Origin of the sequence: Mesorhizobium huakuii (assembly GCF_030160235.1) — a bacterium.
Classification (GTDB): domain Bacteria; phylum Pseudomonadota; class Alphaproteobacteria; order Rhizobiales; family Rhizobiaceae; genus Mesorhizobium; species Mesorhizobium huakuii.
In genome coordinates this window covers 1-57,671 of the sequence record NZ_BSNY01000047.1, presented here as the reverse complement: position 1 = coordinate 57,671, position 57,671 = coordinate 1, and the positions used below count along the sequence as shown (strand labels likewise).

General features: G+C 63.5%; 46 protein-coding genes and 1 pseudogene (1 of these 47 running past the window's edge). 22 read left to right on the top strand and 25 right to left on the bottom strand.

Annotated features, from left to right (window positions below; translation table 11 throughout):
- The 5 genes from QQK95_RS22470 to QQK95_RS22450 all read left to right on the top strand — a co-directional run.
- Positions 1-796, top strand: partial view of a ferredoxin--NADP reductase gene (locus QQK95_RS22470; protein ID WP_284276604.1) — the 3' portion only. Its footprint begins 32 nt before the window's first position; the window shows 796 of its 828 coding nt (coding positions 33-828); its start codon lies off the left edge, out of view; its stop codon occupies positions 794-796.
- A 188-nt stretch (positions 797-984) separates the two neighbouring features.
- Positions 985-2,031, top strand: coding sequence for a deoxyribose-phosphate aldolase (gene deoC / locus QQK95_RS22465; protein WP_284276603.1), 1,047 nt, complete (start codon positions 985-987; stop codon positions 2,029-2,031).
- Between the two features lie 66 nt (positions 2,032-2,097).
- Positions 2,098-4,470 carry an aldehyde dehydrogenase family protein gene (locus tag QQK95_RS22460; protein WP_284276602.1) on the top strand — a complete coding sequence of 791 codons (2,373 nt, stop codon included), beginning with the start codon at positions 2,098-2,100 and terminating at the stop codon, positions 4,468-4,470.
- A 182-nt stretch (positions 4,471-4,652) separates the two neighbouring features.
- Positions 4,653-5,384, top strand: coding sequence for an SDR family oxidoreductase (locus QQK95_RS22455; RefSeq protein WP_284276601.1), 732 nt, complete (start codon positions 4,653-4,655; stop codon positions 5,382-5,384).
- A 217-nt stretch (positions 5,385-5,601) separates the two neighbouring features.
- On the top strand, positions 5,602-6,447 hold the full coding sequence (locus QQK95_RS22450; protein WP_284276600.1) for a fumarylacetoacetate hydrolase family protein: 846 nt from the start codon (positions 5,602-5,604) through the stop codon (positions 6,445-6,447).
- Between the two features lie 55 nt (positions 6,448-6,502).
- On the opposite strand, the gene QQK95_RS22445 is transcribed toward QQK95_RS22450, so the two are convergent.
- From QQK95_RS22445 to QQK95_RS22420, 6 genes are all read right to left on the bottom strand, one after another.
- Complete coding sequence (locus tag QQK95_RS22445) at positions 6,503-7,501, bottom strand: ABC transporter ATP-binding protein (protein ID WP_284276599.1); 999 nt, start codon at positions 7,499-7,501, stop codon at positions 6,503-6,505.
- 16 nt (positions 7,502-7,517) lie between these two features.
- Positions 7,518-8,579 carry a Gfo/Idh/MocA family protein gene (locus tag QQK95_RS22440; RefSeq protein ID WP_284276598.1) on the bottom strand — a complete coding sequence of 354 codons (1,062 nt, stop codon included), beginning with the start codon at positions 8,577-8,579 and terminating at the stop codon, positions 7,518-7,520.
- Positions 8,576-9,415 carry a carbohydrate ABC transporter permease gene (locus QQK95_RS22435; protein WP_095083652.1) on the bottom strand — a complete coding sequence of 280 codons (840 nt, stop codon included), beginning with the start codon at positions 9,413-9,415 and terminating at the stop codon, positions 8,576-8,578. The genes QQK95_RS22440 and QQK95_RS22435 overlap by 4 nt, the downstream gene beginning before the upstream one ends.
- Before the next feature lie 9 nt (positions 9,416-9,424).
- Positions 9,425-10,354 carry a carbohydrate ABC transporter permease gene (locus QQK95_RS22430; RefSeq protein ID WP_284276597.1) on the bottom strand — a complete coding sequence of 310 codons (930 nt, stop codon included), beginning with the start codon at positions 10,352-10,354 and terminating at the stop codon, positions 9,425-9,427.
- 254 nt (positions 10,355-10,608) lie between these two features.
- Positions 10,609-11,868: an ABC transporter substrate-binding protein gene (locus tag QQK95_RS22425; RefSeq protein ID WP_143974041.1), complete on the bottom strand. Its 1,260-nt coding sequence runs from the start codon at positions 11,866-11,868 to the stop codon at positions 10,609-10,611.
- 117 nt (positions 11,869-11,985) lie between these two features.
- Positions 11,986-12,915 (bottom strand): N-acetylmuramic acid 6-phosphate etherase, encoded by a 930-nt coding sequence (locus QQK95_RS22420; protein ID WP_284276595.1) that lies wholly within the window; start codon positions 12,913-12,915, stop codon positions 11,986-11,988.
- Positions 12,916-13,113: 198 nt separating this feature from the next.
- On the opposite strand from QQK95_RS22420, the gene QQK95_RS22415 reads away from it, so the two are divergent.
- The 6 genes from QQK95_RS22415 to QQK95_RS22390 all read left to right on the top strand — a co-directional run bounded on the left by QQK95_RS22415 (position 13,114) and on the right by QQK95_RS22390 (position 20,224).
- Positions 13,114-13,995 carry a glucosamine kinase nucleotide-binding domain-containing protein gene (locus tag QQK95_RS22415; protein ID WP_284276594.1) on the top strand — a complete coding sequence of 294 codons (882 nt, stop codon included), beginning with the start codon at positions 13,114-13,116 and terminating at the stop codon, positions 13,993-13,995.
- On the top strand, positions 13,992-14,774 hold the full coding sequence (locus QQK95_RS22410) for a GntR family transcriptional regulator (RefSeq protein WP_284276593.1): 783 nt from the start codon (positions 13,992-13,994) through the stop codon (positions 14,772-14,774). Before QQK95_RS22415 ends, QQK95_RS22410 begins: the two co-directional genes overlap by 4 nt.
- Positions 14,771-15,799: an SIS domain-containing protein gene (locus tag QQK95_RS22405; protein WP_284276592.1), complete on the top strand. Its 1,029-nt coding sequence runs from the start codon at positions 14,771-14,773 to the stop codon at positions 15,797-15,799. The genes QQK95_RS22410 and QQK95_RS22405 overlap by 4 nt, the downstream gene beginning before the upstream one ends.
- Complete coding sequence (nagA, locus tag QQK95_RS22400; RefSeq protein ID WP_284276591.1) at positions 15,796-16,968, top strand: N-acetylglucosamine-6-phosphate deacetylase; 1,173 nt, start codon at positions 15,796-15,798, stop codon at positions 16,966-16,968. Before QQK95_RS22405 ends, nagA begins: the two co-directional genes overlap by 4 nt.
- Positions 16,969-16,978: 10 nt before the next feature.
- On the top strand, positions 16,979-18,091 hold the full coding sequence (locus QQK95_RS22395) for an NAD(P)/FAD-dependent oxidoreductase (protein WP_284276590.1): 1,113 nt from the start codon (positions 16,979-16,981) through the stop codon (positions 18,089-18,091).
- Between the two features lie 75 nt (positions 18,092-18,166).
- Complete coding sequence (locus tag QQK95_RS22390) at positions 18,167-20,224, top strand: ABC transporter ATP-binding protein/permease (RefSeq protein WP_284276589.1); 2,058 nt, start codon at positions 18,167-18,169, stop codon at positions 20,222-20,224.
- Here the strand turns inward: QQK95_RS22390 and QQK95_RS22385 are convergent.
- The 5 genes from QQK95_RS22385 to QQK95_RS22365 all read right to left on the bottom strand — a co-directional run bounded on the left by QQK95_RS22385 (position 20,221) and on the right by QQK95_RS22365 (position 29,946).
- Positions 20,221-21,735: a malonate--CoA ligase gene (locus QQK95_RS22385; RefSeq protein ID WP_284276588.1), complete on the bottom strand. Its 1,515-nt coding sequence runs from the start codon at positions 21,733-21,735 to the stop codon at positions 20,221-20,223. The genes QQK95_RS22390 and QQK95_RS22385 overlap by 4 nt on opposite strands.
- Positions 21,736-21,913: 178 nt before the next feature.
- The gene (locus QQK95_RS22380) at positions 21,914-22,657 is read right to left on the bottom strand and encodes a GntR family transcriptional regulator (RefSeq protein WP_284277044.1); all 744 of its coding nucleotides are present in this window, start codon (positions 22,655-22,657) and stop codon (positions 21,914-21,916) included.
- Positions 22,658-22,980: 323 nt separating this feature from the next.
- Positions 22,981-23,658: a ribulose-phosphate 3-epimerase gene (gene rpe, locus QQK95_RS22375; protein WP_284276587.1), complete on the bottom strand. Its 678-nt coding sequence runs from the start codon at positions 23,656-23,658 to the stop codon at positions 22,981-22,983.
- 188 nt (positions 23,659-23,846) lie between these two features.
- Positions 23,847-27,698 carry a DUF7929 domain-containing protein gene (locus QQK95_RS22370; RefSeq protein WP_284276586.1) on the bottom strand — a complete coding sequence of 1,284 codons (3,852 nt, stop codon included), beginning with the start codon at positions 27,696-27,698 and terminating at the stop codon, positions 23,847-23,849.
- A gap of 10 nt (positions 27,699-27,708) precedes the next feature.
- A complete protein-coding gene (locus tag QQK95_RS22365; RefSeq protein WP_284276585.1) occupies positions 27,709-29,946 on the bottom strand; it encodes an NHL repeat-containing protein in 2,238 nt (745 codons plus the stop codon).
- Between the two features lie 212 nt (positions 29,947-30,158).
- Here QQK95_RS22365 and dnaK point away from each other — a divergent pair, with 212 nt between their 5' ends.
- From dnaK to QQK95_RS22335, 6 genes are all read left to right on the top strand, one after another.
- Positions 30,159-32,075 (top strand): molecular chaperone DnaK, encoded by a 1,917-nt coding sequence (gene dnaK, locus QQK95_RS22360; protein WP_010912682.1) that lies wholly within the window; start codon positions 30,159-30,161, stop codon positions 32,073-32,075.
- Between the two features lie 223 nt (positions 32,076-32,298).
- Complete coding sequence (dnaJ, locus tag QQK95_RS22355) at positions 32,299-33,429, top strand: molecular chaperone DnaJ (protein ID WP_010912681.1); 1,131 nt, start codon at positions 32,299-32,301, stop codon at positions 33,427-33,429.
- 150 nt (positions 33,430-33,579) lie between these two features.
- The gene (gene pmtA / locus QQK95_RS22350) at positions 33,580-34,182 is read left to right on the top strand and encodes a phospholipid N-methyltransferase PmtA (RefSeq protein WP_284276584.1); all 603 of its coding nucleotides are present in this window, start codon (positions 33,580-33,582) and stop codon (positions 34,180-34,182) included.
- Positions 34,183-34,262: 80 nt separating this feature from the next.
- Positions 34,263-34,859 carry an NADPH-dependent FMN reductase gene (locus tag QQK95_RS22345; protein WP_284276583.1) on the top strand — a complete coding sequence of 199 codons (597 nt, stop codon included), beginning with the start codon at positions 34,263-34,265 and terminating at the stop codon, positions 34,857-34,859.
- Between the two features lie 11 nt (positions 34,860-34,870).
- Positions 34,871-35,584 carry an orotidine-5'-phosphate decarboxylase gene (pyrF, locus tag QQK95_RS22340; protein WP_284277043.1) on the top strand — a complete coding sequence of 238 codons (714 nt, stop codon included), beginning with the start codon at positions 34,871-34,873 and terminating at the stop codon, positions 35,582-35,584.
- A gap of 16 nt (positions 35,585-35,600) precedes the next feature.
- Entirely contained in the window at positions 35,601-35,888 is a 288-nt protein-coding gene (locus QQK95_RS22335) for a DUF1330 domain-containing protein (protein WP_019862362.1), read from the top strand.
- A gap of 23 nt (positions 35,889-35,911) precedes the next feature.
- Here QQK95_RS22335 and QQK95_RS22330 read toward each other — a convergent pair whose 3' ends face one another.
- Positions 35,912-36,658: a GntR family transcriptional regulator gene (locus QQK95_RS22330; RefSeq protein ID WP_284276582.1), complete on the bottom strand. Its 747-nt coding sequence runs from the start codon at positions 36,656-36,658 to the stop codon at positions 35,912-35,914.
- Between the two features lie 78 nt (positions 36,659-36,736).
- Between QQK95_RS22330 and QQK95_RS22325 the strand changes: the two genes are divergently transcribed.
- Positions 36,737-37,273, top strand: a complete 537-nt coding sequence (locus tag QQK95_RS22325; protein WP_284276580.1) for an autotransporter — start codon at positions 36,737-36,739, stop codon at positions 37,271-37,273.
- Positions 37,274-37,280: 7 nt separating this feature from the next.
- On the opposite strand, the gene QQK95_RS22320 is transcribed toward QQK95_RS22325, so the two are convergent.
- The 9 genes from QQK95_RS22320 to QQK95_RS22280 all read right to left on the bottom strand — a co-directional run bounded on the left by QQK95_RS22320 (position 37,281) and on the right by QQK95_RS22280 (position 47,153).
- The gene (locus tag QQK95_RS22320) at positions 37,281-38,354 is read right to left on the bottom strand and encodes a D-alanine--D-alanine ligase family protein (RefSeq protein WP_284276579.1); all 1,074 of its coding nucleotides are present in this window, start codon (positions 38,352-38,354) and stop codon (positions 37,281-37,283) included.
- Between the two features lie 148 nt (positions 38,355-38,502).
- Entirely contained in the window at positions 38,503-39,375 is an 873-nt protein-coding gene (locus tag QQK95_RS22315; protein ID WP_407660574.1) for an SMP-30/gluconolactonase/LRE family protein, read from the bottom strand.
- Positions 39,375-40,013: a 2-dehydro-3-deoxy-6-phosphogalactonate aldolase gene (locus QQK95_RS22310; RefSeq protein WP_284276577.1), complete on the bottom strand. Its 639-nt coding sequence runs from the start codon at positions 40,011-40,013 to the stop codon at positions 39,375-39,377. The genes QQK95_RS22315 and QQK95_RS22310 overlap by 1 nt, the downstream gene beginning before the upstream one ends.
- Entirely contained in the window at positions 40,010-40,969 is a 960-nt protein-coding gene (locus tag QQK95_RS22305; protein WP_284276576.1) for a 2-dehydro-3-deoxygalactonokinase, read from the bottom strand. The genes QQK95_RS22310 and QQK95_RS22305 overlap by 4 nt, the downstream gene beginning before the upstream one ends.
- Positions 40,966-41,733 (bottom strand): SDR family NAD(P)-dependent oxidoreductase, encoded by a 768-nt coding sequence (locus tag QQK95_RS22300; RefSeq protein ID WP_284276575.1) that lies wholly within the window; start codon positions 41,731-41,733, stop codon positions 40,966-40,968. The genes QQK95_RS22305 and QQK95_RS22300 overlap by 4 nt, the downstream gene beginning before the upstream one ends.
- Before the next feature lie 269 nt (positions 41,734-42,002).
- On the bottom strand, positions 42,003-43,352 hold the full coding sequence (locus QQK95_RS22295; protein ID WP_284276574.1) for a putative bifunctional diguanylate cyclase/phosphodiesterase: 1,350 nt from the start codon (positions 43,350-43,352) through the stop codon (positions 42,003-42,005).
- A 209-nt stretch (positions 43,353-43,561) separates the two neighbouring features.
- The gene (locus tag QQK95_RS22290; protein WP_284276573.1) at positions 43,562-45,379 is read right to left on the bottom strand and encodes a GtrA family protein; all 1,818 of its coding nucleotides are present in this window, start codon (positions 45,377-45,379) and stop codon (positions 43,562-43,564) included.
- 125 nt (positions 45,380-45,504) lie between these two features.
- Positions 45,505-45,912 carry a GtrA family protein gene (locus QQK95_RS22285; RefSeq protein ID WP_284276572.1) on the bottom strand — a complete coding sequence of 136 codons (408 nt, stop codon included), beginning with the start codon at positions 45,910-45,912 and terminating at the stop codon, positions 45,505-45,507.
- Complete coding sequence (locus tag QQK95_RS22280; protein WP_284276571.1) at positions 45,909-47,153, bottom strand: glycosyltransferase family 2 protein; 1,245 nt, start codon at positions 47,151-47,153, stop codon at positions 45,909-45,911. The genes QQK95_RS22285 and QQK95_RS22280 overlap by 4 nt, the downstream gene beginning before the upstream one ends.
- A 223-nt stretch (positions 47,154-47,376) precedes the next feature.
- Here QQK95_RS22280 and gshB point away from each other — a divergent pair, with 223 nt between their 5' ends.
- The 3 genes and pseudogenes from gshB (at position 47,377) to QQK95_RS22265 (ending at position 49,990) form a co-directional block, all read left to right on the top strand.
- A complete protein-coding gene (gene gshB / locus QQK95_RS22275; RefSeq protein WP_284276570.1) occupies positions 47,377-48,321 on the top strand; it encodes a glutathione synthase in 945 nt (314 codons plus the stop codon).
- A 182-nt stretch (positions 48,322-48,503) separates the two neighbouring features.
- A pseudogene (locus QQK95_RS22270) lies at positions 48,504-48,737 on the top strand (magnesium chelatase domain-containing protein); the annotation flags it as partial.
- 167 nt (positions 48,738-48,904) lie between these two features.
- Complete coding sequence (locus QQK95_RS22265; protein WP_284276568.1) at positions 48,905-49,990, top strand: helix-turn-helix domain-containing protein; 1,086 nt, start codon at positions 48,905-48,907, stop codon at positions 49,988-49,990.
- Between the two features lie 14 nt (positions 49,991-50,004).
- Here the strand turns inward: QQK95_RS22265 and QQK95_RS22260 are convergent, their stop codons facing one another.
- The 4 genes from QQK95_RS22260 to QQK95_RS22245 are packed head-to-tail and all read right to left on the bottom strand — an operon-like array spanning position 50,005 to position 56,187.
- On the bottom strand, positions 50,005-51,468 hold the full coding sequence (locus tag QQK95_RS22260) for a site-specific integrase (RefSeq protein ID WP_284276567.1): 1,464 nt from the start codon (positions 51,466-51,468) through the stop codon (positions 50,005-50,007).
- The gene (locus tag QQK95_RS22255) at positions 51,465-51,941 is read right to left on the bottom strand and encodes a hypothetical protein (protein ID WP_284276566.1); all 477 of its coding nucleotides are present in this window, start codon (positions 51,939-51,941) and stop codon (positions 51,465-51,467) included. Before QQK95_RS22255 ends, QQK95_RS22260 begins: the two co-directional genes overlap by 4 nt.
- Positions 51,942-51,945: 4 nt before the next feature.
- On the bottom strand, positions 51,946-54,294 hold the full coding sequence (locus QQK95_RS22250; RefSeq protein WP_284276565.1) for a hypothetical protein: 2,349 nt from the start codon (positions 54,292-54,294) through the stop codon (positions 51,946-51,948).
- Between the two features lie 9 nt (positions 54,295-54,303).
- Positions 54,304-56,187 carry a hypothetical protein gene (locus QQK95_RS22245; RefSeq protein ID WP_284276564.1) on the bottom strand — a complete coding sequence of 628 codons (1,884 nt, stop codon included), beginning with the start codon at positions 56,185-56,187 and terminating at the stop codon, positions 54,304-54,306.
- Positions 56,188-56,502: 315 nt separating this feature from the next.
- Here QQK95_RS22245 and QQK95_RS22240 point away from each other — a divergent pair, with 315 nt between their 5' ends.
- The gene (locus QQK95_RS22240; protein WP_284276563.1) at positions 56,503-56,907 is read left to right on the top strand and encodes a hypothetical protein; all 405 of its coding nucleotides are present in this window, start codon (positions 56,503-56,505) and stop codon (positions 56,905-56,907) included.
- Positions 56,908-57,671: the final 764 nt, after the last annotated feature.

Sequence of the window (57,671 nt, the reverse complement as noted above, 5' to 3'; positions counted from 1 at the left end):
CGCCCGCCCGCTGCAGTTTCCGATTCCGGCCAATGTCTATGCCGAAACCGTCGTCTCGGTGAAGCACTACACCGACCGGTTGTTCTCGTTCCGCATCACCCGTCCGCAGTCGCTGCGCTTCCGCTCCGGCGAGTTCGTGATGATCGGCCTGCCCAATGCCGAGAAGCCGGTGTTCCGCGCCTATTCGGTGGCGAGCCCGGCCTGGGACGAAGAGCTGGAATTCTTCTCGATCAAGGTGCCGGACGGCCCGCTGACCTCGGAACTGCAGAAGATCCAGGTCGGCGACACCGTCATCATGCGCCAGAAGTCGACCGGCACGCTGGTGGTCGACGCACTGACCCCAGCCAAGCGGCTGTTCATGATCTCGACCGGCACCGGCATCGCGCCCTTCGCCAGCCTGCTGCGCGACCCCGACACCTATGAAAAATTCGACCAGCTGATCCTGACCCATACCTGCCGCGACAATGCCGAGCTGACCTACGGCCAGGAACTGGTGGCGGCGCTGGAGAACGACCCGCTGATCGGCGAACTGACCACCGGCCGCGTCACGCTCTACAATTCGACGACCCGCGAAGAATCGGCCCGCATGGGCCGCATCACCGCCCTGATCGGCTCGGGCAAGTTCTACGCCGACCTCGGCATCGAGAAGCTCAATCCGGAAACGGACCGCATCATGATCTGCGGCTCGATGCATATGCTCAAGGACGTCAAGGAGCTCGCCGAAAGCCTCGGCTTCCAGGAAGGCTCGCTCAGCCATCCCGCGACCTTCGTCGTCGAGCGCGCCTTCGTCGGCTGAGCCGGAGGCCGACACCTCAAACCTGCATTTTGACCATGCGGTCAAAAACTAGCTGCTTTTGCGGCCTTTTTCAGCTATCCCTCGCTTGAGGACTCGTGAAGCACGACTTCACGGGCTATCTTTGTTCGCGACGGAAAAACGACGCGCACCAAGACATAAGCGCAAGTCGCTGAATGAAAGGGCAGGAGATGAGCAGCACAATCCGCGAAGCCGACATTGGCACCAAGGTGACGCCGCTGCCGGCCCGCGCCGCCGCCAACACCCCGGCACCGCTGGACCATCGCATTGCGCGCAATCCCGGCATGAAACTCGACCTCGGCTTCATGGAATCGGTGCGCAGCGTCAACCGCTCGGCGCTGGAACGGCGCGTCGCCAGCCTGACCAAGCGGCGCTCGATCAAGGCCGACAACCAGGCGGCCTGGCTGCTGCGCGCCGTCGCCTGCATGGATCTGACGACGCTGAACTCCAATGACACGGAGGAGCGCGTGCGCCGGCTCTGCGCCAAGGCGATCAACCCGTTCCGCCGCGACATCGTCGAGGGCCTCGGCATTGCGGGCGAAACCATCCGTCCGGCGGCGGTCTGCGTCTACCATCCCTTCGTCGCCACGGCCGTCGATGCCGTGCGCGGCACCGGCATTCACGTTGCCGCCGTTTCCACCGCCTTTCCGCACGGCCTGGCACCGCTGTCGACCCGGCTGCAGGAAATCGAGGCCTCGGTGCGCGACGGCGCCGACGAGATCGACGTCGTCATCCCGCGCGGGCTGGTGTTCGGCGCCAAGTGGCGGGAGCTCTACAACGAGATCGTCTCGATGCGTGCCGCCTGCGGCGATGCGCATCTGAAGGTCATTCTCGGCACCGGCGACCTCGCCACTTTGCGCAATGTCATGCTGGCCTCGATGGTGGCGATGATGGCGGGCGCCGATTTCATCAAGACTTCGACCGGCAAGGAAAGCGTCAATGCGACGCTGCCCGTCGGGTTGGCCATGGTGCGCGCCATCAGGGCGTATTTCGAGGAGACCGGCTATCTCATCGGCTTCAAGCCGGCCGGCGGCATTTCCACCGCAAAAGCCTCGCTCGACTGGCTGGTGCTGATGAAGGAAGAACTCGGCCGGCCATGGCTGGAGCCAGAGCTGTTCCGCTTCGGCGCGTCGAGCCTTTTGACCGACATCGAGCGGCAGCTCGAGCACCATCTGACCGGGCACTATTCGGCCAATCACCGCCACGCAATGGCTTGAGCACCCACCCCGATCGGCCTGGCCGGTCGACCCTTCCCGCGAAGGGAAGGGTAAAGGAGGCACCCCATGAATATTCTCGACCGCTATCACGCCATGGAGTACGGCCCGGCGCCGGAAGCCCGCAACGAGGCCGATGCGTGGCTTGCCGCGCGCGATTTCGGCAAGGCGCTGTTCATCGACGGCGGCTGGAAAGCCGCTTCCGGCGGCAAGACCTTCGACACCAGCGAGCCGTCTTCCGGCAAGCTGCTGGCCAAGGTCTCCGACGCCAGTGCGGCCGATATCGACGCGGCGGTTGCGGCCGCCACCAAGGCGCTGCCGAAATGGAGCGCCAGTTCAGGCTACGCCAGGGCAAAGGTGCTCTACGCCATCGGTCGTGCCATGCAGCGGCATCAGCGCCTGTTCGCGGTGCTTGAGTCCATCGACAACGGCAAGCCGATCCGCGAAAGCCGCGACATCGACGTGCCGCTGGCGATCCGTCACTTCATCCATCACGCCGGCTGGGCGCAGGCGCTGGACAGGGATTTTCCCGGCCACAAGAGCGTCGGCGTCGTCGGCCAGATCATCCCGTGGAATTTCCCGCTGCTGATGCTGGCCTGGAAGATCGCGCCGGCACTGGCCGCCGGCTGCACGGTGGTGCTGAAGCCTGCCGAGTTCACGCCGCTGACCGCCATCCTGTTCGCCGAGATCTGCGAACGTGCCGGCGTGCCTAAGGGCGTCGTCAACATCGTGCAAGGCGGACCGGAAGCGGGCGCGGCCATCGTCAACCATCCCGGCATCCAGAAGATCGCCTTCACCGGCTCGTCCGAAGTGGGCAAGATCATCCGCAAGGCCACAGCCGGCTCGGGCAAGAAACTGTCGCTGGAGCTCGGCGGCAAATCGGCCTTCATCGTCTTCGAGGATGCCGATCTCGACAGCGCCGTGGAAGGCCTGGTCGACGGTATCTGGTTCAACCAGGGCCAGGTCTGCTGCGCCGGCTCGCGGCTCATGGTGCAGGAAGGCATTGCCGAGGCCCTGATCGCCAAGGTCAAGACGCGGATGAGCCGGCTGCGCGTCGGCAGTCCGCTCGACAAGAACACCGATATCGGCCCGTTGGTCGACCTGACCCAGCTCGACCGCGTCAAGGGCCTGGTCGCCGAAGGCGCGAAGCAGGGCGCCGTCTGCTGGCAGCCGGATGCCGTGCTGCCATCCTCCGGCTATTACCATCTGCCGACGCTCGCCACCGGCGTTTCGCCGGCTAATATCCTGGCGCAGGAAGAGGTTTTCGGACCGGTGCTGGCGACCATGACCTTCCGCAACACCGAGGAAGCGATCGAGCTTGCCAACAACACGCGCTACGGCCTTGCGGCGAGCGTGTGGAGCGAGAACGTCAACCTCGCGCTCCATGTCGCGCCGCAGCTGAAGGCCGGCGTCGTCTGGATCAACGGCACCAACATGTTCGACGCCGCCTGCGGTTTTGGCGGCTACCGCGAAAGCGGCTTCGGGCGTGAAGGCGGGCGTGAAGGCATGTTCGAATATCTCACGGCAAAGCTGCCGCTCGGCCCGGTCATCAAGCCGGCGGTGATTTCGGCGCAGCCCGTCGAGCAAGTTGATGGCGCGGCCATCGACCGCACCGCTAAACTGTTCATCGGCGGCAAACAGGTGCGGCCGGACGGCAATTATTCGCTGGCTGTCGCCACCGCCAAGGGAAAGCTCGCCGGTGAAGTCGGCTTCGGCAACCGCAAGGATATCCGAGACGCCGTTTCCGCCGCCCGCGCCTGCAGAGGCTGGCCTGAAGCCACCGCCTATAACCGCTCCCAGGTGCTTTATTACCTGGCCGAGAACCTTTCCGGCCGCGCCGGCGAGTTTGCCGCCCGTCTCAGCGAGCTAACCGGCGCCAACGCCAAGGCCGCGCGGGAAGAAGTGGAGCAGTCAATCGAACGTCTGTTCCTCTATGCGGGTCTTGCCGACAAGTTCGAGGGGCGCGTGCACCAGCCGCCGGCCCGCGCGGTGACGCTGGCGCTGCATGAGCCGGTCGGCGTCGTCGGCATCGTCGCGCCGGATGCTTCACCGCTGCTCGGCCTGATCTCGCTGGTCGCTCCGGCGCTGGCCATGGGCAACACCGTCGTCGCGGTGCCTTCGGAGCGTTATCCGCTGCTCGCCACCGACCTCTATCAGGTGATCGAATATTCCGACGTTCCGGCCGGCGCCATCAACATCGTCACCGGCCGCAGCGCCGAACTTGCCGGCGTGCTGGCCAAGCATGACGATGTCGACGGGCTCTGGGTGTTCGCCGATGCCGAGACCTGCGCCAAGGTGGAAGCCGAGTCCATCGGCAACCTCAAGCGCGTCTGGAGCGGCAATGGCCGCGGCCTCGACTGGGCATCCGACGAGGCGGCCGGCGATGCCTTCCTGCGCCGCGCCGTCGAGGTGAAGAATGTCTGGGTGCCTTACGGCGATTGACATTTCCGGCCTGTCGCAATGGTGATCGTGTTCGGGCTTGACGCCCGGACACATGTTCTTTAACGAGAAAAAACATCTTTATCAGTGAACTGGGACAGGCTGCACGATAGCGCCTGGCTGGCACATGACGCCGTCGCCAGCCGCCGATAAAGGCAGTTGACCCAAGCAGGCGAGGAAAAGATATGGCGGATCTGGCAGGCAAGGTCGTTGTCATCACGGCGGCGGCGCAAGGCATCGGCAAGGCGAGCGCGCTGGCCTTCGCCAAGACTGGAGCCACCGTCCACGCCACCGACATCAACGAGACGCTTCTCGCCGAACTCGCCAAGACGCCCGGGATCAAGACCCGCAAGCTGGATGTGCTCAACGACGAGGCGGTCAACGCCGCCTTCGCCGAGATCGGCCGCGTTGACGTGCTGTTCAACTGCGCCGGCTTCGTTCATTCCGGCTCGATCCTGGAGATGAAGGATGGCGATCTCGATTTCGCCTTCAACCTCAATGTCCGCGCCATGATCCGCACCATCCGCGCCGTGCTGCCCGCCATGCTGGAGCGCGGCGACGGATCGATCGTCAACATGTCTTCGGTCGCCGGCGCCGGCAAAGGCGTGCCGAACCGCTTTGCCTATGGCGTCACCAAGGCCGCTGTCATCGGCCTGACCAAGGCGATTGCCGCCGACTATGTCGGCAAGGGCATACGCTGCAACGCCATCTGCCCCGGCACGGTCGAGAGCCCGTCGCTGCAGGACCGCATGCATGCGCAAGGCGACTACGAAGCCGCCCGCGCCGCCTTCATCGCCCGCCAGCCTATGGGCAGGCTCGGCACGCCGGAGGAAATCGCCGATCTCGCCGTCTACCTGGCCGGCGCGACCTATACGTCCGGGCAGGCCTATAATATCGACGGCGGCTGGTCGATCTGACCGCAGAGATCAGGCGCCGACAGGAAGATCGGATCCGCCCCAAGGTTTGCCGTGGATCGGGTAGTCTGAAAATCCCGCGCGCCGGCCCGCCCGACAGCTGTCCGCGCTTGCCCGGGATGAGGTCGATGGGTACGGTCCGCCCGGCTCCTCGGGGAGCCATCGCCCCGGCGGAGAGTTTACAAAAGGCCGCGAGGCCGCAACCAGGAGAAGGATTTAGATGAAACTGCTGCGCTATGGCGAGGTGGGGAGCGAACGTCCCGGCCTGCTCGATGCGGATGGAACGATCCGCGATCTCTCCGCCCATGTCGCCGACATTGCCGGCACCACGCTTCATCCGGCCTCGCTGGAGATGCTGGGCAAGCTCGATCCGAAGTCGCTGCCGGTGGTTCCCGGCAAGCCTCGCCTCGGCGCCTGCGTCGCCGGCACCGGCAAGTTCATCTGCATCGGCCTCAACTACTCCGACCACGCCGCCGAAACCGGCGCCACCGTGCCGCCGGAGCCGATCATCTTCATGAAGGCAAGCTCGGCCATTGTCGGTCCGGACGATGACGTGCTGATCCCGCGCGGCTCCGAGAAGACCGACTGGGAGGTCGAGCTCGCCGTGGTCATCGGCAAGACGGCAAAGTATGTCAGCGAAGCCGATGCGCTGGATTATGTCGCCGGCTATGCCGTTGCGCATGACGTATCCGAGCGCGCCTTCCAGGCCGAGCGTCAGGGCCAGTGGACCAAGGGCAAGAGCTGCGACACGTTCGGCCCGACCGGCCCGTGGCTGGTGACCAAGGATGAGATCGCCGACCCGCAGAACCTGAAGATGTGGCTGACCGTCAACGGCAAGACCATGCAGAACGGCTCGACCAAGACCATGGTCTACGGCGTCAAATATCTGGTTTCCTACCTCAGCCAGTTCATGTCGCTGCATCCCGGCGACATCATCTCCACAGGCACGCCGCCCGGCGTTGGCCTCGGCATGAAGCCGCCGGTGTTCCTCAAGGCTGGCGACGTGGTGGAACTGGGTATCGAGGGCCTGGGCCAGCAGAAGCAGACGTTCAAGGCCGACGTGTAGATGCGCCGACTTGCCTTCTCCCCTTGTGGGAGAAGGCAAGAAGCGTTGGCACCGACTACTTCAGCACCTTCCCATCCGCGCCAAACCGATAGGTCTTCGCCGGATCCGGCGTCGCATAGAGCGTCGCGCCGGGCTCGGCGTCATAGACACCGAAAATCCGCACCGTGATCAGCCCCGCCTTCTCGCAGTCGAGATAAAGATTGGTGTCGGCGCCGAGATGCTCGGCATGCACCACCGTGCCCTTCCAACTGCCTGACTTCGGATCAACGGTCAGATGCTCCGGCCGCACGCCGATGGTCTTGGCCGTCTCGCCGAGACGGGCACCGTCGATGAAGTTCATCTTCGGCGAACCGATGAAGCCGGCGACGAATTCGTTTGCCGGTGAATTGTAGAGCTCCATCGGGCCGCCGATCTGCTCGATCCGGCCGGCATTGAGCACCACGATCTTGTCGGCCAGCGTCATCGCCTCGACCTGGTCGTGGGTGACGTAGATCATCGTTGCCTTCAGCCGGCGGTGCAGTTGCGCGATCTCCAGCCGGGTGTTGACGCGAAGTGCCGCGTCGAGGTTCGACAAGGGCTCGTCGAAGAGGAACAGCTTTGGCTCGCGTACCACGGCGCGGCCGATGGCGACGCGCTGGCGCTGGCCGCCGGAGAGTTCGGCCGGCCGCCTCTCGAGATAGGGCTCCAGCGACAGCATGGAGGAGGCGATGCCGATGCGGCGATCGATCTCCGGGGCGGGCGTGCCGGCCTGTTTCAGGCCGAGGCCCATATTGTTCTTCACCGTCAGATGCGGATAGAGCGCATAGGTCTGGAACACCATGGCGATGCCGCGCTTGGCCGGTGGCGTGACGGAGACATCCTGACCGTCGATGACCACGCGGCCCGAGGTCGAATCCTCCAGCCCGGCGATGACCCTGAGCAAGGTCGACTTGCCGCAGCCAGACGGGCCGACGAAGACGACGAATTCGCCATCCGTCACTTCGAGGTTGATGCCCTTGAGCACCTCGACCGGCCCGAAGGCCTTCTTCACATTCTCGATCTTCAGCGAGCCCACAATATTGTTCCTAGCTTTAGAGTTTGACGGCTGCGCCGATGCGCACGCTCTCGTCGGCGGCAAGGCAGACGGCGAGCGATTTGACCGCGTCGTCCATGTGTTTGGTGAGATCCAGATCCTCGCGGATCGCCTTCAGCACGAAGGCCTGTTCGAGATCGCAGAGGTCCTGGTGGCCGGGCTCGCCGGCCATGGACAGCATTTCGTCCGCCTTGACGAACTTGCCGTCCGGGCCGGTTTCAGCGCTGTGCAGGCGGATGGTCGAGGTCTTGGTGTGGGTGTCGATGTCATCCGACCTCACACCTTCCTTCATGACGATCGACACACAGCCATTCGGCGAGATGACGTCCTTCACGAAGAAGGCGGTTTCGGAAATCATCGGCCCCCAGCCGGCTTCATACCAACCGACCGAACCGTCATCGAACAACACCTGCAGGTGGCCGTAATTGTACATCGTCGGCGCAACCTCCTGCGTCAGCCGCACGCCCATGCCGCGCACCTCGACCGGCCTGGCATCAGTGACCTGCAGCATGACGTCGAGATAGTGCACGCCGCAGTCGACGATCGGCGACGTCGTCTGCATCAGCTGCTTGTGCGTCTCCCAGGTGGGACCCGAGGATTGCTGGTTGAGATTCATGCGGAAGACATAAGGGCCGCCTAGCTTGCGCGCCTCGGCGATCAGCCGGATCCAGGACGGGTGATGGCGCAAGATATAGCCGATCACCAGTTTCCTGCCGTTGGCCTTGGCGGCCGCGACGACGCGCTTGGCATCGGCCACCGTCGTTGCCAGCGGCTTTTCGACAAAGACGTGGCAGCCGGCCTCGAACGCCCTGACCGCGTAGTCGGCATGGCTGTCGGAATAGGTGGCGATGCAGGCCACGTCGGGCTTTTCCTCGCGCAGCGCCTCGTCGAAGGAGCGCCTGATGCCATAGGCCGACAGGCCTTCCTGCAGCGGCACGTCGGAACGGTTGATGAGCGCTGCGATCTCGAAGCCAGGATTGGTGTGATAGGCCAGCGCATGGCTGCGGCCCATATTGCCGAGTCCGGCGACGACGACGCGAAGAGGCTTTTGCGAACTCACTTGACGGCTCCGGAAGTAATGCCGCGGATCAGCTGCCGCGAGAAGATGACGTAGAGGATCAGCACCGGCATGATCGCCAGCGAGAGCGCGGCCAGGATGGCGTTCCAGTTGGTGACGAACTGGCCGAGGAAGAGCTGCGCGCCGAGCGTCACCGTCTTGGTCTCCTCCGACGGCGCCAGGATCAGCGGGAACCACAGATCGTTCCAGATCGGGATCATGGTGAAGACGGCGACCGTCGCCATCGACGGCCGCACCAGCGGCAGCACCAGCCGGAAGAATATGGTGTATTCCGACAGGCCGTCGATGCGGCCGGCATTCTTCAGATCGTCGGACACCTGCTTCATGAATTCCGACAGGATGAAGATGGCGAGCGGCAGGCCTTGCGCGGTGTAGACCAGGATCAGCGCCGTCAGCGTGTTGACCAGCCCGCTCGCCACCATCAATTGCAGGATGGCGACGGTGCCCAGCCGGATCGGAATCATGATGCCGAGCGCGAGGTAGAGCCCCATCAGCGAATTGCCGCGGAAGCGGTATTCCGACAGCGCGAAGGCCGCCATGGCGCCGAACAGCAGCACGAAGAACAGCGAGGCGACGGTGACGACGAGGCTGTTCTGGAAATAATGGATGAAATCGCCCTGCCCGATGACGGTGGTGTAGCCGATCAGGTCGAAGGTCTTCGGCGTTGGCGGCGTAAGCGGCGCGCCGAAGATGCCTGCGCGCGACTTGAACGAGTTCATGATGACCAGGATCACCGGAAACAGCGCGATAGCCGTATAGGTCAACAGGATCGCGTGGGCGCCGATGGTGCGGGGCAGCGAACGGGTGGCGGTGCTCATCTCTGGCCCTCAGAACTGGTAGCGACGCAGGCGCGTCTGGACGAGGAAGAGGTAGACGCAGACGCCGCCGAGGATGATCAGGAACATCATCGTGGCGATCGCGGCACCCATATTGGGATCGCCGACCTGCAGCTGGAAGCCGAAGAAGGCGCGGTAGAGGAAGGTGCCGAGAATGTCGGTCGAATAGTTCGGCCCGGCGAGCGCGCCTTGCGCGGTGTAGATCAGGTCGAAGGCGTTGAAATTGCCGACGAAGGTGAGGATCGAGATGATGCCGATCGACGGCAGGATCAACGGCAGCTTGATCTTCCAGAACTGCGACAGGCCGGTAATGCCGTCGCATTCGGCGGCCTCGATCACCTCCTCGGGAATCGACAGCAGGGCGGCGTAGATCAGCATCATCGGGATACCGACGAACTGCCACACCGAGATCAGGCTGAGCGCGGTGAGCGCGTATTCTTCCTTGCCGAGCCAGGGCGTGAACAGGCTTTTCAGGCCGACCAGGTCCATCATATGCGGCGCCACGCCCCACAGCGGCGACAGGATCAGCTTCCAGGCGAAGCCGACGATGACGAAGGACAGGATGGTCGGCACGAAGATCGCCGTGCGGTAGAAGGCCGCGAATCTAAGCCTCGGGCTGGACAGGAGGGCGGCCAGCATGACGCCGATCGGGTTCTGCACCAGCATGTGGATGATGAAGAACCAGACGTTGTTCCTGAGCGCATTCCAGAAGTTCACCGACCAGTTGGGGTCGCCGAACAGGGTGCGGAAATTGTCCAGGCCAACAAAGACCTGGTGCTGCTCGATATTGCGGAACAGCGACAGCTGCAGCGTACCGGCAAGCGGCAGGATCATGATCGCCGTATAGACGAGCACGGCCGGCGCCAGGAAGATGGCGATGTGCCAGCGGAACGGTCTTTTCGGTCGGATATCTGCGGCCATGCGTTCGGTCCCCGCCGTCTCTCGGTTCCAAAGGGTGTCAATGCCAGATGATGCCTCGATGCACGGCCCAGACATCCTTGCCCGGTGCGGCAAGAACAAAGGCCTGCGACTGATCAGCTAGCCTTCCCCAAGACGAGCAAGGGTAAGGCCGCGAGGCGGTGCCGACAATCGCTATCTGAACGGGTGCACTTCCGAAAATCAGGGTATCCGGAACCGGCCAGGAATGCGCCCGGCCGGCTCCGTCGCCTGAGCTCTTACTTCGCCGGCTTGTACCAGCTGTCGAGACCGGTCTGCAGCTTCTTGGCCGCGGCTTCCGGCGTGTCGGTGCCGTTGATGACGTTGGCCGACTCAACCCAGGTCTCGTTTTCGAGGTTCGGCGTGCCGCGCGACAGGATCTGGTAGGTCGAGCGGATCGTCGACTTGCACTTGCCGCGCCAGGAGACGAATTCCTGCGCCAGCGGGTCCGCCATCTTCACCGGCGAGGAGTTCAGGCTGAAGAAGCCCGGCAGCGCGTTGGCGTAGATGGTGGCGAAATCCGGCGAGGCCACCCAGGACAGGAAGGTCTTGGCCGCGTCGGCATGCTTGGAGGCTGCATTCAGGCCCATGCCGATATCGGTATGGTCGGAGATGTAGCAGGTGTCGCCGGCCTTCTCGACCGGCGGCGGGAAGGCGCCCATCTTGAACTGCGCCTGGGTGTTGAAAAGGCCGATTTCCCATGAGCCGGCCGGGTAGATGGCGGCGCGGCCGAGCGTGAACAGGTTCTGGCTGTCCGGATAGGTCTGCGCCTCGAAGCCGTCGCCGAGGTAAGGCTTCCACTTGGCCAGCTCCTCATAGGGCGCGACCCAGTCCTTGTCGGTCAGCTTCTGCGTGCCCTTGATCAGCGCCGCGCGGCCGTCCTCGCCCTTCCAGTAGTTGGGGCCGATGTTCTGGTAGCCCATGGTCGCGGCTTCCCAGAGATCCTTGGTGCCCATCGCCATCGGGATGTAGGTGCCATCGGCCTTGATCTTGTCGAGCGCGGCGAAGAACTCGTCGCGGGTCGTCGGCACCTTGATGCCGAGCTTGTCGAAGGCGTCCTTGTTGTAGATGAATCCGTGGATGACGGACGCCATCGGCACGCAGAAGCTCGCCTTGCCGTCATCGGTCTGCCAGGCGGACTTGGCGACGGGCGAGAAGTTTTCCATGCCGGGCAGCGCCGAGAGATCGGCGAGGTTGCCCTTCTTGTAGAGTTCAAGCGACTTGTCGAAGGGGCGGCAGGTGATCAGGTCGCCCGCCGAGCCGGCGGCGAGCTTGGCGCCGAGGGCTGCGTCATATTCGGTCGGTGCCGATGGCGCGAACACCACCTTGATGCCGGGATTCTTGGCTTCGAAGGCCGGGATCAGCTTGTCCTTCCAGATGGCAAGGTCGTCGCCGCGCCAGCTTTCGATGTTGAGCGTTACGTCCTCGGCGTGAGCCAACCCGGCCGAGCCGAGAATGCTGGTGCCCAGAAGCAGTGCCGTCAGTAATTTCGTTGTCATGCTCAGTCTCCCTGTTGACCTTTTTCAGGTTCGGTTTTGATGAGAACAGGGGCTTTCGACCCCTTGCTCCCCTCGCAAGCCCGTTTCACCTCGATGGAAATCGGGATGAAACAGGCCCTACTTCCTTGTTCGAGCGTGATCCTTTCCGGGATCATGCTCCAGCGCGGAAAGGGCCGGCCGCAGCTTCTGGCCGGTCTCTTCCAGTATCTTGCGCGCCGCATCGGCGCTGTCGGCGCCGGCGGCGAGCAGAATGGCGGTCTTGACCGCGCCGCCGCTCTTCTCGAGCAGCCGGGCGGCTTCGTCCCTGTCGCGCCCGCTGATGGCGGCGATGATGCGCGCGGCGCGGTCGCGCAGCTTGATGTTGTCGGCCATGAGATTGACCATGTAGCCGTCATGGACATGGCCGAGATGGACGGCGGTCAGCGTCGACAGCATGTTGAGCGCGATCTTCTGCGCGGTGCCGGCGCCCATGCGCGTCGAGCCGGCGATCACTTCCGGCGGCGTCTCGAGCAGGATGGCGGTTTCGGCCTGTCGCAGCAGGGCCGAGTCCCGATTGTTGGCGATACCGATGGTGGCCGCACCCCGGCTGGCGGCTTCCTCGATGGCGCGCACCGCATAGGGCGTGGTGCCGCTGGCGGAAAGGGCGATCAGGCAATCGCCGGCGCCGATGCCGGCCTTGGCGACCGCCGCCGCGGCCTCCTCCGTATCATCCTCAGGACCGCCGGCCAGCGTCTTAAACGCCTCGTCGCCGCCGGCGATCAGGATGGCGATGCGATCGCGCGGGATACCGAAAGTGCCGGGAAGCTCCAAAGCGTCGGCCAGCGCCATCAGGCCGGAACTGCCGGCCGCTGCATAGGCAAGCTTGCCGCCGCCATTCAACCGGCCGGCGATGATCTCGGCTGCCTTGGCGATGGCGGGGATGGCGTTGCGGACGGCCTTGGCGGCTTCGATCTGCGCATCGGCCAGCGAAACAAGGATGGCTTCCGGAGCCTGGATATCCAGCCCCTCGGCATTCCTGTGAAGCGCTTCGGTGCGCGTTTCAGCCATCCGTGTTCCTCCAATACCAGAACAATACCAAAAAAATACCACTTGTCCACATGCATTAACGAAATCGCGGACAGGAAATCGATGAGCCGGCGAAATGTGTAGGATTTTCAATAAAATACGGCTTAATCTTTTTGAAACGGAAATTAATCCTTGGCTATTGGTATTTTATTGGTATTATCCGTCCGGAGGAGAAATCGCGTGAAATTCGTGCTCGGTATAGATGGCGGCGGCACCAGCTGCAGGGCCGCCCTGGCAACGGTTGAAGGTTCGGTCATCGGCCGTGCCAAAAGCGGCGCCGCCAACATCCGCACCGACCTCACCGGGGCGCGGTCGAATATTGTCGATGCCGCGCGGCAGGCTTTCATTGCCGCCGGGCAGGATCCCGAGCTGATCCCGCAGACACCGGCCATTCTCGGCCTTGCCGGCGCCAATGTCGGCACCTACCGGCAGCAGCTCGAGGCGATCCTGCCGTTCAGCATCAGCCGCGTCGAGACCGACGCCGAGATCGCGCTCGAAGGGGCCGTCGGCTCCGGTGACGGCGCCATGGCCATCCTCGGCACCGGCACCGCCTATATGGCGCGCAAGGACGGCAAATCGCGCGCCATCGGCGGCTGGGGTTTCCAGGTCGGCGACCAGGGCAGCGGCGCCCGCATCGGCCGCGACCTCCTGGAGCAGACCTTGCTTGCCCATGACGGTGTGCGCGCGGCTTCGCCGCTGACCGACGCCATGATGGCCATCTTCCGCAACAATCCCGAGGATGTGGTCGAATTCACCACCAATGCCAAGCCCGGCGATTTCGGCGGCTTCGCGCCGAAAGTCTTCGAGCACGCGCAAAAGGGCGATGCCGTCGCCAACTGGATCGTCGACAAGGCGGTCGGCGATGTCGAGGCCTCGCTCGGCGCGCTCGGCCTTTCGGACGACGCACCGCTTTGCCTGCTCGGCGGGCTGGCGCCGCTTTATGCGCCGCGCCTGTCCGCCCGCTACCGCGCACTGCTCAAGCCTCCGCTCGACGACGCGCTGGGCGGCGCGGTGCAGATGGCGGCGCGTCTGTTCGCCAAACCGGTGGAGGCGGCGCGATGAGCGACGCCGCCGACCAGATCTTTGCCACGCTGAAGCAATCCGCGCAAAGCGGCGCGCCGCTCTATCTGCAGCTGCGCAAGAGCATCGAGGACGCCGTCAACCGCGGCCTGATCGGCCCGGGCGACGCGCTGCCTTCCGAGCGCGACATCGCCACCAAGGCCGACATTTCGCGCGTCACCGTGCGCAAGGCGGTGCAGGACCTGGTCAAGGGCGGCATCCTCGTGCAGCGCCATGGCTCCGGCACTTTCGTGGCGCCGCGCATGGAGCGCGTCGAGCAATCGCTGTCGCGGCTGACCTCGTTCACCGAGGACATGGCGCGGCGCGGCATGGCGGTGCGTTCGGCATGGCTCGACCGCGGCCTTTATGCGCCCTCGCCCGACGAGATGATGGTGCTCGGCCTGTCGTCGAGCGAGCTGGTGGCGCGCGTGGCGCGCCTGCGCATTGCCAACGACACGCCGCTGGCGATCGAACGCGCCTCGCTGTCGGCCAGCGTGCTGCCCGACCCGGCGGGGATAGGCTCCTCGCTCTATGCCGCGCTGGAATTGACCGGCAACCGGCCAGTGCGGGCGGTGCAGCGCATCTCGGCCGCCAACCTCGGCGACAGCGATGCGCAGCTGCTCGAGGTGCCGCCGGGCATCGCCGGCCTGCACATCGAACGCATCTCCTATCTGGCGAGCGGCAAGGTGATCGAGTTCACCCGCTCCATCTACCGGGGCGACGCCTATGATTTCGTCGCCGAACTGCGGCTGACAGGGCCGAGCGAAGAGGGCCGACCATGATTTCCACCCATATGCAACGCGAGATCGAGGAAATCCCTGAAGCCGTCGCCCGCCTGCTCGACGGCTCCGGCGCCGTGCTCGCCGAAGCCGGGCGCGGCATCAAGGAACGCGACCCGCATTTCGTCGTCACCGTGGCGCGCGGCTCGTCCGACCATGCGGCGACCTTCATGAAATATGCCGTGGAGCTGACCGCGGGCCTTGCCGTCGCCTCGGTCGGTCCGTCCATCGCCTCGATCTATGGCCGCAGGCTGAGGCTCGACGGCTCGGCGTGTCTCGCGATCTCGCAGTCGGGCAAGAGCCCCGACATCGTCGCCATGGCCGAAACCGCACGCGCCGGCGGAGCGCTGACCATCGCCGTCACCAACACCGCCGACTCACCGCTGGCGCGCGCCTCGGACTATGCGATCGACATTCTTGCCGGGCCCGAGCGCAGCGTCGCGGCGACCAAGACCTTCGTCAATTCCGCCGTCGCCGGTCTCGCCCTGATGGCGCATTCCACAGGCGACGAAGCGCTTCTGGCAGCGCTGGCCCGCCTGCCCGAGCATTTCGGCAAGGCGATCGCCTGCGACTGGATGAGCGTGCTCTCCGAAACCATCGAGAAGCAGAAATCGCTGTTCATCCTTGGCCGTGGCCCGTCGGCGGCGATGGCCAACGAGGCGGCGCTGAAGTTCAAGGAGACCTGCGGCATGCATGCCGAGGCCTATAGCGCGGCCGAAGTCATGCATGGCCCGCTGGCGCTGATCGGCCCGGACTTTCCGGTGCTGGCGCTGGCCGCGCGCGATGCGTCCGAACCATCCATCACTGAGGCGGCCGACGGGCTGGCGGCCAAGGGGGCGCCGGTGTTCGTCACATCGGCGCTTGCCAACCGCGCCACGCGCCTGCCGCATGTCGCCACCGGTCACCCGCTGACCGATCCGCTGACGCTGATCGTCTCCTTCTACGTGTTCGTCGAGGCCTTCGCGCGCCATCGCGGCCTCGATCCGGACACGCCGCGCAATCTTCGCAAGGTGACGGAGACCGTATGAGCGACCGTTTTGCCCTGACTGGCGCCCGCATTTTCGACGGCGACGACTGGCATGAAGGCGCCGCACTCGTCGTGCGGGATGGCCTGGTCGAGGCGATCGTGCCCTCTGGCGCCATCCCCAGCGATATCCGCGCCGTCGACACCGGCGGCGGTATGCTGGTGCCGGGCTTCGTCGACATCCAGGTCAATGGCGGCGGCGGCGTCATGCTCAACGACCACCCCGATGTCGCCTCGATCGAAACCATATGCCGGGCGCATGCGCCGTTCGGCACGACGGCGCTGCTGCCGACGCTGATCACCGACACGCCGGAGATCACCGCTTCCGCCATCGCCGCCGGCGAGGCCGCCGCCCGGCAGAAGGTGCCGGGCTTCCTCGGCCTGCATCTCGAAGGCCCGCACCTGTCGATCGCGCGCAAGGGCGCGCATGACCCGGCGCTGATCCGGCCGATGACGGACGCCGACCAGGCAATGCTGATCGCGGCACGGCCGAAGCTGCCGGTGCTGCTCACCACGATCGCGCCGGAATCCGTTGATCCGTCCCGTGTTGCCGCCTTGGCCAAGGCCGGCATCATCGTCAGCCTCGGCCATTCCGATACGGGCTACGCCACGGCAAAAGCCTTCGCCGGGGCCGGTGCCGGCGTGGTCACGCATCTGTTCAATGCCATGAGCCAGATCGGCAACCGCGAGCCTGGCCTCGTCGGTGCCGCCATCAACATCGGCACTTTGTCCGCCGGATTGATCGCCGACGGCATCCATGTCCATCCGGCAACCATCAGGATCGCGCTCGACGCCAAACAGGGGCCGGGCAAGATCGTGCTGGTCACCGACGCGATGGCGACGATCGGCACCGACATGACCTCGTTCACGCTCAACGGCCGCACCATCTACCGCAAGGACGGGAGTCTGCGGCTTGCCGACGGTACGCTGGCCGGCGCCGATCTCGACATGATCTCGGCTGTCCGGTTCATGCACAATGTCGTCGGCGTCGATCTGTCCGAGGCCCTGCGCATGGCCTCGCTCTATCCGGCGCAGGCGATCGGCCAGTCGCACCGGCTTGGCCGCCTCGCCAACGGCACGGCGGCGGATGTCGTTGCGCTGTCTGACGATCTTGGCATAGGAAGCGTCTGGATCGGTGGCGAGAAGGTGTTCGAGGCCGCCGCTTCCCGCTGAAGGCGAGGCCATGCAGACAATCGATTGTGTCGTCGCCGGAGCGGGCGTCGTCGGGCTTGCCGTCGCCAGGGCGCTTGCCGTGTCGGGCCGCGAGGTGGTGGTGGTCGAGCAGGCGGACGCGATCGGCACCGTCACCAGTTCACGCCATTCCGAAGTCATCCATGCCGGCATCTATTATGCGCCGGGAAGCCTGAAGGCCAGGCTCTGTGTCGAGGGGCGCCAGCGTCTCTACGCCTACTGCGCCGAGCACGACATCGCCCATAAGCGTGCCGGCAAGCTGATCGTCGCCAGCGAGCCTGGCCAGGTCGATGGATTGCGCAAGATCGAGGCCAATGCGCGACGCTGCGGGGTCGACGATCTCGAGCTTCTGAGGCAAAGCGAGGCCGAAAGCCTCGAGCCGGCCCTGACATGCGCCGGCGCGCTGCTGTCGCCATCGACGGGCATTATCGACAGCCATGCGCTGATGCTGTCGCTGCGCGGCGAGGCCGAAGCCGCCGGTGCGTCCTTTGCTTTCCTGACCACCGTTGCCGGCGCGACGATCGAGGCCGACGGGATGCGGATCGACACGCGCGATGCCGATGGCGGGACCTTCACCCTGGAGGCTGGCGCTTTCATCAATGCCGCGGGCCTCGAGGCGCAGGCCCTGGCCGGCCGGATCGACGGTTTCCCAAGGGATTTCATCCCCCGGCAATGGCTGGCGCGCGGAAACTATTTCGCGCTTCCGGGCCGGTCGCCCTTTTCGCGACTGATCTATCCGGTTCCGGTCGAAGGTGGCCTCGGCGTCCATCTGACGCTCGACCTCGGCGGCAATGCGCGCTTCGGGCCCGATGTCGAATGGATCGACCAGGTGGACTACACGGTCGATCCCGGCCGAAGCGCCGTCTTCTACGAAACGATCCGGCGCTATTGGCCCGACCTTGCCGACGGCGCCCTGCAGCCGGCCTATGCCGGCGTCAGGCCGAAACTGTCAGGCCCCGGCCAGCCGGCCGCCGATTTCATCATCCAGGGCCCGGCCGATCATGGCGCCGGGCGGATCGTCAATCTGTTCGGCATTGAGAGTCCCGGCCTGACGGCAAGCCTGGCCATCGCCGACCATGTCGTCGCGTTGCTGTACCCGCAATGATGGCGCTGCCGGGAAATTCGCCGTCTCGAGCGGCCGCCGTGAAACCTTTTGATTTCGAGGTCGTTGTCGGAGCGTATGTCCGAGGCGAAACCCAGATCGAAACCGGCCGACGGCATCAAACCGCGCGGCGCCCCCAAGTCGCAAAGGCAAAAGCCGCGTGGCGAGCACGCGCGCGAAAAGAAGCCAAGCGACAAGAAGGCATCGACCATCGAAGCGGCCGCGCCCGGGATTGTCGGGGAAGCCCCGCCACCGGAAGCCGTTGAACCCGATCCCGAGCTGACGCCCGAGCAGGCTGAGCAGGCGCGCAAGAAATACCTGCTGAAACGGTTCTGGATCAGCGGGCGCGGTTATTGGGGGCGGCACGGCGACAGGCTCGGCTGGCCATTGACGATCGGGCTGCTGATCCTGATCGGCATCAATGTCGGCTTCCAATACGGGATCAATGTCTGGAACCGCTCGATTTTCGACGCCATCGAGAAGCGCGACGCACACACCGTCTATTTTCTCAGCGCGGTCTTCGTGCCGCTCGTAATCGGCAGCATGAGCCTTGTTGTCGCGCAGGTCTACCTGCGCATGACGATGCAGCGCCGCTGGCGATCCTGGCTGACCACCTCGGTGATAGCGCGCTGGCTCGCCAATGGCCGCTACTATCAGCTGAATCTCGTGCAAGGCGACCACCAGAACCCCGAGGCCCGCCTCTCGGAAGATCTGCGGGTGGCCACCGAGGCGCCCGTCGACTTCGTCGCCGGCGTGATTGTCGCCACCCTGTCGGCCTCGACCTTCATCGTGGTGCTGTGGACCATAGGCGGGGCCTTGAGCTTCAACCTGGGAGGCTCGACCTTCACCGTACCCGGCTTCCTCGTCGTCACGGCGGTCATCTATGCCGCGATCACCTCCACGTCGATGTTCGTCATCGGCCGCGATTTCGTGCGGCTGTCCGAAGAGAAGAACCAGGCGGAAGCCGAATTCCGCTACGTGCTGACACGCGTGCGTGAGAACGGCGAGAGCATCGCCTTGCTGGGCGGCGAGGAGGAGGAACGCAGCGGTATCGACAAAACCTTTGCCGGCGTGCTGAAACGCTGGGCGCAACTGACGGGCCAGCACATGCGCACGGCCTTGGTGTCGCAGGGCTCGAGCCTGTTCGCGCCGGTCGTGCCGGTGCTGCTGTGCGCGCCCAAATTCCTCGAAGGCTCGATGTCCCTCGGCCAGGTCATGCAGGCGGCCTCCGCCTTCGCCATCGTGCAAGGCTCTTTCGGCTGGCTGGTCGACAATTATCCGCGCCTCGCCGACTGGAACGCCTCCGCACGCCGCATCGCCTCACTGATGATGTCGCTCGACGGGCTGGAGCGCGCCGAGCAGAGCGACGAGCTCGGGCGCATCCAGCACGGCGAGACCAAGAGCGACACGATGCTCTCCCTCGACAATCTCTGCGTGACGCTCGACGACGGCACGTCCATGGTCAAGGAAACCGAAGTCGCGGTCGAAGCGGGCGAGAGGGTGCTGGTTTCGGGCGAATCCGGCTCGGGCAAATCAACGCTGGTGCGAGCGGTCGCCGGCCTGTGGCCATGGGGAAGCGGAAGCGTCAATTTCCATCCCGACAAGCGGCTGTTCATGCTGCCGCAGCGGCCCTACATCCCTTCGGGCACGCTGCGCCGGGTGGTCGCCTACCCCGCTGCCGCCAACAATTGGAAGCTCGAGCAGATCAAGGCAGTCCTCGACAAGGTCGGTCTCGGCCACCTCGCCAGCCGGATCAAGGAGGAAGCACCCTGGGACCAGATGCTGTCGGGCGGCGAAAAGCAGCGTGTCGCCTTCGCACGGCTTTTGCTGCATCGCCCCGACATCGTCGTGCTGGACGAGGCGACGTCGGCGCTGGACGAGAAGAGCCAGGACCAGATGATGGAAATGGTGATCCGCGAACTGCCCGAGGTCACCATCGTCAGCGTGGCGCATCGCGCTGAACTGGAAGCCTTCCACACCCGCAAGATCACGCTGGAGCGGCGCAAGGGCGGCGCGAAACTGGTCGGGGATATCGAGCTCGTGCCGCGCAAGCGCAAACGCGGCCTGTTCACGCGCGCCCTGTGGGGCTCCGGCACCAGGATCAACAAGCCGCGCAAGACACAGAATGGCAGTTAGGACGCGTAAAGATCCTTATAGGCTTCGCGCAGAAGATTCTTCTGGACCTTGCCCATCGTGTTGCGCGGCAATTCGTCGACGAAGATCACCTGCTTCGGATGCTTGTACCTGGCCAGGCGCCCGGCGATGGCGCCGAGAATTTCGGCCCCGGTGATCGCTGCCCCCGGCGCCCGCACGACGACGGCGGTGACGCCTTCGCCGAAATCCGGATGGGCGACGCCGATGACGGCGCTTTCGCTCACTCCATCAAGCGCGTCGATCTCGCTCTCGAGTTCCTTCGGATAGATGTTGTAGCCGCCCGAAATGATCAGGTCCTTGCCGCGGCCGACGATGTGGACATAGCCGTCGGTGTCGACCATGCCGAGATCGCCGGTGATGAAGAAACCGTCGGCGCGGAATTCCGCCTTGGTCTTTTCCGGCATGCCCCAGTAGCCACCAAACACGTTCGGACCCTTGACCTCGATCATGCCGACCTCGCCTTGGGCCAGCGGCGTGCCCGTGTCGGGATCGGCGATGCGCAGCGACACGCCAGGCAAGGGGAAGCCGACCGTGCCGGCACGCCGTTCGCCCTCATAGGGGTTCGAGGTGTTCATGTTGGTCTCGGTCATGCCGTAGCGTTCGAGGATGGCGTGGCCGGTGCGCTCGCGCCAGGCCTTGTGCGTGTCGGCCAGCAGCGGCGCCGAACCGGACACGAACAGGCGGATAGTCTTCGTCGCCTGCCGGTCCAGTCCATCCTGCTGCAGCAGGCGCACATAAAAGGTCGGCACGCCCATCAGCGCGGTGGCGCGCGGCAGCAGCGCGACGATGCGGGCCGGATCGAATTTCTGCTCGAACAGCATCGAGGCGCCCGCCATCAGGACGACATTGGTGGCGACGAACAGGCCATGGGTGTGGAAGATCGGCAAAGCGTGGATCAGCACGTCGTCCGATGTGAAGCGCCATTGCTCGACCAGCACCCGCGCATTCGAGGCGAGGTTCTCGTGGCTGAGCATGGCGCCCTTCGAGCGGCCTGTCGTACCCGACGTGTAGAGGATTGCCGCGAGATCATCCGGCCCGCGCGCCACGTCGTGAAAATCCGACGGCAGACGCGAGGCCTGGTCCGCCAGCGATCCCCGGCCATTGCGGTCGAGCGTGACGACGACGGCGCCTGATGGTTCGACCATGCGCCCGATATCGGCCGCCCTTGCCGGATCGCAGACGATGACGCGCGGTGCTGCATCCCCGAAGAAATAGCCAAGCTCGGTCAGCGTGTAGGCGGTGTTGAGCGGCAGGAAGACGGCACCGGCGCGCACGCAGGCGAGATAGAGCAGCAGCGCCTCCGGGCTCTTCTCGACCTGCACGGCGACCCGGTCGCCGGGCTCGACATCCAACTGCAGCAGCGCATGCGCGAACTGTGCCGACCGGGCCAGCATGTCGCCGTAGCTCAGCGAGCGCCCGTCATCGGTTTCCATCAACAGATGCCCGGGCGCCGGCATCCGGGACCGGAACGCATCGAACAGATGATTGCTCATGAAGTCTTCCCGCAGTGACGGCAATGGCGACGCCGGCAATGCCTTGGGGCGGCATGAGTCGGCGGCGAAGAGTTCACGTTTCCCGGCCATGCCGTCAAGGCCGCAAACAGCGGTCCAGCACCTCACATCCGCCAAAAGGCCGCGAAGGATCGCGACAAGGCGGCAAAGGAAAAGGCCGTTACCGCCGGGCGCGTTCGACCGAGGCGGCGACCTTTGAGACTTCGCCTTGCTTGAAACGTTCCATGCATATGGAAGCGGTCAGCTGGTAGTGATTAATCAGCGCCTTGACGGCCTCGTCGGCATTGCCGTCCAGCGCGCATTCGGCGATCAGCCGGTGTTCGGCGAAATCGTCGCGCTGGATGCTGTCGCCGTCATTGGCCATTTGCCGGTAGCGATAGGCGTGATCGGAAAGCTGGTCGCAGAAGCCCACCAGCCAGTGCGACCGGCAGGCCGAAATCAGCACTCGGTGGAAGGTGCGGTGCAATTTCTCCCAGTCCGGATCGAGCGACGTGGCATTTTGCGGCGAAAGACGTGAGGCGCGGCCCAGGCGATGCAGCGCCAGCACCAGCTGTTCTTCCCATTCGGCGGTGCGGTGGGCGATGGATTCGCGAAGCGCCCGCTCCTCGAGCCAGCAGCGGGTGCGCGTCAGCTCCTCGAGTTCCGCCGCACTGACCGGCATGATGAAAAAGCCACGCTGGTCGTGGCGGCCTAGAAGCCCTTCGGAGGCAAGGCGATTAAGAGCTTCACGAACCGGGGAAGCGCCGGCGCCATATTTGGAAACAACCCACTCGACCCGCAGTTTGCTTTCGGCTTCAAGAGCGCCGCCGAGAAGATCATCCCGCAATTGGTGGTAGACCGTACTGGCAAGTGTGCTCTTGGATCCTGTGCCGTCGTCGTTCAGGTTGGCAGCTCCATATGTCAAGGTTGACTCCTTGTCCCCATTTTCTCCGGGCAATGCGAGTCCGAAAGGTACCCTTTCGTACATGTACCATACAGTGTCTGCGTCAAGGGGCTCAAGCAGAAGATGGCGCTATTGTACTTAAGCACAAAGGAATATACCCCGATCTGTATCCGATTCTGGAAATTCGCGCATCTCTACAACCAGTAGAAACTTAACATGTTTTGTATGCACGCAAGATTATCTGTTTCTTGCGTGCTTGTGCGAGCATCTTTTCTGTCGCGCGCAAAGACAGCGGGCGTCCGCCCGAATCAGGGCTTTCAGCGAATCGGATTCGTGGCGGCGCGTCAGCCGGCGGCCTTGTCGGCCGCTGTCCTGATCGCCTCGATGTTGGCGCGGTAAGCTTCGACGCTGTCGCCCTTGAAGATGGCCGCACCCGCCACCAGCACATCGGCGCCGGCCGCTGTGACAAGGGGGGCCGTTTCGGGCGAAACGCCGCCGTCGATCTCGATGCGGATCGGCCGGTCGCCGATCAGCGCCTTGACCCTTCTCACCTTGTCGACGATCCCCGGGATGAAGGCCTGGCCGCCGAAGCCCGGATTGACGGTCATGATCAGGATAAGGTCGAGCCGGTCGAGCACATATTCGATCATCGTTTCCGGCGTCGCCGGATTGAGCGACACACCGGCCTTCTTGCCGAGATTCCTGATGGTCTGCAGCGAGCGGTCGAGATGCGGCCCGGCCTCGGCATGCACCGTCATGCCGTCACAGCCGGCTTCGGCGAAGGCGGCGAGATAGGGATCGGCCGGCGCAATCATCAGGTGGCAGTCGAAGAAGGCCTTCGTGCGGTTGCGGATCGCCTTGATGACGGGCGGGCCGAAGGTGATGTTGGGAACGAAATGGCCATCCATGACATCGAGATGGATCCAGTCGGCGCCCGCCGCCGCGACGGCTTCGACCTCGTCACCGAGCTTCGAGAAGTCCGAAGCCAGCACCGACGGTGCGATCAAGGTCTTTCTGCTCATCGTGCGGCCTTTCCAAGCGTCCTTTTCGTCGGGCTCTGAACCCGACTGCCTAATGCGCTCCAGATGACTTGTCGAGGGCGCAGGTAAGGGCGCCGTCTGCACCGCATGACGCGGCAGGGATTGCCGGGGACCAAAAAAGAACCCGCCGGATTGCTCCGGCGGGTTCGGGTCAGGTGTCGCACAAATGGTTACTGCTGCTGGAGCTTCAGGATTCGGTTTGGTGCCGGATCCTGCTGGTCGACCTGCGGCTGACGCCGTGGCAGCACCTGCTGCAGCTGCAGTCCCGGGTTGATCTCGAGCGTGGGCCCATTGCGGATCGGCCGGCAGTTTGGATACCGTCCGATCGTGCCCTCCGGGCAGCGCCGCTTGAAGATCGGCTGGCACTGGCCATTGATCATCTGGGTGCCCGGCGCGCATTCCGTCTGTTGCCTGGGCTTGCGGCATGCGCCGTCAATCACCTCGGTCCCGCGCGGACAGACACACTCGCCGCGCTTGTTGTGGACCTGGCCACGTATGTCGCATTGCTGCTGTTGCGGCTGCGGGCGCCGGCATGCGCCGTCGATCACCTCGGTCCCACGCGGGCAGACGCAATCGCCATTGGCATCGTGGACCTGGCCGCGGATGGCGCACTGCTCGGGCTTCGGCCGGACCGGCCGGCAGGCCCCGTTGCGCACCTCGGTGCCCTGCGGACAGACGCAATCGCCATCGGCATTGCGGATCTGGCCGGGGATGCGGCACTGCTGAGGCTTCGGCCGCACCGGACGGCAGGCGCCGTTGCGCACCTCGGTCCCCTGCGGGCAGACGCAGTCGCCATCGGCATTGCGGATCTGGCCGGGGATGCGGCACTCCTGGGGCTTCGGCCGGATCGGACGGCAGGCGCCGTTGCGCACCTCGGTCCCTTGCGGGCAGACACAGTAGCCGTCGGCGTCGTGGATCTGGCCGCGGATGGTGCACTGCTCGGGCCTGTCGGTCCTGACGCACTGGCCGTTTTCCAGCGCCGTGCCGCGCGGGCAGATGCAGCGCCCGTCCTCGGTGCGGATCTGGCCTTCGAGCAGCACGCAGCGCTTCGGCGGCGGCGGTGGCGTCGGCAGAATGTTGGTGCCGCCGCCGGTGCACTGGCCGTTGCGGAAGGTGGTGCCTTCCGGGCAGACGCAGCGGCCGGCGTCGTTCATGACGAAGCCTGGCGAGCATTCCTTCTTCACCTCGTGGGTGATGATGAAGGGATGGCATGCATAGGCCTTGCCGCGATCGCCCTGCGCATTGGCCGCATCCTTGGACAGCACGTCGCCGCCGCCCTGCACCCGCGTGTCGGGAGACAGGACGCCAACGCAGTTCTGGCCGTTGACGTTGCCCTGCGAATTGGCCAGGCGCCCGTCGTCGGGAATGACCACGGTGACATGGTGCGACTGGCTTTCGCCGGCGCCGAGCGTCAGGTTGGCAATGCAGGACAGAGGCAGGGTTGCCGGTTCGGGCGAGCAGCCGAAGGGCGGCTCGATCGAGGTGATCGCGACGCCGTCCAGCCGGCCGAGACCTTCCACGCCGATCGCATCGCCGATGCGGACCGGGCCGGAGAAGGGGCTCGTCCCGTCATTGGTGATGGTGATGTCGAACGAGCAGGGCTGTCCGAGCCGGCATTCGCGGTCGCCGGTCTTCTCGACGCGGATGGTCGAAGAGCCGCCGCCCTTGGCGCAGGCCTGGCCGATCGGATAGACGATGTCGTCGCCCGGCGCCGGTCCGTAGGAGCCGCGCGCACAGTTCTCGAATTCGCCATTGGCCGAGACCGTGACGTCGAAGTGCCTGCTGGTTCCGGGCGTCATGACGGCGCCGGGAATCTGGCACGACAGCGTGTTGGCCGGAACCGGTCCGCACGCCCATTCCGCGCCGTCAGGGGTGACGGTCTGGATCTGGACGGGCGCGCCGCCCGATACCAGGGTGGCGGCATCGTTGACCCGCACCGGACCGGTGGGGGCTGCCGTGCCGGCGTTGGAGACGGTGATGCGGCAAGAGACGACCGCGGCACCGGCCAGCGAGCCGTTGCACACCTTGGTGATGCGCAGGCCAGGCTTGCCGCCATTGGGACGACGGATGCGTTCCTTGGCGCAGGCCTTGTTGTTGGTGAGGTCGACCTCACCGGGAATGGCCTTCACCGCGGCGCAGTTCTCGACCGTATCCGACTGGTAGCCGGCCGGCATGACCGCCTTGACGACGATCGGCGTCGAGGCGCCCGCGGGCAGCGAGATGCCGGCATTGTCGCAGCGGAACTGGCCGGGGCCGTTCGGACCGCATGTCCAGGGCGGGCTCGGCCCGAAGGTCGAGGAGCTCGGTGCGCCGCCAGGATAGTTGTCGATCACCGTCAGCGGCCCGTTATAGGTCGACGTGCCGTTGTTGATGATGTCGATCACGAAGTAGCAGACGCCGTCCGGCGTGCAGACCGGGATGCGCGCGCGCTTCTTCAGAATCAGGTCGACCTTCTTCTCGACCGGCGGCTGGCAGTCGCGGTCACGATCGCCACGGCGGCAGATCGGGATCGAGGCGCAGCCACGGTCGTTCGACTGGCTGCCGAACAACGGCTTGCCGCTGGCGGCATAGTTATAGGTCGCGCAGTTGCGGAGAACGTTGCCTTGCCAGCCCCCGGCCGGCTTGAAGCCGAGCTTGAGGTCGACAAAGGCCCCCGGATTGAGCGTGGTCACCGGATAGGTGCATGTCATCGGGGTGGTGCCGGGCACGCAGACCCAGGGCGGATTGGGCCCTGAGCTCAGCGTCGAGCCGGCCGGCAGCGTCACCTCGTCGAGCACGATCTTGCCGTTGTAGGGCGCGGTGCCGACATTGGTGACCCTGATGGTGAAGTCGCAGCCGCCGGCCATGGTGCAGCGCGGGACGTCGGCGCGTTTCTCGACCTTGAGATCCGGTTCCTTGTCCTTGGGCGGACACCTCTGGTCACGCGGGATGACGATGTCGATGGTCTGCGTGCAGCACAGGCCCCAGCCTTCCTTCGGCCCGGCATAGGTCTCGATGCCGGTGACGATGAGGTGGATGACGTCGCCGGGCGACGCGCCGACGATCTTCCAGTTGAGCACACCGCCGCCCACCGGCACCAGCTGGGTGTCGGGGATGATGGTGATCCCGGGCGTGGTGGTCGACACCTGCACCCACTTGCCGCCCATCTCCGGGCCGACCGGCATGTGGTAGATGAAGGCGCCGCCGCCGGGCACGCAATCGACCGTGCCGCGTTCCACCTTGAAGCATTCCTTGCCGGGAGGTGGCGGTGGCGGGTTGCATTTGGTGACATCGATCTTGATCGAGGTCTTCACGCCGGTCTTGTAGTCGCCATCATCGGGCTTGCTCGGATCCTGCGACGGGATGATGGTCCCGGTGCCGGCTTCGTTGCTCACCTTGATCAGGCCCTGATTGTCGATGATCGTCGGCGCGGGAAACGCCGCGTGGTCGATCTTGGCCGTGATCTGGAAGTTGATGACGCGTTCATTGGCGGCACCGGCGCCGTCGAGATCGGCGGCGGAGAGCCGGAAGTCGGACACCGTTGCCGTGTCGTCGGGACCCGCCGAATTGCTGATCGTCGCGCCCGGCAACGGTCCGCCGGAGGAATCCGTGCCGTCGCCGGATACGTTGACGTTGACGATGGCAAGGCCGTGCGGAAGCTGGTCCTTGAACTCGATCTTGAGTTTCTTCAGCAAGCCCACCAGGCCCGGGTCGGCAAAGCCCTGCGGGTCGCCGCGCAGGCCGAAGCTCAGTGAGTAGACGACATAGTCGCAGCCTCTCTGGGTGCCTGTCTTGGTGAAGAACGGGACGACCCGTTCCGGCCTCGGATTGACGACGCGCGAATTGTCGAGGTCGAGCCTCAGTTCCGGTGTGATCGGAGCGGCGTCTTCCGCGTGGCTTTGCACAGGGGTTAGCATGGCGACCGCGATACCGGCCGCCATCAGCCAGCGCGCGCCGCGCCTGGCGTATGACAGGGGTTTCATGATCGTCTCCACGACGGTTGTTTTGTTTTGCGCGAGCGGAGAGAGTGCGAGATTATTCATCTTCCCCTCCTCAACGTTCGCAGCTGACGGCTGGGGTGCGGAGCGGCAAGGTCATCTTGCAGCAAGGGTAGTAGCCACCCTTGTCCTTGTCGGACTTCCTGTAGAAGCAAAGTCCAACATCCACTCTGTCGCCCGGATAGTGGCCGGTGATGTTGATCGTGTACGGCGTGCCGGGCGCATGCGACATGGGTGACGTCACCCCGACGCCTGGCGTCCTGGACTGGGCCTTGATCGAATCGCCGCCGAAGCCGGCATGGTCATGGAGATAGAGATCGGCCTCGAGGCCCGAAGGCGTGCAGTAATACTGGACGTCCTCGACATCGAGACAGGGAGGCAGATTGCCGGGCGGTGGGAAGTCCGGCGGATAGAAGGGTGGCAGATAGCCGCCCGGGATTTCTTCATAATAGCCGGCGCGGCCCTCGCAGGGGTGCCAGACGGCGACGTCGCCGACATGGCCTTCCACTTCCGGATCCTCGAAATAGCCGTCGAAGTCGACGAACCAGGAACCGAAGGGCGGCACGTTGGCCGGCTTGACCAGGTCCTTGGGCGTGATCTGCACGCCATGCACGGCGAGCGGCCCGCCGGCGGCGAGCTGCTCGGCAAGCGTCGGATTGTCGCGCAATTTGTCACCGGTGTTGACCAGCGTCTGCGTGCACACCGAAGTGTCGAGATTGCCGTCGGCGTCATAGCCATATTGCAGGTCGAGGCCGCCGGCCGACTGCCGGTTGCCTTGCGGAAAGCCGACCGCATATTCCTGCGGCACTTCCACCCAGACCGATTCCGTTGCCGGATCGTCCGGATTCTCATGCCAGTAGCGGATGACCTCGCCTTTGCCGGAATCGGCGAACTGGCTGTAATCATAGCGGTTTTCGACCGGGCCGCGCTGGGCGAGATACATGAAGCCGCTGTTGTCGAAGGCAATGTCGGTGACGGCATAGTCCTTGTCGGCCTTGACCGTCAGTTCCCAGCGCGGGTCGCCGGCGAAGCTGCCGTCGCGGGCAATGCCCACCGACCAGATTTCCGACTTTTCGCCGACCGAATAGTAGAGCCGGCCGCCATGATAGGAGACGGCCCAGACGCGGCGCTCGTCCTGGGTATAGCCCCAGGTCTCGGGGTCGTCCGTGTCGAAGGCGGCGCCCTGAATGTCCATCACCGCGCCATCGTCGGCGACGGGAGCCAGACCATGCGCCGGGCGCCCGGCGACACCATGATCGAACGTGTCGATCAGCCTGCCGGTAGCGTCGATGCGATGGATCAGGCCGGTGTCGAGGTCCGAGGCGAAGAACTGGCGGTGGTTGGGATCGAAGGTGAGATTGCCGATGCCGGGACCGCTGTTGCTGTCGATATCGGCGAATTTGGCGACCTGACCGGTGATGCCGTCGATCTTCCAGATGGTGCCGGGTCCGCCGCCGTTTTGGGTGCCGAACTGGCCTTCCATGAAGGTGGCGCCCGCCGTGCCGCGGCGCTGCCGCTCCGGCCGGCCGTCGCTGTCGGCGTCAGGCGTGACGATGCGGATGCCGTGCAGCGAGGTGGCGGCGGCGTAAAGGTTCGGAACCCCCGACGGAACGCCGTCGCGCACGCCGTCATCATAGGTGAGGCCGAAAACCTGGCCGATCTGGCCTGATGTCACCTCGAAGGGCGGCGGGGTGAAGACGAGCTGGCCCGAGGCCGGGCCGCCGAGGTGCGAAACGTCGAAAACGCGCAAGGTGGCGCGCGTGGTGTCGATGAAGGTTTCGTCGACCGGATCGACCCCGGGCGGCAGGCCTTGATCGAAATTGGGGATGACGGTGCCGGAAAATCCTGTGACCGCCATCGAACCGGGGTAGATGATCTGGGTGTCCTGCGCCCGGGCGGCGCCGCCAAGCCAAAGGCCGGCGGCCAGGGCAAATGCAAGAAATCCGCCGGCTGCCTTGATCAGGCGGTGCAAACGGCTTGTGCGAGAAGACACGAACGGGCCGTGATCGCAAGACATGGAACTCCCCCCGAAGTCTACGGGAGGAACCTCCAGCTGTGCCGCGCGAACCAGGGCAAGGCGCGGCGGTCCGGCTCGTTCTTCCCTGCTCGAATTGTCTGCTTTCCTCATCGTCACGATACGCCTGCTCTTACGCAGGGTCAACGGAATCAGCGGGAAGCCCAGCGCATCGACCCCGTCCCGAAGGCGGTGGTCGCGCCGAGCTCCTGTTGTTCCCGGAGACCTCAGAGCCTCTGGGTTGCTGGTCATGGGGGCATCCTTTCCGGGCCGCACCATGCGGCACCTGGACCTCAGTCGCGGGCGGAGGTGGAAAGGTTCACGGAAGCCTTGCGCAGAATGCTTGCGCCCGATGCTGCCTGTTCTTATATACGCGCCAAGCCGTGCGGCGCCGCAACACCGGTGGCCGGACGGGATTTCTTATGAACAGGGGCTTTCGTCGGAACGCCTTCATGGGTCCTGAAAGCCTGCTTAGAGGAGAGACTAGAAAAATGGCAAAAGTAATCGGTATCGATCTCGGCACCACCAATTCCTGCATCGCCATCATGGATGGCAAGGAGCCCAAGGTGATCGAGAATGCGGAAGGCGCGCGCACGACGCCTTCCATCGTCGCCATCTCGGGCGACGGCGAACGTCTGGTCGGCCAGCCGGCCAAGCGCCAGGCGGTCACCAATCCTGAAAACACCATCTTCGCGGTCAAGCGCCTGATCGGCCGCCGCTATGACGATCCGGTGACGGAGAAGGACAAGAAGCTTGTCCCCTACAAGATCGTCAAGGGCGACAATGGCGATGCCTGGGTCGAGGCCGGCGGCAAGAAACAGTCGCCCAGCCAGATCTCGGCCATGATCCTGCAGAAGATGAAGGAAACGGCGGAAGCCTATCTCGGAGAAAAGGTCGAGAAGGCGGTCATCACCGTTCCGGCCTATTTCAACGACGCCCAGCGCCAGGCCACCAAGGATGCCGGCAAGATCGCCGGCCTCGAAGTGCTGCGCATCATCAACGAGCCGACGGCTGCCGCGCTCGCCTACGGCCTCGACAAGAAGGATGGCAAGACCATTGCCGTCTATGACCTTGGCGGCGGCACGTTCGACATTTCGGTGCTCGAAATCGGCGACGGCGTGTTCGAGGTGAAGTCGACCAATGGCGACACCTTCCTCGGCGGCGAGGATTTCGACATGCGCCTGGTCGAGTACCTGGCGGCCGAGTTCAAGAAGGAACAGGGCATCGACCTGAAGAACGACAAGCTCGCCTTGCAGCGCCTCAAGGAGGCCGCCGAAAAGGCCAAGATCGAGCTGTCGTCCACCACGCAGACCGAAATCAACCTGCCCTTCATCACCGCCGACGCGACCGGCCCGAAGCACCTGACGCTGAAGCTGACGCGCGCCAAGTTCGAAAGCCTGGTCGAAGACCTCGTCCAGCGCACCATCGACCCGTGCAAGGCGGCGCTCAAGGATGCCGGCCTGAAGGCTGGCGAGATCGACGAAGTGGTCCTGGTCGGCGGCATGACCCGCATGCCCAAGATCCAGGAGATCGTGAAGCAGTTCTTCGGCAAGGAGCCGCACAAGGGCGTCAACCCGGATGAGGTCGTCGCTCTCGGCGCCGCCATCCAGGCCGGCGTGCTGCAGGGCGACGTCAAGGACGTGCTGTTGCTCGACGTGACGCCGCTGTCGCTCGGCATCGAGACGCTGGGCGGCGTGTTCACCCGGCTGATCGAGCGCAACACGACGATCCCGACCAAGAAGAGCCAGGTGTTCTCGACCGCCGAGGACAGCCAGTCGGCCGTGACCATCCGCGTCTTCCAGGGCGAGCGTGAAATGGCCGCCGACAACAAGGCGCTCGGCCAGTTCGACCTGGTCGGCATTCCGCCGGCGCCGCGCGGCGTGCCGCAGATCGAGGTCACCTTCGACATCGACGCCAACGGCATCGTCAACGTTTCGGCCAAGGACAAGGGCACCGGCAAGGAGCACCAGATCCGCATCCAGGCCTCGGGTGGTCTTTCGGACGCCGACATCGAGAAGATGGTGAAGGACGCCGAGGCCAATGCCGAGACCGACAAGAAGCGGCGCGCGGTGGTCGAGGCCCGCAACCAGGCCGAGGCGCTGGTGCATTCGTCCGAGAAGTCGCTGAAGGAATATGGCGACAAGGTCTCGGAAGCCGAGCGCACGGCGATTTCCGATGCGATCGCTGCGCTGAAGACCGCCGCCGAGGGCGACGACGCGGCCGACATCGAGGCCAAGAGCCAGGCGCTTGCCGAAGCTTCGATGAAGCTTGGCCAGGCCATGTACGAGGCCTCGCAGAAGGAAGCGGCGGAAGCCGACGCCAAGGCGGACGCCGCCAAGGACTCCGACGTGGTCGATGCCGATTTCGAGGAAATCGACGAGGACGACGACAAGAAGAAGTCGGCCTAAGCCGCCTGACGGCAAGATAAAGCGGAAAGCCCGGCGTAAAGCCGGGCTTTTTTGCAACCCTCGCTGAAAAAAGTGCGGGTCCTGCCGAAAAAATCACTGAAAACCACGGACAAGTTCGCGCCGGCCCTAGCATCGGGGCAGCACCGCTCCTAAATCGAGGCGACGTGCCGGCAAACGACGCAACAATGCATCAAGACGTTGAGCATCCGGACAGCGGGAAAAAATGAAAGCTGATTTCTACGAAACGCTGGGCGTGCAAAAGGGCGCCGACGAGAAGGAGCTCAAGAGCGCTTTCCGCAAGCTCGCCATGCAGTTCCATCCTGACCGCAACCCCGGCGATCATTCCTGCGAGCACAAGTTCAAGGAAATCAACGAAGCCTACGAGACGCTGAAGGACCCGCAGAAGCGCGCGGCCTATGACCGTTTCGGCCACGCCGCCTTCGAACAGGGCGGCATGAATGGCGGAGCGCAAGGCTTTGGCGCTGGCGGCTTCGCCGACATCTTCGAGGATATTTTCGGCGACATGATGGGTGGGCGCCAGCGCCGCTCGTCGGGCGGCCGCGAGCGCGGCGCCGACTTGCGCTACAACATGGAAATCTCGCTGGAAGAGGCTTTCGCGGGAAAGACCGCGCAGATCCGCGTGCCGGCCTCGATCTCCTGCACGGAATGCTCCGGCAGCGGCGCCAAGCCCGGCACCCAGCCGGTGACCTGCTCGATGTGCCATGGCCATGGCAAGGTGCGCGCCACGCAAGGCTTCTTCTCGATCGAGCGCACCTGCCCGCAATGCCAGGGCCGCGGCCAGACGATCAAGGATCCGTGCCCGAAATGCGCCGGCCAGGGCCGCGTCACCGAGGAGCGTTCGCTGTCGGTCAACATTCCGGCCGGCATCGAGGACGGCACCCGCATCCGCCTTGCCAATGAGGGCGAGGCCGGCCTGCGCGGCGGGCCCTCGGGCGATCTCTATATTTTCCTGGCGGTGAAGCCGCATGAATTCTTCCAGCGCGATGGCGCCGACCTCTATTGCAAGGTGCCGATCTCGATGACGACGGCCGCCCTTGGCGGCTCCTTCGAGGTGACGACGCTGGACGGCACCCAGACCAAGGTGAAAGTGCCCGAAGGCACGCAGAACGGCCGCCAGTTCCGCCTCAAGGGCAAGGGCATGCCGGTGCTGCGTCAGCCCAATGTCGGCGACCTCTACATCCAGACCGCCGTCGAGACGCCGCAGAACCTGTCGCGGCGCCAGCGCGAGCTGCTGGAGGAGTTCGAACAGCTCTCCTCGCAGGACAATTCACCCCAATCGAGCGGGTTTTTCGCCCGCATGAAGGATTTCTTCGAATCCTTCGGCGAGCGTTGATGGTGCAAGAACGGCGCGGGAATGCATGAAACGCGAAGAGTCGTGAGACGCGACTAAATCTATCTTATCCACGACATGCGTCTCGCAACGCCTTGCCTTGCGTCAACCAGGTGTTAAGTAGCTTTGCGGGGAGCCTTGAGGAGAGCTTGCATGACACGTGGTCACGGACTGCGGAAGGCGCTTGCCGAGAAGTTCGACGACGAACTCAAATTCTTCAAGGGCTGGATCGACAAGCCGAAGACGGTCGGTTCGATCGTGCCAACCAGTTCGATCACCGCGCGCAAGATGGCCTCGATCGTCAATCCCAAGTCCGGCCTGCCGGTGCTTGAGGTCGGTCCCGGCACCGGCGTCATCACCCGCGCCATCCTCGCCCAGGGCGTACGGCCCGAGAACCTCTATGCCGTGGAATACAACACGGATTTCGTGCGCCATCTGCGCCAGCTCTATCCCGGCGTCAACGTCATCGAGGGCGACGCCTTCAACCTCAACGCCACGCTTGGCGAGAGGAGCGGGATGATCTTCGATTCCGTCGTGTCCGGCGTGCCGCTGCTCAATTTCCCGGTCGCCCAGCGCATCGCCTATATAGAGAGCCTGCTCGACCGCATCCCGGCGGGCCGCCCGATCGTGCAGCTGACCTATGGCCCGATGTCGCCGATCCCGGCCGGCCGCGGCGACTATACGGTCAAGCATTTCGATTTCATCTTCCGCAACATCCCGCCGACCCAGCTGTGGATCTACCGAAGAGAGGGATAAGGGAATAGCCAGTAGGGAATAGTCAGGAACCGCTCATCTCCTACTGCCTATTCCCCACTGCCTACTCTCTTTGCGAAGCAATGGCAGTGATCCCGAAAATCCTCGTCTTCGCCGGCTCGGTGCGCAGCGGCGCCTATAGCGGCAGGACCGCCGATGTGGCGCAGAAGGAACTTGCGGTGCAAGGCGCCGAGGTGACCCGCATTTCGCTCGCCGATTATGCCTTACCGATCCTCGACGAGGATCTGGAGAAGGAGAAGGGTGTCCCGGAAAACGCCGTCAAACTCGGCCGCCTGATATCAGCCCATGACGGACTGCTGATCGCCACGCCCGAATATAACGGCTCGATCCCGCCACTGCTCAAGAACACTATCGACTGGGTGAGCCGGGTGCGCCGCGATGGCGGCCGATCGGTCAGGCCGCTTGCCGGGAAGGTCGCCGGGCTGTGCTCATCCTCCAACGGCCATTTTGCCGGCATACGCTGCATCAACCACCTGCGCGCCGTGCTGGTACGCTGCCAGATGGAGGTGGTGACACCGGAATGCTCGGTGCCGGACGGCGGCAACGCCTTCGACGAAGGCGGCAATTTCCGTGACGAAAGACTGTACAAATCGATGGAGCATCTATGCCGCACGCTGATCGAAACCTCGCGCATGCTGTCGACCCGGGTCGAGGCGTGACCGCCGCGACCATGCAGGCCAAATCCATCCAGGCCCAGACCATCCAGGAAAGACTGATCGTCGGCCTCGACGTGCCGACCGTGCGCGAAGCCGAGCAGGCGGTGCGGGAGCTCGACGGCGTCGTCTCCTTCTACAAGATCGGCTATCAGCTGGCCTTCGCCGGCGGGCTCGACTTCGCCAGGGAACTGGCGAGCGGCGGGACCAAGATCTTCCTCGACATGAAGCTGCTCGACATCGACCATACGGTGGCCAAGGGCGTCGAGAACATCGTCAAGATGGGCATGACCATGCTGACGATCCACGCCTACCCCAAGGCGATGCGTGCGGCGGTGGAAGCGGCCAGGGGCAGCGACCTTTGCCTGCTCGCCGTCAGCGTGCTGACCTCGATGGACGAGCAGGACATGATCGATGTCGGCTATGAATACGACCCGCACACGCTGGTGCTGAGGCGCTCGGAACAGGCACTGCATGCCGGCATGGGCGGCATCGTCTGCTCGGCCGCGGAAGCCGAGGCGGTGCGCCGCATCGTCGGACCCGACATGGCGGTGGTAACGCCCGGCATCCGGCCGGCGGGCAGCGACCATGGCGACCAGAAACGCGTTGTGACGCCGGCGCAAGCGATCCGCAACGGCGCCAGCCATCTCGTCGTCGGCCGCCCGATCGTCGCGGCAACCGACCGCCGCGCGGCGGCGCAAGCGATAGTCGACGAAATGCGCTCTGCTTAGAACAAGGGAGAGAACAATGCCGAAGGGATACTGGATCGCCCGCGTCGATGTGCGCGATGCCGAAGGCTACAAGGAGTATATCGCCGCTTCGAAGCTCGCCTTCGACCGTTTTGGCGCGAAATTCCTGGCGCGCGGCGGAGCCCACGAGTTGGCCGAAGGACCTGGCCGCGCCCGCAACGTGATCATCGAATTCGAATCGCTGGCGATCGCGCATGACTGCTACCACTCGCCGGAATATCAGCGCGCGGTTGCCATCCGCCAGAAGGTCGCCGACGGCGAGATCGTGCTGGTCGAAGGGGCTTGAAGCCTATCCCGGTCCAACAGGTTTCAGACGAAATCCTGAAGGTTCACGTCCCGCAGCTTGGCCCCGCCAAGCAGGGCTCCGACCAGCTGTTGCTTGAGGGCAAGGCACTGCGAGCGGGCAAGTTTCACGATGCCGGGAACGTCGCTCTTCTCGCAGGCCTGCAGCAATTGCTTCTGCTGTTCGATGATCAGCGGCATGAAATCGCGTGACTTGAAGCCGAGATGGAGCGTCCGCTCCGACTGGTCGAGGATCTGGCTGAGCAGCTGTGCCAGCCGCAAATTGCCGGAAAGCTCGGCGATCGCCAGGCGAAAGGCACGGTCGGCCGCGAGAAACGCGACAGGGCTGCGCAGCGTCTCGGGCTTCAGCACCTTTCTCGCCGCCAGCCTGATCTCGTCCAGTCCGCGCTCGGTGATGCCCGTGGTGGCAACCCGGAAGACTTCCGGCTCGACCAGGCCGCGCACGTCGAAGATCTCGTTGACGTCGCGCAGGGTCAACGTGGTGATGACATAGCCGCGGCGCGGCTCGCTCCTGACCAGTCCTTCCTGCATGAGCCTGGCAAGCGCGGAGCGGATCGTCGCCTTCTTGATGCCGTAGCGCGCCTCGATCTGCTTTTCGGTCAAGGCCTCACCGGGCGACAGGACGCAGGCGACGATATCGCTCTTCAGCTGTTCGTAGGCTTGTTCGCTGCGCAGCACATCCGCCGTCGACAGCGCCGGCGTCCCGTCCGGGGACGCGGCCGATTTCGATGGCGTGGCTTTTGTCGGCCTCATGCTTCTCCCGCTTTGCATCGGCCTTGACATTGGCCATCTTAGCTATGCTAACTGAGCATCTCAGTCAGGAGCTGTGGCATGCCTCTACCCGCCGACTCCCCTCTCTACCCCGCGATCAGGGATATCGTCAACGCGGCGGCCGGCGCCAATCCCTTCGAGGAGGTCAGGGCCGTCTTGAGCGACTATACCAACCGCTTCCACGCGCTCGGCGGGCTGGTTCACGAGGAGGAGGACGACGAGCTCTTGCTGCATGCCAGCCCGCAGCTGACGATCTACCACATCACGCTTTCGCCCGGCGTGCAGTATCCGCCGCATAACCATCTGATGGACGCCCTGGTCGGCATCTATTGGGGCGGCGAGACCAATTTCATCTACCCGCTCGCCGGCCAGAAGGTGGACGAGCCTGAGCGGCAGGATTTTTCGGCGCCCGCGCTGTTGCACATGTCTTCCAACACCATTCATTCGGTCGCCAATACCGGCACTGCCCGCTCCGGCGCCCTGCATGTCTACCTCGGCGATCTGCCGGGCACCGACCGCCAGCTGTGGAGCCTGGCCGACAACTGGCCGGAACCGTTCGACAACGCCAGGTACATGGCCGGCGCACGGCCGATATAGGCCGAGCCTAGCCGCCGCGGCGCTGGCCGATCAGCCGGCTGGCGGCCGTCTCGGCCATGGCGTCGGCAAGCTCCAGGCCCCATTGCTGGCGGCAGTAGGCGCGGAAATCGAAGCAGGGCAGGCCGGGGCAGACCTCGAATTCGATCAGGTGAATCGTGTCGTCGACCTCGACGCGCAGGTCGATGGAAAACACGTCGCGCAGGCCGAGCCCGCCGATCAGCCGCCCGGCGACCGCCCTGATCCTGGCATCGGCCTCGGGCTGGAGGTCGGCGACCGCCACGAGCTCCGGTTCGGCATAAAGTCCTGCCGCCTTCGCCGCCTCGCCGGTTTCGCCATAGAGCGCCATACTGTCCGCCATGGTCTGGAAATCCGCGCCGGAATCGACAAAGGCGATGCCGAGCGCCTCGACACCGGTTTGCGGCGTCAGCCCGAGGAAGCTGGCGCGCACGTTGCGGCCGGCGACATAGGGCTGGACGACGACATCGTCGCGATAGGCGGCGAAGACGCGCCGGCTAAGCTCCAGCGCGTGGCCAAGATCACCCACACGTGAATCGGGCCAGATGCCGATCTTGGCGCCAAGCCGGTTGGGCTTGACGAACCAGCCGGCGGCGGAGGCCGGCGGCTCGACCAGCCACTCGCCATCGCGGGCAAGGCCAGCCTGCGGCACCGGCAGGCCGAGCGCGCCAAGCACGGCACCGGAGCGGAACTTGTCCTGGCAGAGCGCGAACAGCGAATCGTCGGCGCCGATCGTCCGCAACCCCTTGAGCCGGGCCAGCGCCGGGGCGGCGCCACCACGGAAATAGGCGATGCCGTCGGATAGTGTCCAGACCAGCGTGTTCTCAGCATCCGAACCGTCAAGCGCCTCGGCGGCATCATCGAGTGCCACCGGCGCAAAGGTGAGACCCCGCGCCTCGCAAGCGGCGGCAAGGGCACCGAATTCGAGAGCCAGATCGGTCGACTGCGCCAGGTAGGACGAGATTTCGGTGGCCCGCTGCGGCAGATAGCCGTCTGATATCAGGCGGTCGAAGCAAGCCTTTTCCGGCTCATGGACAAGGATCAGCGTAGGCTTGTGCTTTGACATGATGGGCGGGATTCCAGCGGTGCGATGGCTTGGAGCACGTCGCGTCGAAACGACATGCATTACCATCGCACAGCGCCTGCCATCGGCTTTCGCGAAACCGACCGGACCGGGCGGTTGCGTGACAACGCCCGGCGAAAACCGCTCCTGCTCAGGCGATCAGCACGCGCGGTTCGAACCGGCCATTGACGGGGATGTCGATGACGAAGGTCATACCCGCCTGCGGGTCGAGCTTGCGCTGCTTGTCGTCCTTGCCCTTCCAGGCCGAGGTCACTGCCAGCCGGTCGGCCTTGGCGCCGATAAAGGCCGGGCAGGACGCCTGCGTCGCCGGCATGGGAATTTCGCGCAACAATGTGCCATCAGGCGAATAGGCCTTCACCGCCTTGCCGCCCCAGACAGCATTCCACAGCACGCCATCGCGGTCGACGACGGAGCCGTCGACGTAGCCCTTCGAGGAACGGTGGTCGACGAACACTTTCGACTCGCCAACCGGCAGGCCAGTCACCGGATCGCAGGCGACGCGCATCAAAAGGCCGGTCGCGGTGTCAGTGTAGTAGGCGATCGTCCCGTCCTGCGAAAAGCAGATCGAGTTCGACACGGTGATGTCGGAAAACAGTTTGCGCAGTTCACCCCTGAAAAACCAGTAAATCGAGCCCGCGCCCTTGCTCTCGTCCTTGGCCATCGTGCCGACCCAAAAGGCGCCACAGGGATGGACGCGGGAATCGTTGGAGCGGGTGAGCGGGTTGTCGGCCTCGATGGACGTGTGCAGCGTCATCGCGCCGGTCGCGACATCGCGGACAAAAAGCCCGGTCTCGGTGGCGATCAGCTGGCGCTGGTCGTCGATGATGGCGATCGCGCTGGCCATCTGGCCAAGCTCATGGATTTTCAGGGCGCCCGTGAGCGGCTTTTCCAGGAGCTTGCCGTTGACGATATCGAACCAGAACAGCGCATCGCTGGCCGGATCGTAGCTCGGGCCTTCACCAAGCTGACAGATGTAATCGGAAAAAACCGAAACCGCGCTCATCATGCGTCTCCGAAAACGGCATCCCAGGCCGCAACGGCGGCGTGCGCGCGCGCCGCGACGTCGTCGACACTCATGCCCGGCTTGAACAGGCTGGAACCGAGACCGAAGACCGTGACGCCCACCGCCTTGTAGCCGGCAAAGTCCTTTTCGGAAACGCCGCCGACGGCGCCGACCAGGGTCTGCGCCGGCAGCACCGCCCGGATCGCGGAAATGCCTGATGCACCGAGTGCGCTCGCCGGAAAGAATTTCAGCGCCGAGGCGCCCAGCCGAATGGCCTGGAACGCTTCCGTCGGCGTGAACACGCCGGGCATGGTCACCATGCCGTAGTGCATGGCGCGCGCCATCACCTCGGCATCGATGTTGGGGCTGACCAGGAGCCGCCCACCGGCCTTGTGCAGGCCGTCGACATCGGCCGCCGTCAGCACCGTGCCGGCGCCGACCAGGGCCGATTTCGGCAGCACTTCGGCAATCCTGGCGATCGAAGAGAAGGGCTCGGGCGAGTTGAGCGGCACTTCGATCGCCTCGATGCCGGCATCGAACAGCGCCTGCCCCATGGCAATCGCTTCAGTGGGTTTCAGGCCGCGCAGGATGGCGACCAGCCCGCGCTCGAGTTTTGGGAAGGCTGCGGTCTCGGTCATGCCAAGGCTCCAGTTCTGGCGATCATGCCGTTTTCGCGCGCGGCTTCGATGAGGCCGGCGCGCACCGCTTCATCCGCGTCGACGGTGCGGACGGCAAGCCCTGCAAGGTCGAGTGCGGCCTGGTAGAGCACGGCGAGCGCACCCGAGGCAATCAGCACGACCGGCGCATCGCCTACGCCATAGCGGCGCTTCGCCGAGGCGATCTCGCCGCCGATCAAAAGCCCGGACAGGCAGGCCGCCGCATCTTCCGACTTCAGGTCCTGCAGGAGCCCGGCGGCACGGATGGCAAACAGCTTCGACGTGACGTCGCCACCCTCGCCAAGCGCGCGTTCGCACCACTGCCGGAAGAACGGGCCGTCCGCGGCGACGGGAGCCGGATGCTCGCCGAGCGAATGCTTGAGGATGGAGTGCGCGGCCAGCACCGAAAACAATTCGCCGGTCGGCCATGTGCCGAAGCCGGCAACCGCGCCATCCTCGACCACGACCCATTTCGAATGCGTGCCGGGCATGCAGGCGAGATGCCGCCCCTTTGCCGGCAAACCGGCGCCGGCAAGCTGTGTTTCCTCACCGCGCATGACATCGGGCGCATCGGCCAGACGCTGGGCGAGGCCCGGCACGATACGGATGTCACGTTTCTGATCAGCCACGCGGGCGGCACCGCGCAGGATGGCGCCGAGCGGCGCCGGCACGGTCACATAGGGCGCCTCGATCCAGCCCTGACGGGAGCCGGCCATGCCGCAGATGATGACGGGCAGCCCGTCAGGCGCGCCCATGGCGGCCAGATGGCCCTCGAGGACGTTGGAGAACCCCTTCTCGCGCGCGGTGATCAGGCCGTCATCGCCGCGGCGCTCGGCTAGCACCTTGCCGCCGCCGTCGATCAGCCATGCGCGAAGCCGGGTCGTGCCCCAATCGAGCGCGGCTACCGCCGGCATATTGCCGGCAAATTCTGGGCTCACAGAAAACCTCCGTCGACGATCAGCATCTGCGCGGTCAGCATGCGCGAGGCATCCGAGGCCAGGAACAGCACCGTGCCGACCATGTCGTCCGGGCGCATGACCTCCTTGATGCACTGCTTGGCGACATGGGCGGCGAGCGCCCCTTCGGTCACCCAGCGTTCCTGCTGCCGTTCGGTGATCACCCAGCCGGGCGCGACGGCGTTGACGCGGATGCGGTCAGGCCCGAGCTTGCCGGCCAGCCCCTTGGTGAGGCCGAGAATGCCGGCCTTGGCGGCGGTGTAGGCCGGCATGTCGGGATGGTTGATGAGATAGGATGTCGATGTGAAGTTGATGATCGAGCCGCCGCCGGCCCGCTTCATGCCCGGCGCCACCGCCTGCGCTGTGAAGAAATGTGGCCGCAGATTAATCGCCTGGTTGTTGTCCCAGAACTCCACCGTCACGTCCTCGATGGCGTGGCGCTCGTCCCAGGCGGCATTGTTGATCAGCACGGTGACATCGCCATGCGCCTCCGCCGCCCTGGCCGCCGAGGCGCGCAGCGCCTCGATGTCGCGCAGATCGGTCTTGAGGTAGAGCGGCCGCCGGCCGAATTCCTTCTCGATGCGGTCGGCAAGCAGCGTGCTCGGCCCCTCGGCGATGTCGATGAAGGCGACATTGGCGCCCTGGCGCACAAAACCCTCGGTCAGCGCCGCGCCGATCCCGGAACCGCCGCCGGTGATCAGAACCGAGGCGCCCTTGAGGTCGGCAAAATCCGCCGATGGCATCATGTCTTTTCTCTCCCCAGCGCATGACCCCGAAAATCGGATCGATTTTCGGATAGGGATCATGCGCAAATATACGTTGCTACAGCGTCCTTTTGCGCGTCCCAAGGGACGCGCGGCGCTGTAGGCATGGACGGCGCGCATCCTAGCCACGCAAGTCGTGCGGGCAAGGGCGAAACGTCGTCTCTGCAGGCTTAAGTCAGACAAAACGACAATGCGCCGCAGCGAAGCGCGCCGCGACATCGGCGGAATGCCGATTACGTCGAAATCGCCGGTCAGATCGCCTTGGCGCGCAGCGCGCCACGGAAGGAATCGCGGAGGTAGCCGAGCGTGGCGTCGGCATCGACCGGCTTGCCGAACAGATAGCCCTGCCCGCCGGCGCAGCCGAACTGGACCAGGCGATCGGCCTGCGCTTCCTCTTCGATGCCTTCGGCGACCACATCCATGCCAAGCCCTTCGCACATGGCGAGGATGGCACGGATGATGTGTTCGGACGGGCGGTCGTCGAGAATGGAGGAAACGAAGGCACGATCGATCTTGAGCTTGTCGAAATGAAACTCGCGCAGGCGGCCGAGCGAGGACTGGCCGGTGCCGAAATCGTCGAGCGAGACGCGGATGCCGACGCGGCGCAGGTCGTCGACGATCTGCGCCGCCGAGGCCGGATCGTTCATCAGGCCGGTCTCGGTGATCTCGATCTCCAGCCGACGCGGATCGAAGCCGGTGCGGTCGAGGATCGCCAGTATGTGCAGGCCGGTGTTCTGGTCGACGAGCTGCGAGGGCGACAGGTTGAAGGACAGGAACAGGTCGCTCGGCCAGCTCCTGGCCGCCTCGGTCGCCTTGCGCAGCACCAGCTGCGACAGCGGGCCGATAATGCCGCGTTCCTCGGCGATGGGGATGAAGACCGTCGGCGGCACCGCACCGAGATCGCGATCGGTCCAGCGCGCCAGCGTTTCGAAGCCGATGGTGCGGCGCGTGCTGAGGTCGACGATCGGCTGGAAATGCGGCTCCACCTCGCCGGCCGAGACGGCACGGCGCAGCGCCTGCTCGATGCGGGTGACGCGCTTGGCCGCCTCTTCCATCTCGCGGGTGTAGACGACGACACGGCCACGGCCGGAACGCTTGGCGTGGTAGAGCGCCGTTTCGGCCTTGTTGACGAGGATCTCGGTGGTTTCGTCGCCGGAATAGAACAGCGAGCAGCCGACCGAGGCCGACAGCCTGGCGGTGCGTTCGCCGACATCGTAGGGAGCCGACAGGATCTCGATCAGCATGCGGGATTTTTCCGCCGCCGCTTCCTCGGAGAACACCAGCGGATAGAGGAAGGCGAATTCGTCGGCGCCGATGCGGCAGACCGTCGAATGGCCGTCCATCGAGGCGCGCAGCCGCATGGCGACCTGGATGAGGATGTCGTCGCCGGCCTTGTGGCCGAACAGGTCGTTGATCGGCTTGAAGCCGTCTAGGTCGAGAATGCCGACGGTGAAGGGCGCGGGATCGTCGGCGCGGTCGCTGATCAGGCGATCGACCTTGTCGAAGAAACGGCGATGATTGCCAAGCCCGGTCAACGGATCGGTGAAGGCCAGATCCGTGCTCTCCCTGTTTGCCTGACCGGTGCCAAACGAAGTTTGCATCGGTGTCCCTGTTTTTACGTCGGAATTTATGTCGGAGACTGGCAGCAAACCCTTTAGGAAACGTATCTCGAAAATCGTTTTTTTCGGCCGGGACATGATCTGGAGAAACGAAATCCGGTTTTCACCGGCGATCTTGCCGCGGCAGAAGGCCGGACACCCGCAGAAAGCCGGCTAAACCATGCATCAAGCCTTTGTTTTCGCGCTGATTCTCAGCTGCTGGACTTGACGCGATAGAGCTCAAGCTGGGCCCCGATTGTCCCGGCCACCGGCTCCAGCCAGTCCGGCAAATTGCCGCGCGTCAGCCCGGCCAGAAAGCTGTCCGGCGCCCTGTCGACGAGCAGGCGGGTTTCCGGGTTGCCGCGGCAGAGCGCGACAAGCCCGACATGGTGGCTTTCGACCGCCTTCCTGGCATCGGCGTCCGATCCCAGGAAGGTATCGAGTGCAAGCAGGTTTCCCGCGACGTTGCGATGATACGGCCCGGCGAACACGCGATGTCCGGAATAGGCCAGGATGGGCGAGCCAAGATTGGAAATGGCGAGCACGGTGGTGTCAGGTAGCTGGCTGAGTGCCGCGAACGAGGTCTTGCCTTGGCAGGTCGCATTGACACTGGCGCCCTTGACGTCCGCACCGGTTTCGAAGGCGCTTGACGCAGCCACGGCCGCGCACGCCCAGAGTGCGTTGACCGAAACCAGCCAGGCCGCGGCCAACCTGAGCGTGGAGCCGAGCGACGGGCTGGCTTCGGCCCGCTGCCGCCATTTGGCGATCCAGGCGCAAAGCGGCAGCACCGCCAAGGCAATGGAGAAGGTCGAGCCGCGCACTTGCCAGGCGCTGACCAGGAACGCCACCACCAGCAGCGCGCCAACGAGGCTGTCCTGTCGACGCGAGCCGCCACGGCCGAGGCCAAGCGCCATCAGCATGATCGCCACCAGTGGCGTGGCAAAACGCTCCACCACCGCGACCCGATTGTAGATGACAAGCTTGTACAGCGACTGCGCCTCTTCGATGTTATCGAGCCACAATTCCCTGAGGCGCGGATCGAGGTTCGCATAGGGGGCTGCCAGGCATTGCGGGAACAGCGACACCACGACAGCGCCCAGCACGAGCACAACCAGGCCGAGCGCCACGAGACGCCGGCCGACGGTGGCGTTGGCCATTTCGAGCGAAGCCACGGCGGCAAGGCCGCATCCGGCGAGCGCGGCCACCACGAACTGCACCGTCGAGAAAGCGTCGCATTGCGGCTGGCCCCACGCAGATGGAGCGATCGTGGTGACGAAGACCAGCCCAGAGACACCAGCAAAGCCAAGGCCGAAATCCCTGGCGATCCGCCCTTCACTCCCGGGGTCGGCGACAAACAGCAGGGCGATGCATGCGCCGATGGTGGCGACGTAGGGCGCCGTTTCCATGCCGACGGCCAGCATCAGCGCCGCGCACAGGCCCGCGAACAGCGCGGCCCAGCGCTGCACGGGTGCATCGAGTAGCAGGCTCAGGCAGGCGATGGTCAGCGTCAGCTGGACATTGTGATGATCGAGCGAGCCGGGCGAAAAGATGCCGATGAAATGCAGCGCCGCCGCGCCGATGACGACGGCCGGCAGCACGGCGTCGGCACCGGCGAAACTGCGCGCCGCACGCGCGGTAAAGAGCAAAGCGAGGAAGAAGAGCAGCGCCGGCCAGAGCACCTCGGCGATGGTCTCGGCCATGGCCATGCTGCCGGTCAGCGCCGAGGCTACGAGAACGATGGCGGCGATCGGCGCGTCGACCAGCCGCGACCAGTGCATGACAAAGCCGCCTTCAAGACCCATCCGGTACTGATGCAGGTCGAACCAGCCCTGGCCGGCCAGCATGTCGCGAACCTCGACCAGACGCAGCAGGTTGTCATTGTCACCGCCGGCGTCGGTCAAGTCACGGAAGCCGCTGAGAGCGCTGACGGCAACCATCACCACGGTGGCGACGAGCGCTAGCGCCAGGTCGTTGCGCCGTGACGGACGTGGCCTGGCCTCGGCGGAGATCATGGTATCGGCAGGAGTCACGGCACGGCCTCTGGGCGTTTTCTTCGGCACGGAAGCTATCGCGAACTCACTGCACAAACCTTAAATCGGTCCTGCACAAAGCATTTCCATTGGACGTAAGGCCCGAAGCTGGCGTGTCGAATGCCTCACGCGGCTCTTTGATCGTCGCGAAACACCCAGACCGATGAGAGCACATAGCTCGCGGCGCTTGCGGCGACCGTAATGATGGCCGACATGATCAGCGGCGAGGCGGAAAATATAGACACCGCGACATGGGCTGACAGGCCTGCAAACGCCGCGCAGACCAGCTGGGTGACGAGATACCGTGGAAACGCATGGGCGTGGGCGTGCTGTCCTTCGAACGTCCAGCCACGCTGTGCCGAATAGGCCACGACGAAGGCCAGCATGTAGGCGATGACGCTTCCGCCGAATGGCGGCAGGCCGGCCGACACCAGAGCCCATGACAGTGTGAACAACAGCAGCGCCGCGCCAATGCCGACGATGACAAACCGGACAAGCCGTACCGCGGCGAGCTTTCGTAGAAGCCGGCTCATTTTTCAGCGGTCGCGGCGGCTTCGCCTGATCCGCCGGGCTGGCCGGCTTTCAGCCGCTTGACCGGGATCTCGAGGACGCCGAGCAGGAATGCCGAGAAGAAGGCCTGGAACGAAATGACGATCAGGCTCAGGCCCAGCACGACGATGCGCGGGATTTCGGAATCGTTCAGCGGGCCGAAGCCAAGATGCGCCCAGCGCAGCACCGCATAGCCGAAGAACAGGACGCCGCCGGCAAAGCAGATGCCGGCATTGGCGGCAAGACGGTCGGTGCTGATGGTCCTGGTCAGCCAGTCGGACCCGCGGCTGCGCGGCAGGATGCCGGTGATCTCGGTATAGTATCGCGATATGGCGCCGAAGGTGATGAGCTGGATGCCGGTGATGATCATGAAGCAGGCGGCGACGAAAGTGTTGAGGTCGAGCGAAAGATTGTCGATCACCCGCAGCGGCCCAAACACCAGCAGGGCCGCGAACAGCATGCCCAGGCCGCACAGCGCCGCCCCCGGAATGAAGAACATCCAGCGCGGATTGTAGACCAGCAGGAATTTGAGATGCCGCCAGCCGTCACGCCATGTCCTGAGATGTGGCGGCCGGCTGCGGCCGTCGGGCTTGAGCGTGGTCGGCACTTCCTCGATGCGCAGGCCGGCAAGCGCGCTGCGCACCACCATCTCACTGGCGAATTCCATGCCGGTCGTCTGCAGGTCGAGCTTGCGGATGCTCTCGGCGTTGAAGCCGCGCAGGCCGCAGTGGAAGTCCCCGGTCTTGATGCGGAAGAACAGGCGGCCGACGAAGCTCAGCACCGGATTGCCGAGATAGCGATGCAGCGGCGGCATGGCACCGCTTTCGATGCCGCCCTGGAAGCGATTGCCCATGACCAGGTCGGCGCCGTCGCGCAGCCGCGCGACGAAGGCCTCCAGCGCGCCGAAATCGTAGCTGTCGTCGGCATCGCCCATGATGATGAAACGGCCCCTGGCGGCGGCGATGCCGCCCAGAAGGGCCGCGCCATAGCCCTTCTGCGCCACCGGCACGACGCGGGCGCCGCCCTGGGCCGCGATCTCCTGCGAACCATCGGTGCTGCCATTGTCGGCGATCAATACCTCACCCAGGATTCCGGCCTTGTCGAGGAAGGCCGTGGCCTTGCCGATGCAAACGGCCAGCGTCTCGGCCTCGTTGAGGCACGGCATCAGGATGGTGAGTTCAAGCTGTTTGGTCGCGGCGGCGCGGATGGCGGTGAGCGCGTTCATGGTCGTTGTTCCATCGAGGACCCCCATCCGGCGGCTGCCGTGGGGGCATTCGAGGCCCATTCTTGTACGGCAAGGCTTAAGAAAACGATGACGCGGCCCGTTGCCTTGTCGCGATCGGGCTGGCGTGGGTTGCGTCCTGCTGTTGCCATTCTTCAGATGTCGCGATTGGCAGAAGGCTCGGCGACCCTTATATCGCTCTCGTCGACTGCGCTGGGGACCTGCCATGAAGCTGAAAATCGCCGTCCAGATGGACCATATCTCCAGCGTGTCGATCGCCGGCGACACCTCGTTCGCGCTGTCGCTGGAGGCGCAGCGACGCGGCCATCAATTGTTCCACTACACGCCTGACCGGCTGTCGCTGCGCGACGGCAAGGTGTTCGCCCGCATCGAGGAGATGCAGGTGCGCGACGAGAAGGGCAGCCACTATTCGCTGGGCGAGAAGGTGCGCACCGACCTGTCGGAGATGGACGTGGTCCTGCTGCGTCAGGACCCGCCCTTCGACATGAATTACATCACCACCACGCACATCCTCGAGCGCATCCACCCGAAGACGCTGGTCGTCAACGACCCGGCCTGGGTCCGCAACAGCCCGGAAAAGATCTTCGTCACCGAGTTTGCCGACCTGATGCCGGACACGCTGATCACCAAGGATCCGCTGGAAGTCGCCGCCTTCCGCAAGGAGTTCGGCGACATCATCGTCAAGCCGCTCTACGGCAATGGCGGCGCCGGCATCTTCCATCTGCACGAGGCCGACCGCAACCTTGCCTCGCTGCTCGAGATGTTCGGCCAGCTGTTCCGCGAGCCCTATATCGTGCAGCGCTACCTCAAGGATGTGCGCAAGGGCGACAAGCGCATCATCCTGATCGACGGCGAGCCGGTCGGCGCCATCAACCGCGTGCCGGCCGAGCACGATTCCCGCTCCAACATGCATGTCGGCGGCCGCGCCGAGAAGACCGAGCTGACCGAGCGCGAGCGCGAAATCTGCGCCCGCATCGGGCCGTCGCTCAGGGAACGCGGTTTCATCCTGGTCGGCATCGACGTCATCGGCGACTACATGACCGAGATCAACGTCACCTCGCCGACCGGCGTGCGCGAGGTACAACGCTTTGGCGGCGCCGACATCGCCAGCCTGTTCTGGGACGCGGTCGAGGGGAAGCGGCGCAAGTAGGCCGTTTTCAGTTCGTATTAACCATGTTCCGCCTCTTCAACCGGACTCAATCCGGCTGCAACCATAGCGATTGCCTTGTTCCCGTAATGTTCTTGATTTGACCGGCAATCTGTGATTGTCTTCTGCCGGGACCACATTCTAGGCCAATCGCATGGGTTGCGGCCCATATCCGGGGTGGGAAAATGGTGGCGCGGGTTCGCACGGTCGCTTTCCAGGGCATCGAGGCCGTGCCGGTCGACGTGCAGGTGATGATCGCGCCTGGCAAGGTCGGCATGCAGATCGTCGGGCTGCCCGACAAGGCGGTGGCCGAAAGCCGCGAGCGGGTGCAGGCCGCGCTGCATGCCTCCGGCCTGTCGATGCCGTCGAAGAAGGTGACCGTCAATCTGGCGCCGGCCGACCTGCCCAAGGAGGAAAGTCTTTTCACCTATTCGAAATCGGTATCATGAGGCAAACCCTTGGAAGTGTTGGCATTCTAGGCTGCGGAAAGAATCATACCGTATGGAGCTCCTTAGGGTGCTTCGACAAAGTGGCTCTTCCGAACGTCATGCCATACGATGGTTCCGGTTGACATCTGGAACGAGCCTTGACCTCAACGAAGCGTTACGGGAACACCTCGATTGCAAGCCGGCTCGCGGAAGCCAGGCTCGCTGCCGGCTACACTTCGATGCAGCAAGCTGCTGCTGCGATCGGCGTGCCGATAGGGACCTACAAGAGCCATGAGAGAGGCATACGTTCGGTCGGAGCGGATGCTCTTGAAAAGTACGCGCAATCATTCGACGTGGATGCCGCTTGGCTTCGAAGCGGAGCTACAGAAGGGAACGAGGGTCCGACGCTTCCTCATTCCAGTCTTTCGGCGACAGGGTTCTCTGCCAGTGTGAACGGCGCGAGAACCACGATGGCGATTGCCGCTGGCAATAGGCTGAAAATTGCGCGAATTCTAGCCGATTTCGGATCGGCGGCGGCGGCGTCGCGACACTTCGGTTGGGCAGCAACAACTTACGTTCAGCACGAGAGCGGAATTGTCAGGTTCGACGCCGACTGGGCGACGCTCTATGGGCTGGCGTTTGGAGTTGAGCCGCCATGGCTTCTTGGCGAGGCAGGGTCGACGGGGAGCAGTTACCTTGACAGCCTTCTGCAAAGGCCCGGTCTGCAAGACGGCGTTTCAAGGAAGCCAACGGGAGAGTGGCACAGAACCCAGACGGTAGATCACATCATTCCCGAATTGAAGCTTTTGTCGGAGCCTGCCAGGCGAGGTGCATCGAAAGACGTGACCCGCCTTCTGAAATGGCAGGCCTCCAAGAGGAGGAGAGAACAGCTACTCGCCAGGCCGAATTCGATGACTTACGCTACCGAGGATCCCTTCGAGTACAGAAATCGTGGCCACGAGGAACAGGTGGCGGCCCGGGTCTGGGGCTTGCCTACCGATTTTCTGCGTCGGCGAGGTGCCAATCCGGACTTCACTACCATTATTTCCTCCCCCGAAGATTGTATCGAACATGATATCCGGCGAGGAGATCTCCTTGTTATCGATGCCGCGCAACGGACATTAACTAGCGGCCTTTTCCTTGTGGAACGGGGAGGTGACCCCGCCCTTCGGCTTGTGCTTGATGTCTCGGACGATCTTGCCGAGCCCATGGTCATTGGCAAGGTCGTAGCGTCAATCCGGTAGTGAGGTTGACGCTCTTAAGTCGTAGTCAGTGAGCGCTCGCGTCGCTCGATGGCTCGCCGCAGATCATGCACCGATCCAATTTCAGGTCTCGCTTCGATCCCATGAAGATCACAGAAGCGCTGAAGCGCTGCGGACAAAGGCGCGCCTGTAAGCTCAAGCGCTTCCGATAATCCACGAAGGAGAGCGGCATGGTCGCTCGACAAAACGAGGATCGGTTCCCCTGGAAGCGCATTCTCTTCCTTTATGACATCGCCAAGGTAGGGTTTGAGGGTATTCGTATGGCTGTGACCCATAACCTCGGCCGTGTCGTGCAGGATGCTTCGCGCGTCATAGGCGCGACCGTGTGCTGCTCTAGCCTTAAGGTACCCTTTCAGCAAGTGCGCCATTGCAAAACGCGCCCGCAGGCGATGACCCGAACCAGGGATGCCCAACTCATTGAAGTAGCGTTTGAACTCGTTGCCGAGCGACTTCGATTCAAATGCCGCTCCTGTTTTCAGTGAGATGAATAGAGCCTCTGAGGGTCGGTATCGCGGACGGCTCGATGCCAACTTCTTGATTAAGTGAGCCCTAGCGCCCCAAATGTAATCCAGAACGTTCTCCAGCAAATCCAAGGGAACCGGGACCGTTCGGGTCTTTTTCCCTTTTTCGGTAACAGCGACGCCGATTTCTTGACGCCGGTCCTCTCGAAGGCGTGCAATGGCCAGCTTTATCTGGTCCTGCGCGCACGCATCGGAGGCGGTCAATGACAGGTTCCAAGCCCGTCCGGTCGAATCCATTATCCCCTCCGCTGCCAATGCCGAAGAAATCGAGCCAAGCGTCAACGAAACGACACCACCTATCCTCAGCCCGACGGCGTGCATCCAGGATGCGGCGAGCCACCACATCGTGGCTCTCTCGAGATTCGGTTTGTCCAGCAAAGCGTCACCAAGAACTTCGACTTGCTGCGCGGTGGGCGTAGGTCGCCGTGGGGACAGGGGGATCGTTGCATAGGAATATGAAGGCTTTAGACGTTCGGTTTCACGCCCATCCTTATGCTTTCGGATCACAATCTCGTATGACAGAGGGTATCGCCATGCTCCAGGCTTGGAGCTATTCTCACCCACCACTCGATCAATCCACTTAAATTTGCTCTGTGCGACACGGTAGAAGTCAAACACGGTGCCGATCTTCGTGGCGATACGCCTTGTGCTAATTGTTCCTTCTTGAGCGGTTGCCCATTCTCTAAGGAATTCGTCGGACGCTTGCGACCAGTCGAGCCTCTTGGCAGACAGTGCCTTGAACCATTCCAACAAGATCCCGGCTGTCCCCAATACGCTTCCCGCCGCTTTGTTTCGCTGGACGGCCAATTCCTCAAGGTAGTCGGACACAGCAAGCACGATGCCTTTGGCGCCGATCAGGACCGGGTGCCGAGGAAACGGCTTTCCCTTGATACGGTAATCTCTACCCATCCTGTGGAGAATTATCTTTGGCGCTTTCATGGCTCGTCAACTCGATGCAAGGGAGATATCTTTGATATTTTCTTGAGAAGAAGAGCTTCCGCTTCTTTACTTACCTCAAGTAATTGCGAAGCCATTTCATATTTTTTACGCAGATCTCTGTTGTCTCTATTGAGGATGAGGTTCTGTTCGACGAGACCGTCGCGGTGGAGTCTTAGAACTTTCAGCTCCTCTTCTAGAGAATCGGTCGCGGCGTGCCTGTCGAGCTTCCGCAGCGACCCGCAGGCTGCGTCATATCTCGTCCGCAAATCGCGATGCGGGCCGTTCGGTGAGGCGATGTTCGGGCTTGACCACGCCGACACGCCGAGCTGTTCGTCGCCCCACTCCCGAAGTGCCACTGGTCCGTTGGGCCAATGCTGTCCGTCGGGTACCGCCCCAGCGTCCACCCATCCTTCTAGGATTTCGACCTTTGTCCGAAATGATCGCCGTGCTGCGCTTTCCGATCGTTGCAGCATATCGTCACTCCTCGGTGCGCCACTGCTTACGACAGCGTGCGAGGTGAGATTCAATTCTATCGCGGCGGTCAGAAGCGAACGCTCTTTGGCGCTGAGTGGGCGCCAATTCCGCAGCGCGTTGGGCTTCCGATAGGTTATCGTTCCAATACCTCTCGTTCACGCTCAGGCAAACATTGTTTGAGCACTCCGCGCAGACCGCGTCGGGAGCGTAGGCGTAATCCGGCTTGGTTTCCAATGCGACGGCGGCGTCGCCTTCAGCAACCCGCTTCGCCTGAAGGCATCGGGCCGCATCGAGATCGATTCGTTCGGGACTGCACTTGCAGAAAGAATGCCCAAGCGGGTGCGGCTCAAGGTGCTTGCCGCTTACCCACTCCTTGAGGGCTTGGTCGAAACTACCTTCCCCCGACGACAGCGCAAAGGTGACGTGCCGACGGCACTGCTCGACCAACGCAGCCAGGTCGCGCATCCAAAGTTCGCCGCCTCGTCCCGCCATAGGAGCAGCCACGCCAGTGGCTGCGTCTCGAACGGTCTCGTAAAGAAACTGCTCGCGACCGTTCTCGAAGTCCGCTGCCCGAAGGGCTCTTGCCGTCAGAGCCTTTTCTTCGGCCCTTTTTTTTTCTCGCGCGTTTCGCTCGTCGGCGATCTTGATGTAGTTTCCGCGCCCGGTTGCCGTCACATAGGCACGGGTGGTGTCTGGGTTGTAGTGACGCATAAAGAGCGAGAGCGCGGTCAACGACGGGTAGCTCCATCGGTGGTAGTAAGTAAGCGCGAAAAAGGATCGAAATTGTTGTGCCGTGAAGTTCCAGTACGTGCCGTCAGGAAGTGGAGGGACACCGACATACTCTGCGAAGATTCGAACGGCATCCGTCATGTTAAAGGCAACAGAGTGGCCGGACCCGTCTGGCTCGACGAACTCGAAAAGCCACTTGCTCTCCCGGAGGCTCCTGGCATCCGCACTAAGGGTGCGAAGAACCTCTACGGCCCGCACGACAGACTGCGTGACCGGGATGCCGTCAATATCCCTAAGGGATTTCTCGATCCAGACGCTCATGAACTGGTTCCCGTGAGCGTCCTGATAGAGGCAGTCGTCGCGCAAGGACTGATTTTCCTGGTGGCGACGAGCGCCAATTGCCGCAATTATGATGGCAGCCGCTGCCGCTCGTATCACGAAAAGTAGCTGCCGGAGCTCCGTGCCTTTTCGGGTTTCGCCGAGCCTTGTCTTTCGCCAAGCATAAGCATCGAGAAACGTGATCTCCGACAGCGTAGTGCCGTGGACTCCGGAGCTGAGCTCCCGCATTTTCTTTCGAATAGCTTCATTGCGGAGCCGGAAACCAACCTTGCCACCCTCGGGATATTCCTTGCCCGCAGCTCGCACGGCGTCGAAAACTGCATCGAGCGCGGTCGACTGCGACAAGGTCATTTTCAGTGCTTCATTTATCAGGAAGCAGACTTGATATGCGGGCGGTTCAGGTGTCGGCGTGGGTACTTTAGAAGAGATGCCGCGGGCGATTGCCAGTGTTGTAATGCCAGGATCGATAGGCCTAAACTGGACGGGATCGTGCTGCAGACGATGTTTGAGTTTCCAGAGAGCTTCCCAGGTTCGCAACCGGCTATAGATGCGGCCATTGATGGGCTCGTAGTCGGGCGCTTCCTCGTTAAGGAAATCATCCCGTTGTCTGTAGTAGACTGTCCTGTCGTAGATATCGGGTCTAGTTTCCTTTATGAAATTGAGAAACCTTGCCCAGCAAGGCCGAGGTATCTGAAGTGTGTTGACGAGGCCGAGGCGCTCCGCAACCTCGTTCGCAGCCAGACGACTGCCTCCTTCCCTCAGCGGAAGTTCTTCCAAACCTAAGCGGATGTTCTGGATGAACGCCTCAATTCGATCCCAATATGGAAGGAAATTTGACGTAGGACCGGATAAGTCTTCTTGAAACTGTTCGAACCATATTGGCCGAAGTTGATCAATCCTACGCAGGCCCGCGCTTTCCCGCCATCGGATCAGATCTATAAGGTCAAGGTATGCCTGCCTAGATGACAGTGCTGAGGTGTTCCAGCCATCCGCAGTACTCAGACTGTAGTAGAAGAACAGCTTTGCCGTAAGGTGGTCGTGCTCGTGGCCGCGGTCGTTTAGCCGGACTGGGCCGGGATTGACCGGTAGTGAGAAATCGATGACGATCGGTTTCCGTAGCAGCCCGTTGGGATCTTCCGTATTGCAGATCCAATGGTCCGATAGCAGCCCGCCTTCGGCGAGCCAGGGTGGCGTTTCAAGTTCAGCTATAACTCGGTCATGCTGTGTTCTGTCAGGATTGGAGGACGGTGGAACAGGGTTATAGCGGTGTTTCCGAGCGTGCATCGGTGGAACCTATTTCACAATTGGAAGCGCAACTTGGTTGGAGGCGAGCATGCTGTCGGCTAGTGAAGCCGCCATTTCGTATCGGCGCCTGTGAGGGCTTTCTCGCAGCTTTCCGACATAGGCTTCGGTCATCGCTCTCCACGGTAGCCAAATTTTGGCCCAGCGCTCGGGGTTGACGGCTAGGAGGGACCCCTCAGCCTGGCGAAGTGCTCGATGCGCAAGGTGCAGCGTTATGAAGTTTTCATCGGTGGGCACGAACCGTCGCACCGGGCAGGTATCGCACGGCTGAAGCGGATCGCAGGTTGGCCCATGTGCAATGTTCTTCTGATCAGCGGGCCGGAGAGTCACGCAGACAAAATCGAGGCCCGCCTCGATACCAACTTCCACCCGTCTCCGTAGCTCATCTTGATCGATTCCGAGCGACTCGGCAGCACCCGGTATGTTTTCAGCTAGAGTAGCTTCAAGCAGTGTTTGAAACGATCTGACCTGCTCCGACAATTGAGCACGGATCCACGGTTTCAATATGTAACCCATTGTCGTTGCCGGGCTGGAATGGTCGCCCAGCGTCTGAACGATAGCATGGTGAAATCCGTTCTTGACGGCCCGTATCGATTTGACAGTCGTACGTATCATTTGACGTGTTATGCGCAGACCACCGATTACGGGATGATGCTTGTGGCGGTCTAGAAAGTTGGGCCAAAGGGTGCTTGCTGCAGTCTTCAGGCCGGCGACCACGGGACCGCCGTTCAAGGAGGTCCCGAAGGGCTGAAGCCAGAAACATTTGGCTACTTTGGGCGAGCATCTCTTGCGTATCGGAGCACTCATCTCCTGATACATCCGGATTGCCTCAATGCCCGATACGGCATTGTAGCTATCCTTTAATGGAAGCGACGCCTGGTACTCTTCTTCAAACTCGGAAATCGCAGCGCTGACAGGTTTGCCGCCGGCTCGTATCTTGATCCCGCTCAGCAATCCGACTTTGATCTGACCGCGTGACGCTTTCCCGATGAATGGATCTTGAGGAAGTTCCTCTAAGACCGCAACGTTGAGCGCGGTGTCAATCAGAAGGATGCCGAAGCAGGCGTTGGCTGCAACGGGGCTTGCTTCGAGGCATGGGAGCACGCAACGGCGTCCCCCCGCCAACGAGATCATCGCATGTTCCTTTTTCGACATGTCTCCCATGCGCAGAATCCCCTTCCGCCGCGCAGCAATCCAGCGGACAGCCAGAGCGAGGAAATCGCAGGCGCTACCAAAGGCGCGCTTTAATTGCAGCTCGACCATTCCGCGGAGCCGTGCACGTGAACTCTGCAACGGGACAGCCTTCAGGCAGTTCTGAATAGCTCTAATGTCCGCAACCCGGGCCGTGCTGATGAAGGTCTGTCCGCGCCTGAAAGCCTCGTACTCCGCCAGAAGTTCTTTCTCGAGACATTCCCTTAGAGCAGCCAACCGCTCTAGGTTCAGCGTCTGCACAGCCGAAAGGTGATCGTCGAGCGACATGCCATCGTGGATTGCCACTGGAGCGCGTCCGCCGGGCGCCAGCTCTGCCAACGTGGGTATTTTGGGGAGATCCACGACGGATAGCCGCCGATATTTGGCAGGTCGGATCAACGGCAAGAAGTCGTCTTCAGTTAATCTGCGGAGGCCGCCGTTGATGGCACCCACGAGACCCATTCTCGTTCGATCGCTCTTGGACACTATGATCGAATGATTGTTGCGATCTCGAATCTTTTCCACGACCGCTTGAACGGCGTCGGATAGCATCTGCTCCGGAGGACTCCCCTCAGTGTTTGTCAGATGATTGAACAGCCGTCCGCAGGCAGCATCCGGTGCGGCTATTGCCAGCGCCGCTATCGATGCAAAAAGCCGTCGCAAGGCGGACGCATACGTGTCCACGGACTCCTTGGCATCCCCGAGACAGCCCCTGCCGAACGACCTTGCCAAACGAAAGCAAAAATGGGTTCCGTAGAGCGGGACTAGGGATCGAAAATCCCCTTTAGAATCTGAGCCCGGAATCACCGCTACGGGCTCATCCTCGCGCACATACCAGCCGCCACTTGCCTTGCTTGAGGGCCGAGATTTTTTAGCTGGCATATTGCGAACTCCTGATTGTCTTATAAACGTGTATCTGGGCACAAGTTGATTCGTCAATATCCTTGGCCTGTGGTGGCCGGGTGACTTGTGGATCCCAGGAGTACAGGCGAGGTGCACATGACCTACAAGATCGATACCGGAAGGTACCCAGCCGACCTCACATCGCTGGCGAGAGCGCCTCAGTCGACGCTCTGCATCCGAGCCTTCCGGCATAAGTTCTTCGAAGCCACAGCCCAGGAATGGCTCGACCGGTATTGCAATTTAGGCAAATACGACGACGCCCTCCGCTTCAGCGAAGTCGTCGAGACACTCAGGCTGCCGGGACTCAAGGGGCGTATCGCACGGTATGCCCGAAAAGATAGAAACGGTGCTGTAAGCTTTCGGTGGGTGTGGGAGCGAAACTACTACGTTGCGGAGGGGTACGCCTCCCTAGAGGCCGCGCGCGCGGATCTCATTCGGCACTTATGGGAGCAATTCGAGCGTCTGGAAGACAAAACGCGCAGCCCAAGTTCCGTGTCCTAATGACTCGCATTGAGACCGATGCGCTCGACGCAGCGCCGGAGCCTATCGACGGATTCACTCATGCGCAATCTGGATGGGATGAGGCCTACTGTGGCGCTCACGACCCGGATACAAGACCTTCCGCTGTCCGCCCACGGCGCAGCGCAACCCTTTGACGCTTCCCGTTCGTTGGCGTGCTTGAAGATATTGGAGGGTATGGGTGTAGCGTTCCGGAATGACGATGGCGTCTTTAGCGATGCGATGATCCTGCTGACAATTGAGGTCTGAAGAATATCCCGAAGGACTGTGCACATCCGAGGAACTGTATCGAGAACGGATGACACGGTGGCGGCGATAGGTTGGCCGCGCCATACACAGTCGCTCTCGAACACGGCCGAGCTAGTCGCTCGGCCGCCGTTCCATACGGATCAACCCTGTCTCACAAGGCGCCGTTACCAATGTTTCATCGCCGCTGCCCACACACCCCGGTCAGTTCATTCGCATAAGGGGAGCGGTGCCCATCTCATTTCTGCCGGCCGGTTCAAACCGAATAAGCGCACCCCTAAAGGAATGTTCGCCAACGAGGTCCATCACGTACCCAAAAGCGCCTGGTCCGCAGCTTCGTATAGCTTCCAACAAGGCCGGGACAGACACGAAGCCGACGCGGGCGCCCTCCCGATCAAAAACCACCCCAGGCATTAGTCCAGTTTCGGGATCCGGCTTCGCGGGGTGTGGCGCGACAATTCTGATGAGAAGCGCGCGACAATCTGGATGAGAATCTGGTG

Excerpts from the sequence above, each read along its gene's own strand:
- dnaK (WP_010912682.1), top strand. The coding sequence starts at position 30,159 with ATGGCAAAAGTAATCGGTATCGATCTCGGCACCACCAATTCCTGCATC.
- QQK95_RS22255 (WP_284276566.1), bottom strand. The coding sequence starts at position 51,941 with ATGCTGCAACGATCGGAAAGCGCAGCACGGCGATCATTTCGGACAAAG.
- QQK95_RS22365 (WP_284276585.1), bottom strand. The coding sequence starts at position 29,946 with ATGGTGCGGCCCGGAAAGGATGCCCCCATGACCAGCAACCCAGAGGCT.
- QQK95_RS22460 (WP_284276602.1), top strand. The coding sequence starts at position 2,098 with ATGAATATTCTCGACCGCTATCACGCCATGGAGTACGGCCCGGCGCCG.
- QQK95_RS22320 (WP_284276579.1), bottom strand. The coding sequence starts at position 38,354 with ATGTCAAAGCACAAGCCTACGCTGATCCTTGTCCATGAGCCGGAAAAG.
- QQK95_RS22425 (WP_143974041.1), bottom strand. The coding sequence starts at position 11,868 with ATGACAACGAAATTACTGACGGCACTGCTTCTGGGCACCAGCATTCTC.
- QQK95_RS22405 (WP_284276592.1), top strand. The coding sequence starts at position 14,771 with ATGATTTCCACCCATATGCAACGCGAGATCGAGGAAATCCCTGAAGCC.
- QQK95_RS22315 (WP_407660574.1), bottom strand. The coding sequence starts at position 39,375 with ATGAGCGCGGTTTCGGTTTTTTCCGATTACATCTGTCAGCTTGGTGAA.
- QQK95_RS22240 (WP_284276563.1), top strand. The coding sequence starts at position 56,503 with ATGACCTACAAGATCGATACCGGAAGGTACCCAGCCGACCTCACATCG.
- nagA (WP_284276591.1), top strand. The coding sequence starts at position 15,796 with ATGAGCGACCGTTTTGCCCTGACTGGCGCCCGCATTTTCGACGGCGAC.
- QQK95_RS22395 (WP_284276590.1), top strand. The coding sequence starts at position 16,979 with ATGCAGACAATCGATTGTGTCGTCGCCGGAGCGGGCGTCGTCGGGCTT.
- pyrF (WP_284277043.1), top strand. The coding sequence starts at position 34,871 with ATGCAGGCCAAATCCATCCAGGCCCAGACCATCCAGGAAAGACTGATC.
- QQK95_RS22345 (WP_284276583.1), top strand. The coding sequence starts at position 34,263 with ATGGCAGTGATCCCGAAAATCCTCGTCTTCGCCGGCTCGGTGCGCAGC.
- rpe (WP_284276587.1), bottom strand. The coding sequence starts at position 23,658 with ATGAGCAGAAAGACCTTGATCGCACCGTCGGTGCTGGCTTCGGACTTC.
- dnaJ (WP_010912681.1), top strand. The coding sequence starts at position 32,299 with ATGAAAGCTGATTTCTACGAAACGCTGGGCGTGCAAAAGGGCGCCGAC.
- QQK95_RS22385 (WP_284276588.1), bottom strand. The coding sequence starts at position 21,735 with ATGAGCAATCATCTGTTCGATGCGTTCCGGTCCCGGATGCCGGCGCCC.
- QQK95_RS22430 (WP_284276597.1), bottom strand. The coding sequence starts at position 10,354 with ATGGCCGCAGATATCCGACCGAAAAGACCGTTCCGCTGGCACATCGCC.
- deoC (WP_284276603.1), top strand. The coding sequence starts at position 985 with ATGAGCAGCACAATCCGCGAAGCCGACATTGGCACCAAGGTGACGCCG.
- QQK95_RS22285 (WP_284276572.1), bottom strand. The coding sequence starts at position 45,912 with ATGAGCCGGCTTCTACGAAAGCTCGCCGCGGTACGGCTTGTCCGGTTT.
- QQK95_RS22410 (WP_284276593.1), top strand. The coding sequence starts at position 13,992 with ATGAGCGACGCCGCCGACCAGATCTTTGCCACGCTGAAGCAATCCGCG.
- QQK95_RS22250 (WP_284276565.1), bottom strand. The coding sequence starts at position 54,294 with ATGCACGCTCGGAAACACCGCTATAACCCTGTTCCACCGTCCTCCAAT.
- QQK95_RS22300 (WP_284276575.1), bottom strand. The coding sequence starts at position 41,733 with ATGATGCCATCGGCGGATTTTGCCGACCTCAAGGGCGCCTCGGTTCTG.
- QQK95_RS22420 (WP_284276595.1), bottom strand. The coding sequence starts at position 12,915 with ATGGCTGAAACGCGCACCGAAGCGCTTCACAGGAATGCCGAGGGGCTG.
- QQK95_RS22310 (WP_284276577.1), bottom strand. The coding sequence starts at position 40,013 with ATGACCGAGACCGCAGCCTTCCCAAAACTCGAGCGCGGGCTGGTCGCC.
- QQK95_RS22280 (WP_284276571.1), bottom strand. The coding sequence starts at position 47,153 with ATGAACGCGCTCACCGCCATCCGCGCCGCCGCGACCAAACAGCTTGAA.
- QQK95_RS22370 (WP_284276586.1), bottom strand. The coding sequence starts at position 27,698 with ATGAATAATCTCGCACTCTCTCCGCTCGCGCAAAACAAAACAACCGTC.
- QQK95_RS22330 (WP_284276582.1), bottom strand. The coding sequence starts at position 36,658 with ATGAGGCCGACAAAAGCCACGCCATCGAAATCGGCCGCGTCCCCGGAC.
- QQK95_RS22295 (WP_284276574.1), bottom strand. The coding sequence starts at position 43,352 with ATGCAAACTTCGTTTGGCACCGGTCAGGCAAACAGGGAGAGCACGGAT.
- QQK95_RS22260 (WP_284276567.1), bottom strand. The coding sequence starts at position 51,468 with ATGAAAGCGCCAAAGATAATTCTCCACAGGATGGGTAGAGATTACCGT.
- QQK95_RS22435 (WP_095083652.1), bottom strand. The coding sequence starts at position 9,415 with ATGAGCACCGCCACCCGTTCGCTGCCCCGCACCATCGGCGCCCACGCG.
- QQK95_RS22450 (WP_284276600.1), top strand. The coding sequence starts at position 5,602 with ATGAAACTGCTGCGCTATGGCGAGGTGGGGAGCGAACGTCCCGGCCTG.
- QQK95_RS22455 (WP_284276601.1), top strand. The coding sequence starts at position 4,653 with ATGGCGGATCTGGCAGGCAAGGTCGTTGTCATCACGGCGGCGGCGCAA.
- QQK95_RS22335 (WP_019862362.1), top strand. The coding sequence starts at position 35,601 with ATGCCGAAGGGATACTGGATCGCCCGCGTCGATGTGCGCGATGCCGAA.
- QQK95_RS22325 (WP_284276580.1), top strand. The coding sequence starts at position 36,737 with ATGCCTCTACCCGCCGACTCCCCTCTCTACCCCGCGATCAGGGATATC.
- QQK95_RS22390 (WP_284276589.1), top strand. The coding sequence starts at position 18,167 with ATGTCCGAGGCGAAACCCAGATCGAAACCGGCCGACGGCATCAAACCG.
- pmtA (WP_284276584.1), top strand. The coding sequence starts at position 33,580 with ATGACACGTGGTCACGGACTGCGGAAGGCGCTTGCCGAGAAGTTCGAC.
- gshB (WP_284276570.1), top strand. The coding sequence starts at position 47,377 with ATGAAGCTGAAAATCGCCGTCCAGATGGACCATATCTCCAGCGTGTCG.